This is a genomic window from Kitasatospora sp. NPDC056184, assembly GCF_042268405.1.
Classification (GTDB): Bacteria; Actinomycetota; Actinomycetes; order Streptomycetales; family Streptomycetaceae; genus Kitasatospora.
Map to the genome: position 1 here is coordinate 77,130 of NZ_JBHJUI010000002.1, position 56,220 is coordinate 133,349.

Annotated in this window: 51 protein-coding genes and 1 pseudogene (1 of these 52 cut by a window edge); 28 read left to right on the forward strand and 24 right to left on the reverse strand. The window is 74.5% G+C overall.

The features are described 5' to 3' along the window. Positions 1 to 162 precede the first annotated feature (162 nt). Entirely contained in the window at positions 163 to 2,388 is a 2,226-nt protein-coding gene (helR, locus tag ACFC0B_RS05425; RefSeq protein ID WP_376082570.1) for an RNA polymerase recycling motor ATPase HelR, read from the reverse strand. A 297-nt stretch (positions 2,389 to 2,685) separates the two neighbouring features. On the opposite strand from helR, the gene ACFC0B_RS05430 reads away from it, so the two are divergent. Further along, entirely contained in the window at positions 2,686 to 3,903 is a 1,218-nt protein-coding gene (locus ACFC0B_RS05430) for an ROK family transcriptional regulator (protein ID WP_376082573.1), read from the forward strand. Between the two features lie 21 nt (positions 3,904 to 3,924). On the opposite strand, the gene ACFC0B_RS05435 is transcribed toward ACFC0B_RS05430, so the two are convergent. The 3 genes from ACFC0B_RS05435 to ACFC0B_RS05445 form a co-directional block, all read right to left on the reverse strand. Continuing rightward, positions 3,925 to 4,389: a DUF6623 family protein gene (locus ACFC0B_RS05435; protein ID WP_376082575.1), complete on the reverse strand. Its 465-nt coding sequence runs from the start codon at positions 4,387 to 4,389 to the stop codon at positions 3,925 to 3,927. 172 nt (positions 4,390 to 4,561) lie between these two features. After that, positions 4,562 to 4,780 (reverse strand): DUF397 domain-containing protein, encoded by a 219-nt coding sequence (locus ACFC0B_RS05440; protein WP_376082578.1) that lies wholly within the window; start codon positions 4,778 to 4,780, stop codon positions 4,562 to 4,564. Continuing rightward, positions 4,777 to 5,622, reverse strand: coding sequence for a helix-turn-helix transcriptional regulator (locus tag ACFC0B_RS05445; protein WP_376082581.1), 846 nt, complete (start codon positions 5,620 to 5,622; stop codon positions 4,777 to 4,779). The genes ACFC0B_RS05440 and ACFC0B_RS05445 overlap by 4 nt, the downstream gene beginning before the upstream one ends. 303 nt (positions 5,623 to 5,925) lie before the next feature. Between ACFC0B_RS05445 and ACFC0B_RS05450 the strand changes: the two genes are divergently transcribed. From ACFC0B_RS05450 to ACFC0B_RS05475, 6 genes are all read left to right on the forward strand, one after another. Continuing rightward, entirely contained in the window at positions 5,926 to 6,360 is a 435-nt protein-coding gene (locus ACFC0B_RS05450) for an ATP-binding protein (protein WP_376082583.1), read from the forward strand. An 11-nt stretch (positions 6,361 to 6,371) separates the two neighbouring features. Continuing rightward, positions 6,372 to 6,659, forward strand: coding sequence for a hypothetical protein (locus ACFC0B_RS05455; protein WP_376082586.1), 288 nt, complete (start codon positions 6,372 to 6,374; stop codon positions 6,657 to 6,659). A gap of 171 nt (positions 6,660 to 6,830) precedes the next feature. After that, positions 6,831 to 7,880 carry a HEAT repeat domain-containing protein gene (locus ACFC0B_RS05460; RefSeq protein WP_376082589.1) on the forward strand — a complete coding sequence of 350 codons (1,050 nt, stop codon included), beginning with the start codon at positions 6,831 to 6,833 and terminating at the stop codon, positions 7,878 to 7,880. A 152-nt stretch (positions 7,881 to 8,032) separates the two neighbouring features. Beyond that, positions 8,033 to 8,803: a class I SAM-dependent methyltransferase gene (locus tag ACFC0B_RS05465; RefSeq protein ID WP_376082591.1), complete on the forward strand. Its 771-nt coding sequence runs from the start codon at positions 8,033 to 8,035 to the stop codon at positions 8,801 to 8,803. Further along, positions 8,800 to 9,393, forward strand: a complete 594-nt coding sequence (locus ACFC0B_RS05470) for a DedA family protein (protein WP_376082592.1) — start codon at positions 8,800 to 8,802, stop codon at positions 9,391 to 9,393. The genes ACFC0B_RS05465 and ACFC0B_RS05470 overlap by 4 nt, the downstream gene beginning before the upstream one ends. A 209-nt stretch (positions 9,394 to 9,602) precedes the next feature. Continuing rightward, positions 9,603 to 10,196, forward strand: a complete 594-nt coding sequence (locus tag ACFC0B_RS05475; RefSeq protein ID WP_376082594.1) for a hypothetical protein — start codon at positions 9,603 to 9,605, stop codon at positions 10,194 to 10,196. A 23-nt stretch (positions 10,197 to 10,219) separates the two neighbouring features. On the opposite strand, the gene ACFC0B_RS05480 is transcribed toward ACFC0B_RS05475, so the two are convergent. Continuing rightward, a complete protein-coding gene (locus tag ACFC0B_RS05480) occupies positions 10,220 to 10,900 on the reverse strand; it encodes a transcriptional regulator (protein WP_376082596.1) in 681 nt (226 codons plus the stop codon). A 49-nt stretch (positions 10,901 to 10,949) separates the two neighbouring features. After that, positions 10,950 to 11,108 carry a hypothetical protein gene (locus ACFC0B_RS05485; RefSeq protein ID WP_376082598.1) on the reverse strand — a complete coding sequence of 53 codons (159 nt, stop codon included), beginning with the start codon at positions 11,106 to 11,108 and terminating at the stop codon, positions 10,950 to 10,952. 158 nt (positions 11,109 to 11,266) lie between these two features. On the opposite strand from ACFC0B_RS05485, the gene ACFC0B_RS05490 reads away from it, so the two are divergent. Beyond that, entirely contained in the window at positions 11,267 to 12,004 is a 738-nt protein-coding gene (locus ACFC0B_RS05490; RefSeq protein WP_376082601.1) for a class I SAM-dependent methyltransferase, read from the forward strand. 181 nt (positions 12,005 to 12,185) lie between these two features. On the opposite strand, the gene ACFC0B_RS05495 is transcribed toward ACFC0B_RS05490, so the two are convergent. Beyond that, on the reverse strand, positions 12,186 to 12,854 hold the full coding sequence (locus tag ACFC0B_RS05495; protein ID WP_376082603.1) for a response regulator: 669 nt from the start codon (positions 12,852 to 12,854) through the stop codon (positions 12,186 to 12,188). After that, positions 12,851 to 14,092, reverse strand: a complete 1,242-nt coding sequence (locus ACFC0B_RS05500) for a sensor histidine kinase (protein WP_376082605.1) — start codon at positions 14,090 to 14,092, stop codon at positions 12,851 to 12,853. The genes ACFC0B_RS05495 and ACFC0B_RS05500 overlap by 4 nt, the downstream gene beginning before the upstream one ends. A gap of 134 nt (positions 14,093 to 14,226) precedes the next feature. On the opposite strand from ACFC0B_RS05500, the gene ACFC0B_RS05505 reads away from it, so the two are divergent. Further along, entirely contained in the window at positions 14,227 to 15,156 is a 930-nt protein-coding gene (locus tag ACFC0B_RS05505; RefSeq protein ID WP_376082608.1) for an ABC transporter ATP-binding protein, read from the forward strand. Beyond that, entirely contained in the window at positions 15,153 to 15,989 is an 837-nt protein-coding gene (locus ACFC0B_RS05510) for an ABC transporter permease (protein ID WP_376082611.1), read from the forward strand. Before ACFC0B_RS05505 ends, ACFC0B_RS05510 begins: the two co-directional genes overlap by 4 nt. 31 nt (positions 15,990 to 16,020) lie before the next feature. Here the strand turns inward: ACFC0B_RS05510 and ACFC0B_RS05515 are convergent, their stop codons facing one another. Continuing rightward, positions 16,021 to 16,875, reverse strand: coding sequence for a LysR family transcriptional regulator (locus tag ACFC0B_RS05515; protein WP_376082614.1), 855 nt, complete (start codon positions 16,873 to 16,875; stop codon positions 16,021 to 16,023). A 282-nt stretch (positions 16,876 to 17,157) separates the two neighbouring features. Here ACFC0B_RS05515 and ACFC0B_RS05520 point away from each other — a divergent pair, with 282 nt between their 5' ends. Continuing rightward, positions 17,158 to 18,798 (forward strand): MFS transporter, encoded by a 1,641-nt coding sequence (locus ACFC0B_RS05520; RefSeq protein ID WP_376082617.1) that lies wholly within the window; start codon positions 17,158 to 17,160, stop codon positions 18,796 to 18,798. A 40-nt stretch (positions 18,799 to 18,838) separates the two neighbouring features. Here ACFC0B_RS05520 and ACFC0B_RS05525 read toward each other — a convergent pair whose 3' ends face one another. Further along, positions 18,839 to 20,092 carry an MFS transporter gene (locus tag ACFC0B_RS05525; protein ID WP_376082620.1) on the reverse strand — a complete coding sequence of 418 codons (1,254 nt, stop codon included), beginning with the start codon at positions 20,090 to 20,092 and terminating at the stop codon, positions 18,839 to 18,841. Between the two features lie 149 nt (positions 20,093 to 20,241). Next, entirely contained in the window at positions 20,242 to 21,240 is a 999-nt protein-coding gene (locus tag ACFC0B_RS05530) for a hypothetical protein (RefSeq protein WP_376082623.1), read from the reverse strand. Positions 21,241 to 21,401: 161 nt separating this feature from the next. Between ACFC0B_RS05530 and ACFC0B_RS05535 the strand changes: the two genes are divergently transcribed. From ACFC0B_RS05535 to ACFC0B_RS05590, 12 genes are all read left to right on the forward strand, one after another. Then, a complete protein-coding gene (locus ACFC0B_RS05535; protein WP_376082626.1) occupies positions 21,402 to 25,118 on the forward strand; it encodes a nitrate reductase subunit alpha in 3,717 nt (1,238 codons plus the stop codon). Next, on the forward strand, positions 25,118 to 26,749 hold the full coding sequence (gene narH, locus ACFC0B_RS05540) for a nitrate reductase subunit beta (protein WP_376082628.1): 1,632 nt from the start codon (positions 25,118 to 25,120) through the stop codon (positions 26,747 to 26,749). Before ACFC0B_RS05535 ends, narH begins: the two co-directional genes overlap by 1 nt. After that, a complete protein-coding gene (narJ, locus tag ACFC0B_RS05545; protein ID WP_376082631.1) occupies positions 26,746 to 27,357 on the forward strand; it encodes a nitrate reductase molybdenum cofactor assembly chaperone in 612 nt (203 codons plus the stop codon). The genes narH and narJ overlap by 4 nt, the downstream gene beginning before the upstream one ends. Positions 27,358 to 27,374: 17 nt before the next feature. Beyond that, positions 27,375 to 28,100: a respiratory nitrate reductase subunit gamma gene (gene narI, locus ACFC0B_RS05550; protein ID WP_376082634.1), complete on the forward strand. Its 726-nt coding sequence runs from the start codon at positions 27,375 to 27,377 to the stop codon at positions 28,098 to 28,100. A 74-nt stretch (positions 28,101 to 28,174) separates the two neighbouring features. Continuing rightward, entirely contained in the window at positions 28,175 to 28,636 is a 462-nt protein-coding gene (locus tag ACFC0B_RS05555; RefSeq protein WP_376082637.1) for a DUF4240 domain-containing protein, read from the forward strand. 183 nt (positions 28,637 to 28,819) lie between these two features. Then, entirely contained in the window at positions 28,820 to 29,824 is a 1,005-nt protein-coding gene (locus ACFC0B_RS05560; RefSeq protein WP_376082639.1) for a hypothetical protein, read from the forward strand. Next, entirely contained in the window at positions 29,821 to 30,912 is a 1,092-nt protein-coding gene (locus ACFC0B_RS05565) for a WD40 repeat domain-containing protein (protein WP_376082642.1), read from the forward strand. The genes ACFC0B_RS05560 and ACFC0B_RS05565 overlap by 4 nt, the downstream gene beginning before the upstream one ends. A gap of 138 nt (positions 30,913 to 31,050) precedes the next feature. After that, entirely contained in the window at positions 31,051 to 32,223 is a 1,173-nt protein-coding gene (locus tag ACFC0B_RS05570; RefSeq protein ID WP_376082645.1) for an AAA family ATPase, read from the forward strand. Beyond that, a complete protein-coding gene (locus ACFC0B_RS05575; RefSeq protein WP_376082648.1) occupies positions 32,220 to 32,684 on the forward strand; it encodes a hypothetical protein in 465 nt (154 codons plus the stop codon). The genes ACFC0B_RS05570 and ACFC0B_RS05575 overlap by 4 nt, the downstream gene beginning before the upstream one ends. Further along, positions 32,681 to 34,405, forward strand: coding sequence for a hypothetical protein (locus ACFC0B_RS05580; RefSeq protein ID WP_376082651.1), 1,725 nt, complete (start codon positions 32,681 to 32,683; stop codon positions 34,403 to 34,405). Before ACFC0B_RS05575 ends, ACFC0B_RS05580 begins: the two co-directional genes overlap by 4 nt. Next, positions 34,402 to 37,272 carry a bpX6 domain-containing protein gene (locus ACFC0B_RS05585; RefSeq protein ID WP_376082654.1) on the forward strand — a complete coding sequence of 957 codons (2,871 nt, stop codon included), beginning with the start codon at positions 34,402 to 34,404 and terminating at the stop codon, positions 37,270 to 37,272. Before ACFC0B_RS05580 ends, ACFC0B_RS05585 begins: the two co-directional genes overlap by 4 nt. 112 nt (positions 37,273 to 37,384) lie before the next feature. Next, positions 37,385 to 37,924 carry a hypothetical protein gene (locus tag ACFC0B_RS05590; protein ID WP_376082657.1) on the forward strand — a complete coding sequence of 180 codons (540 nt, stop codon included), beginning with the start codon at positions 37,385 to 37,387 and terminating at the stop codon, positions 37,922 to 37,924. A gap of 33 nt (positions 37,925 to 37,957) precedes the next feature. On the opposite strand, the gene ACFC0B_RS05595 is transcribed toward ACFC0B_RS05590, so the two are convergent. The 3 genes from ACFC0B_RS05595 to ACFC0B_RS05605 form a co-directional block, all read right to left on the reverse strand. Next, positions 37,958 to 39,952: a tetratricopeptide repeat protein gene (locus ACFC0B_RS05595; RefSeq protein WP_376082660.1), complete on the reverse strand. Its 1,995-nt coding sequence runs from the start codon at positions 39,950 to 39,952 to the stop codon at positions 37,958 to 37,960. A 328-nt stretch (positions 39,953 to 40,280) separates the two neighbouring features. Next, positions 40,281 to 40,640, reverse strand: coding sequence for a DoxX family protein (locus tag ACFC0B_RS05600; protein ID WP_376082663.1), 360 nt, complete (start codon positions 40,638 to 40,640; stop codon positions 40,281 to 40,283). Beyond that, the gene (locus ACFC0B_RS05605; protein WP_376082666.1) at positions 40,637 to 41,122 is read right to left on the reverse strand and encodes a cupin domain-containing protein; all 486 of its coding nucleotides are present in this window, start codon (positions 41,120 to 41,122) and stop codon (positions 40,637 to 40,639) included. Before ACFC0B_RS05605 ends, ACFC0B_RS05600 begins: the two co-directional genes overlap by 4 nt. An 81-nt stretch (positions 41,123 to 41,203) precedes the next feature. On the opposite strand from ACFC0B_RS05605, the gene ACFC0B_RS05610 reads away from it, so the two are divergent. Beyond that, entirely contained in the window at positions 41,204 to 42,055 is an 852-nt protein-coding gene (locus tag ACFC0B_RS05610; RefSeq protein WP_376082668.1) for a LysR family transcriptional regulator, read from the forward strand. 246 nt (positions 42,056 to 42,301) lie between these two features. Here the strand turns inward: ACFC0B_RS05610 and ACFC0B_RS05615 are convergent, their stop codons facing one another. Then, positions 42,302 to 42,559, reverse strand: coding sequence for a DUF6221 family protein (locus ACFC0B_RS05615; RefSeq protein ID WP_376082671.1), 258 nt, complete (start codon positions 42,557 to 42,559; stop codon positions 42,302 to 42,304). A gap of 128 nt (positions 42,560 to 42,687) precedes the next feature. On the opposite strand from ACFC0B_RS05615, the gene ACFC0B_RS05620 reads away from it, so the two are divergent. Then, positions 42,688 to 43,722: a hypothetical protein gene (locus tag ACFC0B_RS05620; protein WP_376082674.1), complete on the forward strand. Its 1,035-nt coding sequence runs from the start codon at positions 42,688 to 42,690 to the stop codon at positions 43,720 to 43,722. Between the two features lie 188 nt (positions 43,723 to 43,910). Here the strand turns inward: ACFC0B_RS05620 and ACFC0B_RS05625 are convergent, their stop codons facing one another. Beyond that, positions 43,911 to 44,393: a DUF4240 domain-containing protein gene (locus ACFC0B_RS05625; protein ID WP_376083586.1), complete on the reverse strand. Its 483-nt coding sequence runs from the start codon at positions 44,391 to 44,393 to the stop codon at positions 43,911 to 43,913. 75 nt (positions 44,394 to 44,468) lie between these two features. After that, positions 44,469 to 44,786, reverse strand: a pseudogene (locus tag ACFC0B_RS05630) (hypothetical protein); the annotation flags it as partial. A gap of 504 nt (positions 44,787 to 45,290) precedes the next feature. Between ACFC0B_RS05630 and ACFC0B_RS05635 the strand changes: the two are divergent. Then, complete coding sequence (locus ACFC0B_RS05635; RefSeq protein ID WP_376082676.1) at positions 45,291 to 45,713, forward strand: hypothetical protein; 423 nt, start codon at positions 45,291 to 45,293, stop codon at positions 45,711 to 45,713. Positions 45,714 to 45,856: 143 nt separating this feature from the next. Here the strand turns inward: ACFC0B_RS05635 and ACFC0B_RS05640 are convergent, their stop codons facing one another. From ACFC0B_RS05640 to ACFC0B_RS05650, 3 genes are all read right to left on the reverse strand, one after another. Continuing rightward, positions 45,857 to 46,213 (reverse strand): hypothetical protein, encoded by a 357-nt coding sequence (locus ACFC0B_RS05640; RefSeq protein ID WP_376082679.1) that lies wholly within the window; start codon positions 46,211 to 46,213, stop codon positions 45,857 to 45,859. 104 nt (positions 46,214 to 46,317) lie between these two features. Then, the gene (locus tag ACFC0B_RS05645) at positions 46,318 to 46,695 is read right to left on the reverse strand and encodes a hypothetical protein (protein WP_376082682.1); all 378 of its coding nucleotides are present in this window, start codon (positions 46,693 to 46,695) and stop codon (positions 46,318 to 46,320) included. A gap of 83 nt (positions 46,696 to 46,778) precedes the next feature. After that, entirely contained in the window at positions 46,779 to 47,159 is a 381-nt protein-coding gene (locus tag ACFC0B_RS05650; protein ID WP_376082685.1) for a hypothetical protein, read from the reverse strand. 421 nt (positions 47,160 to 47,580) lie between these two features. On the opposite strand from ACFC0B_RS05650, the gene ligA reads away from it, so the two are divergent. Both ligA and ACFC0B_RS05660 read left to right on the forward strand, forming a co-directional pair. Continuing rightward, entirely contained in the window at positions 47,581 to 49,677 is a 2,097-nt protein-coding gene (ligA, locus tag ACFC0B_RS05655; RefSeq protein WP_376082688.1) for an NAD-dependent DNA ligase LigA, read from the forward strand. A 299-nt stretch (positions 49,678 to 49,976) separates the two neighbouring features. Beyond that, complete coding sequence (locus tag ACFC0B_RS05660) at positions 49,977 to 50,468, forward strand: DUF4265 domain-containing protein (RefSeq protein WP_376082691.1); 492 nt, start codon at positions 49,977 to 49,979, stop codon at positions 50,466 to 50,468. 168 nt (positions 50,469 to 50,636) lie between these two features. On the opposite strand, the gene ACFC0B_RS05665 is transcribed toward ACFC0B_RS05660, so the two are convergent. The 4 genes from ACFC0B_RS05665 to ACFC0B_RS05680 form a co-directional block, all read right to left on the reverse strand. Further along, positions 50,637 to 52,622 (reverse strand): FG-GAP-like repeat-containing protein, encoded by a 1,986-nt coding sequence (locus ACFC0B_RS05665; protein WP_376082694.1) that lies wholly within the window; start codon positions 52,620 to 52,622, stop codon positions 50,637 to 50,639. Positions 52,623 to 52,950: 328 nt separating this feature from the next. After that, the gene (locus ACFC0B_RS05670) at positions 52,951 to 55,089 is read right to left on the reverse strand and encodes a HEAT repeat domain-containing protein (protein WP_376082697.1); all 2,139 of its coding nucleotides are present in this window, start codon (positions 55,087 to 55,089) and stop codon (positions 52,951 to 52,953) included. Between the two features lie 199 nt (positions 55,090 to 55,288). Further along, positions 55,289 to 55,888 (reverse strand): ankyrin repeat domain-containing protein, encoded by a 600-nt coding sequence (locus ACFC0B_RS05675; protein WP_376082700.1) that lies wholly within the window; start codon positions 55,886 to 55,888, stop codon positions 55,289 to 55,291. Between the two features lie 152 nt (positions 55,889 to 56,040). After that, positions 56,041 to 56,220, reverse strand: the 3' end of a protein-coding gene (locus ACFC0B_RS05680; protein ID WP_376082702.1) for a VOC family protein. It continues 180 nt past the right edge of the window; only the last 180 of its 360 coding nucleotides appear in the window; its start codon lies beyond the right edge, outside the window; its stop codon occupies positions 56,041 to 56,043.

The window sequence follows — 56,220 nt, forward strand, 5'->3', positions numbered from 1 at the left end:
CGGACGTCGGCTCCAGCGGTCAGTGGGTGTCGGCGTTCTACCTGTCGCGGTGGGGCAACGACACCGCCAAGGACAACAACGGCACCACCGTCCCCGACTGCTAGGACGCACACCGACCGCGCTGGTCGCAGCCCTCGCGGACGGGCTGCGACCAGCGCACGGTCACCCGGCGGCGCCGGTGAGGACGACGAGCTGCCGGGTCGCCCGGGTCATCGCGACGTAGCGGTCGACCGCGCCCGCGACGCCCCCGCCGAAGGACGCCGGGTCGACGAGCACGACCAGGTCGAACTCCAGCCCCTTCGCCAGCTGCGGCGTGAGCGCGCGGATCCGGTCCGTCCCGCGGAACCGCTCCGCGAACCCCGCGGTGGACGCCGCGTCGCCGATCACGCACGCCGTGCCCTCGGCGTGCGCCGCCAGCCAGCCGCCGAGCACACCGTCCAGCTCCTCGACGCTCCCGTGCGTGACCGGCACCCCGCTGCGGCGCACCGAGACGGGCACGTTGGCGTCCGGCAGGGCGGCGCGGACGACGGGCTCGGCCTCCGCCATGACCTCCTCGGGCGTGCGGTAGTTGACGCTCAGCGAGGCGACCTCGGTGCGGTCCAGACCGATCCGGGCCAGCCGCTCCTGCCAGGACTCGGTGAAGCCGTCCCGGGCCTGGGCGCGGTCCCCGACGACGGTGAAGCTCCGGGACGGGCAGCGCAGCAGCAGCATCTGCCACTCGGCGTCGGTCAGCTCCTGGGCCTCGTCCACCACGATGTGGGCGAACGGGCCGGCCAGCCGGTCCGGGTCGGGGCCGGGCAGCGCGCTCCCGTCGACCAGGGTGTCCCTCAGGTCCTGGCCGCGCAGCATGGCGACCGCCCCCTCGCCGTCGTCGTCGGCCGCCAGGATGTCCGTGATCACCTCGGCCATCCGGTCCCGCTCGGCGGCGAGCGCGGCCTCCTGGCGCCGCCTGCGCCGGGCCTCCTCCGGGTCGCCGAGCCGCCGGCGCGCCGCGTCCAGGACCGGCAGGTCGGAGACCGTCCAGGCCCGCGCCTCGGCGCGCTGCAGCCGGCGCACCTCCTCGGGGGTCAGCCACGGGGCGCACAGCCGCAGGTAGGCGGGCACCGTCCAGAGGTCGCCGACCAGGTCGGCGGCCTCCAGCAGCGGCCAGGCGCGGTGCAGGGCGGTCACCAGCTCCTCGTCCCGCCGCAGCGAGCGCAGGAAGGTCTCGACCGGGATCTCCTCGCCGCCGTCCAGCTTGGCCAGCAGCAGCTCGGCCAGCTCCGCCCAGATCTGCTCGCGCGCCTCGTTGTGCGGGGTGCCCGGATCGGGCGCCTCGAAGGCCTCGGCCCAGTCGTCGGCGCTCAGCCAGAGGTCCTCCCAGTCCGTGGAGACGGTCATCCCCTCGGTCGGCGGCTCCTCGTAGATCCGCACGGCCTGCTCCACCGCCCGCACCATGGCCACCGAGGACTTCAGCCGCGCCACCTCCGGATCGCGCTCGACCGCCGCGCCCGCGCCCTCCGCGACGAGGTCCCGCACGGTGCAGGTCTGCACGCCCTCCTCGCCGAGGCTGGGCAGCACGTCGGAGACGTAGTCCAGGTAGGGCTGGTGCGGGCCGACGAACAGCAGGCCGCCGCGCCGGTGGCCGAGCCGCGGGTCCGCGTAGAGCAGGTAGGCCGAGCGGTGCAGCGCGACCACCGTCTTGCCGGTGCCGGGACCGCCGTCGACGACCAGCGCGCCGCGCGAGCCGGCCCGCACGACGGCGTCCTGGTCGGCCTGGATGGTGGCCAGCACGTCCCGCATCCGGGCCGAGCGGCTGCCGCCCAGGGTGGCGATGAACGCGGACTGGTCGTCGAGGGCGGCGTGACCCTCCAGGCCCTCGGGCGCGAACACCTCGTCCCAGTAGTCGGTGATCCGGCCGCCCGTCCAGCGGTAGCGGCGGCGGCTGGCCAGGCCCGCCGGATCGGCGTGGGTGGCGCCGAAGAACGGCGCGGCGGCGGGCGAGCGCCAGTCCAGCAGCAGCCGGCGGCCCTCGCTGTCGGTGAGACCGAGGCGGCCGATGTAGACCGGCGCACCGCCGTCTGCCGGGACGATCCGGCCCAGGCACAGGTCCAGGCCGAAGCGGCGCAGCGCGCGCAGGCGGCCGGTCAGGCGGTGGACCTCGATGTCCCGGTCCATCGCGGCCCGGCCGGCGCCGCCGGGGGCCCGCCGGGCGGCGTCGAGCCGGTCGGAGACCTCGGCGACCGCCCGCTCCAGGCTCGCCGTGACGGCCGCGAAGTGCCGCTCGTCCTGGGCGACCAGCGACGGGTCGGCCTTGGCGGAGAGGCGGTCGGGGAGAGCGAACACGCTGGTGGCGAGGGAGGTCGTGGCAGCGGCTGCGATCCGCGGTTCCGACAGGGGGGAAGGCACTTGGCAAAACTCCCAAAGGGGCTGGTTCCGGCTTCGGTCGACGATTGTGCGCCGGCACCGGGGCCTTGCGGCAAGACCCCCCGTGCGCTATACGTTGAGAGTGGCAGGAGGAGCGTGACGTCCCACCGCCCCCCTGCCGCCCCCGCTTCCTTCCCCCTCGGCCTTCCGTCCGTGCGCGTGAGAACCCGCCGGTGAGCGGCGTGACGACCGGTCATACTGGCTGATGCCCGGGCCCCGGGTGCGCCGACCGGCGCACCCCGACTGCGCCCGGGACCGTGCCCGAGACCGGAGGACCCGATGAGCCGCGACCTGCCGACCACCGTTCCGCCGGGCCCCGCGCCGGCGCAGCCGTGGAACCGGCAGCGGCTGCGCAGCAACAACGAGTGGCTGCTGCTCGAACGGCTGCGCCTCGGCGGCCCGTCCTCGCGCGCCCAGCTCGCCCGGGACACCGGCCTGTCCAAGCCCACCGTCTCCACCGCCCTGGCCGCCCTCGAACACGCCGGGCTGGCCCGTGAGGCGGGGCGGTTCGTCCCCGAGCGCGGGCGCACAGCCGTCCTGTACGAGCCCGACCCGCGCGCCGGGCACGTCCTCGGCGTCGACATCGGCCGGGCCCGGCTGCGGGTCGCCGTCGCCGACCTCGCCGGGGACATCGTGGCCCGCCGGGACATCCCCAACACGGGGCGGACGGCGAACGCGGTGGCCGACGCGGTGGTGGCCGCGGCCCGCGAGGCCACCACCGAGGCCGGCCTGGCGGCGGCGGACATCGTGCACGCGGTGATCGGCACGCCCGGCGTCTGGGACGAAGAGCGGCGCGGCGTGCGCTACGCCACCAGCCTGCCGGGTTGGGGCAGACCCGGGCTGTTCGACCGGATAGCGGACGGCCTGGCGACCGTCATCACCGTCGGCAACGACGCCAACCTCGCCGCGCTCGGCGAGTACACGCTCGGCGCCGGCCGGGGGAGCGGCAGCCGGATGTTCGCCTACGTGCTCGTCGGCACCGGCCTCGGCGTCGGCGTGGTCAAGGACGGCGAGCCGTTGGTCGGCGCGCACGGCGCCCTGGGCGAGGTGGGCCTGGTCCCGCTCCCGCCGCACGCCGACGGCACGCCGGGCGGCACCGTCGAGCAGGCCGCGGCGGCCGACGCCGTCGTCCGCACCGCCCTCGACCTCGGCATGACCGGCCCGCTGACGGCCAAGGAGGTCTTCGACGCGGCCCGCTCCGGCAACCCGTCGGCCGTCACCGCCGTGCACCGCGCGGCGGGCCAACTCGCCTACGCCGTCGCGGTGCTGTCGGCGGTGCTGGACCCGGACCTGATCGTCCTCGGTGGCGGCATCGGCGCCAGCGCCGACCTGCTGCTCGACCCCCTCGGTCAGGCCCTCGACGGCCTCAGCCCGATGCGGCCCACCCTCGCCCCGAGCCGCCTCGGCGAGGAGGCCGTCCTGCTGGGCGCCCTCGCGACCGCCCTGGACCGGGCCCGCCCCGAGGTCTTCGAACGCCGCTCGGCACTGGTGGACTGAGCGGCCGGGATCGACCGCTGGTCAGGTCGTGAAATCACCGCCCGCCGTTCCGAGGATGAAACGCGAGGGGGCGATCGGCGTGTCGAACCCGATCGCGGCGACGACGAAGAAGGAGATTCCGATACCGAAGGCCACGGAGTGCGGCTGGTCGAGGACGAACGTGTTCTGACCGTCCAATCCGGTGCGGTGTTCGCCTTCGCCGGCGAGGTTCTCGAATTGCTGGACCTGGGCGGAACCGTCCCAGACGTGGACCCGGGTGAGCCGGCCGAATCCGACGTCGGTCATGAACAGGACGAAGACCTTGACCAGGTTCGACCGGACGTCGTTGACGATCACCGGCGTCGGTACGGCGACGTGGAACCAACTGCTCTTTCCGGGGGTGATGTCGACATCGGCACCCCACCCGAAGTGTCCGTTGCGGCTGAGATTCTCGGGATTCTCCACCACCATGGCGTTCCCGTGGATCCAACTCGCTTGCAACGTCACAAGACCCACCTCCTCGGCAGGTTCTTTCTTTTCTTGCAGTCTCACACCCGGGAGTCGGGGCTTTCAAGAGCAGGGCGCCGCATACTTTCCGCTATCGCGGGCCATTTATCGATCCGTAGAGTAACGGTGAATGAAACGGCCCCGCACCGCAATGGTGCGGGGCCGCGGGGCGTCAGCGGTGGGCGGGGAAGTCCCCGGCGTTGATGCCGGCGACGAAGGCGAGCCAGGCGGCGCCGGTGAAGGCGAGCGCGGGGCCGTGCGGGTCCTTGCTGTCGCGGACCAGGGTGGAGCCGCTCAACTGCCCGAACTCCACGCAGTTCTCGTTCGGGTTGCTGGCAGTCGCCTTCGTCCAGGTGACCGGTAGGGCGGAGGCGACGGGGTAATGGGTCACTTGAGCTGATCTCTCTTCTCTCGGATGACGTTGAGGGATTCGCCGAGGCTCAGGGCGGTCGCCATGATCTCGTCGAAAGCCGTTCGGTAGAGATCGACGTGACCGGGGCTCTCCACCCAGTTGCTGGCGAGCATGTCGCTGAGCAGGACGAGGTCGAGATCGCGCTGCCGGAACTCCAGGAGCGTGAACGGACCGCTCATGCCGGGGTGCGGAGGTGCGAACGCGGGCATGATCTGAATGCTGACGTTCGGAAGGTCGCTCCACTGAATCAGTTTGTCGAGCTGGTCGGCCATGACGCCATCCGGAGCCCTCATCGTCAGCGCCGATTCGTGGATGACCGCCCAGAGTTTGAGCGGCATCTCGGCCCGGGTGAGCACCGACTGCCGATTGATCCGCACGTCGACCCGGGCCTCGACGCTGGGCGTCGTGAAGACGCCGCTTGAGATGATGGCGTGCGCGTATCGACGGGTCTGGAGCAGGCCGGGGATGTAGGAGGACTCGTAGGACTTGTTGCCGATCGCGGTCTCTTCGAGCCTGATCAGGTCGTGGTACAGGGAGTTGAGCTGATCGAATCCGGCTGCCCAGCCCGGGCGGTGTTTGTCCTTGAGGATGTCGACCAGTACTTCCTTGAGCTCCGGATCGCACTCGTAGAAGTCGAGGAGCGCGCGGACGACGTCGGGCTTCAGCTGGACCCGGGCGTTCTCGTATCGGCTCAGCTTCACCAGGTTGACGCCGTCGACCTGGGCCGCGACCTCCTCCGCCGAGAGGTTCCTGAGCTCGCGAAGCCTCCGCAGCTCTGCCGCGATGCGCCGGTAGCGCACGGCCGGAACGGCAATTGCCATGTCTGTAGCCCCTCCTGAGTGGTGCGTGGACCAGTGTGCACGGTCGCGTCGGTGCTTCGCCACCGGCAACTCGACTCTAGAGGCGGCACCTTGAGCCAAGGGGTGAAAGTTTTCATATTTCCTCGACTTGACTTGCGGTTGGGCCGCCGCCTGATCCATGCTGATCGTGACGAGAGTATGACGCACCGTGATGGCCATGTGTGGCGACTTGCTCTCACATGTCCATCGCGACCGACCATCGGGCATTCCCATGCCCTTTGGCGGCCGCCTTGGCTGGAACCTCTGTGCGGAAGGCGGCAGCCCGTGTCCGGATTTCCCCCATCAGCCCGAAATGCCAGCCATTGGCTCCCGCGCAGCAGGCGGTCGCCGGGAGAGGCGCGCCGATGCCTCGAACGATTGCTCGGCGACGTCGTCGGCGGCGAACGTTTCATCGATACGGGTCTGTTGCTCGTCAGCGAGTTGGTGACGAATGCGGTGGTGCACGGCTCCTCGCGGGACAACCGGGTGCTGCTGGAGCTGTCCGCCGATTCCGTCCGCCTGCGGATCGAGGTGCACGACGCGCTGGCCGACCGTGCGCCGGTTCTTCGGGCAGCCGACCGTGACGAGGAGTCCGGGCGCGGCCTCCTGCTCGTGAAATCGCTGTCGGAGAAGTGGGGTTGCTGCCCCAGAAACGGCGTCGGGAAGGTCGTCTGGTGCGAGATCGGACCGGCGTTCGACTGCCTGGAGGGCCTGGCATGAGGGAGGACCGGTTGGTCACCGTCGAGATCACCGGCGGCATCCTGCCGCCGACGACCTACGTGCTACTCCCGAAGGCGCTCGCCGCGCTCTGGACCGCCCTTCGGTTCCGGCCGATGAGCCGGCCGCAGTGGGAGTGGTTCGAGCGCTACCTGACGGGGCCCTGTTCCGAGCGTCTCGTACGCGAATACCTGGACTCCACGGGGCCGTTGTCGCTGCCGGTCATCCTTCCCGGCAGCGTCCACCAGTTGTGCGTCCGCTGGGCCGTCAGTGATTGGCCCCTTCCTGCCGATGCCGGATGACGACCTCGGTGCCCGCGAACAGGGTGTCGTCCCACTGCCAATCGGTGGTCATGGGCGTTCCCTCCCTTTCGTCATCGGTGTCGGGATCAGGGCGGCGGACGGAGGACGTGTCCGCCGGGGCCCCGGGAAATCGCTATCCGGCAGCGGGCCCTCGGGGCAAGAATGGCCCGCATGGACGACAGCGCGGGGCTGGTGGGGCGCCTGATGGCGGCGGCGCGGGTGGCGCGGGCCTCGGAGGCGGACCGCGACGAGCACGCCTACTGGGCGCTCGTCGCGGAAGCGGTGCAGGGTGACAGCGGGCTGAGCGCGTTGCGCTGCGGGTCGGCGCTGCTGGAATCCACCGACGCCCTGGAGCGGGAGGTGGGCTGCGATCTGGTGGCCGGCGCGGCCGACCGGCACGAGCCCCTGCGCGGCGAGGCGGCCACCGTCCTGATGGCGCCGGCCGAGGCGGAGACCCAAGTCGACGTGCTGCACTCCCTGGTGGTCGGCCTGGGCCGGACGCGGGACCCGCGCGCCGTTCCCGTCCTGGTGCGGCTCTCCCGGCACGCGGACGCCGACGTACGCGGCCGGGTGGCCGCGGCGATCGGCTCCGCCAACAGCGGACGGCCGGACGGGGCCGAGGTCCACGCCCTGATCCGGCTCACCCGCGATCAGGACCCCGATGTCCGCAACTGGGCGGCCTTCACGCTGGGCTGCCAACTGGACCACGACACGGCCGCCATCAGGGACGCGCTGTGGACCTGCGCCACCGACGAGGACGGAGAAGTCCGGCAGGAGGCCGCGCGGGGTCTGGCCCGACGGCGCGACCCCCGGGCGGTGCCACTGGTCGCGCGCCTGCTGGACTCCGCCGACGGGCCCCAGGTCTTCCTCCTGGAAGCGGCGGAGGTCCTGGGCGCCCCCGAACTCCTTCCGGCCCTGCACGCCTATGAGCACGACCCCGACGGGACCGACCGGGCGATCAAGGCGTGCGACCCGGTCCAGCGGGCCCGGATCGAGGACGACGCCTGGACGGTCGTCGTGGAACTGGAACGCCTGCGCCCGGGCGTCGGCGCCGCGCTCGACTCACCGCGCCACGAATCGGTGCACCACCTGCGGGTGACCGTCCGGGGAACGGCCGGCGCCGCGTACGATGCCGCTTCGCTGCTGGCCCGCGCCGACGGGAACCCGACACGGGCGGCCGAACTGGTACTGGCGGACCTCGCCGCTCCGCGCCGGACCTGAAGGAGGGCGGTGGAGGGGAAACGGGTGAGGGAGCTCGACCGGATCCCGTCCCCGTCACGCCATGAGGGCGGGCGTTCCCCCTACTTTCGTCGGGGGAACGCGTCGCACAACGGCCGTCCCGGGGCGGCGTGCCGGTTCCTACCGTCGAATCCATGAACCACCACACCGACCGGCGGGCCGCGGACCGAGGCCCCTCCACGACACGCGGCCGCACCGACGGTTGGGCGTTCCTGCGGGAGGCCGCGCGCGATCTGCGGACCACCGGCGCCGTCGCCCCCAGCGGCAGGGCGCTGGCCCGCACGGTGACCGACCCGATCCGTGTCCGGGCCCCGCGCCCGCTCTCCGTCCTGGAGGCCGGCGCCGGCACCGGCGCGATCACCCGCGCCTTACTGCCCCAACTGCCGCGCGGCAGCCGCCTCGACCTCGTGGAGGCCAACCCCCGCTTCGTCGCCCGGCTCCACGAACTCCTCGACGCACACCCGGCCCCGCCCGCCCGGAACACCCGGGTCACCGTGCACCAGGCCTACGTCGAGGACCTGGACACCGACCGGCGCTACGACGTCATCGTCTCCGGCCTGCCGCTGACCAACTTCGCCCCCGACCGGGTCGAACGGATCATGGCCCGCTACCTGGACCTGCTCCACCCCGGCGGTACCCTCTCCTACTTCGCCTACCTGGGCACCCGGCGGGCCCGCACCCTCCTCGCCTCCCGCGCCGAAGCGCGCCGGCACGCCGCCGTCGACGAGATCACGGCCGCTTACCAGCACCGCTACGCCACCGGTCGCTGGACCGTTCTCGCCAACCTGCCCCCGGCCCACGTCTGGGAGCTGCGGCGCCCCGACGCGACCGGTGAGCGGGCCGACGAGCAGATCGGTGAGCAGGCCGACCAGCAGTCCGACGAGCAGGCCGGTGCCCGGCGGTGAACTTCCTGACCGACGCCCTCGGCGACCTGCCGCCGCTCGCCGTGTACGCGGTGGTGGCCCTGGCCGTCTGCGCCGAGTCGGTCCTGCTGCTGGGCGCGTTCACCCCCACCTTCGCCCTGCTGGCGACCTCCGGCGCCCTGGCCCGCGCCGGCACCATCAGCCTGCCCCTCGTGATCGCGGCCGCCGCCACCGCCGCGGTCGCGGGCGACTACCTCGCCCACCGCACCGGCGGCGCCCTGGGCGAGCGGTTGCGCGAGGGCGGCATCGGCCGGCGCATCCCCGCCGCGGCCTGGCAGCACGCCGAGGGCCTGATGACCCGCCACGGGGGCCGGGCGGTGTTCCTCGGCCGCTTCCTGCCGATGGTCCGCACCCTCACTCCCCATCTCGCCGGAGCCACCGGCCTGCCCTACCGGAGGATCGCCTCCTACAGTGCCTGCGCCGCCGGACTGTGGGCTGCCGCCGAAGCCGGCACCGGATACGCGGCGGCGACCTCCCTCCAACGGCTCGTCACCGTCGGCGGCCCCGTCCTCGCCGTTGCGGCCGCTCTGGTGGTCGCGGGCGTGGTCCTGCGGTTCAGGAGGCGGTGCTGACGGTGCCGGGGAGTGCCGGGGTGTCCGGTGACAGTTGTCCGACCCTTCCTGACCGAATTCGGCGGTAGGTGATCGAAACGCTTCGCTGATCGACGCTCAGTGATCGTCAGATCTCGATCTGCTGGCAAGTGTTTGAAGTATGGACGGATCATGTGCCAGGCATGGTTGAATCGCGAACCTCTTCCAATCGGAACGGAGTGTTCACGTCCATGTCTTCACGGATGCGCGGCGGTCGTCGCGGCCTGGCCGCCGTCGCCGGACTCGTCCTCACCGTCGGCCTCGCACTGACCGGCTGTGACCCCACGACGGGGGACACCGCCACCGCCGCGGTCTCCTCGCCCGCCGTCACGGCCGAGGCCACCACCCCGGCCGCGCCCGCCCCGGCACCGCCGGCTCCGGTGGCCACCACGCCGCCGGCCGAGCCCGTCCGGACGCCGCCGCCCGCGCCCCCGGCGCCGGAGCCGACCGCCGCCGCGCCCGCGCCGACCGTCCCGGCGGCCCCGCCGAAGACGACCCAGCCGAGCAAGGCCGCCACCACCCCCAAGCCGCAGCCGACGCCCACCAAGGCCGAGCCGCAGCCCAAGGTCACGACCGCCCAGCCGCCGACCGACCCCGACCCGGCGCCCGCCGAGACCAAGGCCGCGGCGGCGACCGGCGACTGCGAGATCAAGTCGAACGCCGGCAACTGCTACAAGGCCGGCCAGTTCTGCCGCAACGACGACCTCGGCAGGAGTACCCACGAGGCGGGCGGCCGGGTGATCACCTGCCGGATGGTCAGCGGCAAGCCGCACTGGCAGGCGTGAGCCGGATCCTTGCCCGGTGCGGCTCAGGGAAGCTCGGCGAGCGTGCTCCAGAACAGCCGCTCGTAGGCCTGTAGCAGCCGGCCGTACTCGCGGGCGGCGTCGAGGTCCGGACCGGCGGTCAGCCCCGCCGGTCCGAGCGCCTCGGCCGCCGCCCGCTCCAACGCCGTCGCGGGCTGCGCGAAGAAGTCGAAGAACGCGCACGCCTCCTCGTCGAACCCGTGGAACCGGCGCAGTGCCCCGGCCAGCGTCGCGCAGTAACCGCCCCAGGCCGCGAAGTTGGCCGCGAGCGCCGCCGCCGCGGCGGCCGGCCGGCCGTTCAGCGCCAGCCAGGCCAGGTACGCCGGGTAGGCCTGGCACCCGGGAAGCGGCGCCCCGACGGGGGCCGACCGGGCGGGGGCCGGTCCGCAGGCGGCCGCCAGCGCGGGCAGGGTGCGCAGCGCGGCGCTCTCGCCGTCGGCCAGCCCGGCGAACCACGCGCCCAGCGGCCCGTCGGCGCACCGGGTGGCGAGCAGCAGCAGGCTGCGCCGGTCGGAGACGATGACCCGCCGCTGCTGCGCCGCCAGCTCGGCGAGCACCGCGAGCCGCCCCCGCCCCGCCGCGAACTCGGTCACGACGGCGGGATCCGGCTCGGCCGCCGGGGTCAACTCGGCGCGCAGGTCACGGAGCCGCTGCTCGGCCGGGGGTTCCGGCTGGTTGCTCGGCATGGACGCCCTCCGCATCACTGACCGGGTTCCCCCGCCTCCGGTCCGTCGGTCAGCCGCGGAGGAAGGCCAACAGCTCGGCGTCGAACCGGTCCTCGAAGGGTGCCACGGTCGACAGCCCGTGCGGGGCATCTTCGTACGCCGCGCACCTCGCGCGGCGTCCGTGCCCGCGCCGGTCGTGGACGAAGGCCCGGAAGCCGTGCTCTGCCACCGGCCGGGCCTGCGGGCCGGCCGGCGTCCTCACGCTAACCGAGCGGGCGGAGGCGAGCACTTCGTGGCGTCCGCCGTCCGCAGTCCGCCGCGCGGCGCCCCGGTGGCGGAGCGGATAATCCGTGGCGGCCCGGACGGCGGTCCGCCTACGATCCGGTCATGTTCCATGCCGAGTTCCGTGATCCCCTGCTCGTGGCCGTGTACGACGCCGAGTTCCCGTGGTCGTACCGGGACGACTTCTTCCTCTCCGTCGTCGGGGAACCGGAGCAGCGGTTGCGCGTCCTCGACCTGGGCTGCGGCACGGGCCGCCTCGCCCTCGGCATCGCGGCCGCCGGGCACACCGTGACGGGAGTGGACCCCGCCGTGGCGTCGCTCGACGCGGCCCGCGCCAAACCCGGCGCCGAGAAGGTGACCTGGCTGGAGGGCACCTCGCGCGACCTTCCCGACGAGGCCTTCGACGCGGCCGTCATGAGCAGCCATGTCGCACAGTTCTTCGTGACGGACGAAGCGTGGGCGGAGGTGCTCGCGGATCTGCGGCGAAGCCTCGTCCCGGGCGGCCGGCTCGTGTTCGACGCCCGCGACCCGCAGCCCCGGGAATGGGAGGAGTGGACCCCGGCCGAGTCGCTGCGCCACGTCACCCTGCCGGACGGCCGCGAGGTCACGCTGTGGGACGACACGACCGAGGACCGGCCCGGCGTGGTGAGCTTCACCCAGCACTACCGCTTCCCGGACGGTGGGGAACTGCTGAGTACGGGGACGCTCGCCTTCCGCGGCGAGGACGACCTCCGCGCCTCGCTGCGGGACGCGGGCTTCACCGTCGAGTGGATCTACGGAGGATGGCACCGCGAACCCGTCGGCTCCGGCGACGGAGAGTTCCTGGTGGTCGCGCACACGTGACCCGTCCGCCCCGGTCGCTCCCGGCGCCACACCCGTCAGGCGTGTCCGGGCGTGCTCGGGCCCGCTGCCCGGTTCGGTCCCGGGCCCCGGTGCCGGGCGTCGCGCTCGGGGCGGACGGGACGACCTCGGCGGCGGTCATGGCGGGTGATCCCTTCCGCCGACGGGCCGAGGAATCCGACCTTCACCGGGGGAGGGGAACCAGGCCGGACTCGTAGGCGAGGATCACCAGGTGGACGCGGTCGCGGGCGGCGAGCTTGGTGAGCAGGCGGGTCATGTAGGTCTTCACGGTGGCGGTGCTGAGCACGAGTTCGGCGGCGATCTCGGTGTTGGACAGGCCGCGGCCGACGAGGGTGAGGATCTCGCGTTCGCGGTCGGTGATGCCGGTGAGGCGGTGGCCGGTGGGAGGTGCGGCGGCGGCGGGGCGGGCGGCGAACTCGGCGATCAGGCGGCGGGTGACGCTCGGGGCGATCAGGGCGTCGCCGGCGGCCACCACCCGGATCGCGGCGAGGATGTCGTCCAGGGCCATGTCCTTGACGAGGAATCCGGAGGCCCCGGCGCGCAGGGCGGCGTGCACGTTCTCGTCCTCGTCGAAGGTTGTGAGCACGACGACCCGGGCCGCGTCCGGTGCGGCCGTCACCCGGCGGGTGGCCTCGATGCCGTCGAGGACGGGCATCCGCAGGTCCATCACCACCACGTCGGGCCGCAGCTCCTCGGCGAGCCGGACGGCCTCGGCGCCGGTGGCGGCCTCGCCGACCACCTCCAGGTCGGGCGCCTCGGTGATCACCATCTCCAGGGCGGCGCGGACGAGCGGCTGGTCGTCGGCGAGGAGGACGCGGACCGGGGGAGTCATCGGGCCTCCCGCGCGACCGGCAGCCGGGCGGCGACCCGGAAGCCGCCGCCGGGGCGCGGCGCGGCGTCGAACTCGCCGTGCAGCAGGGCGACCCGCTCGCGCAGGCCGGCCAGGCCGTAGCCGGCGCCGGGGGCGGCGCCGCGGCCGCGGCCGCGGCCGCGGTCGGTGACCTCGATGGCGAGCTCCGCCGGGCGCCGGTGGTCGACGGTGACCCGGCAGGAGGGGGCGTCGGCGTGGCGGACCACGTTGGCCACCGACTCCTGGACGATCCGGAACGCCGCCAGGTCGATCTCCGGTGGCAGCGGCCGCCGTTCGCCGTGCCACCGGACGTCGACCCGCACGCCCGCCGCGGTGGTGGCGGCGCTCAGCCCGTCGAGGTCGGCCAGTCCGGGCGGGCGCAGGGCGGCGGCCGAGGGCTCGGCGGAGTCGTCGGCCCGGCGCAGCGCGCCGAGCATCCGGCGCAGGCCGGCCAGGGTCTCGCGGCCGGCGGTCTCGATCTCGCCGAGCGCCTCGCGCGCCCGGTCCGGCCGGGTGTCGATGACCCGGCGGGCCGCGCCCGCCTGGAGGGCGACGATGCCGATGCTGTGCGCGACGGTGTCGTGCATCTCGCGGGCGATCCGCAGCCGTTCGGCGGTGACCGCCTCGGCGGCCGCCCGGGCGCTCAGCGCCTCGGCGTGCGCCCGGGACTGGTGCACCGAGCGGCCCACCAGCCAGGCGATGACGGCGATCAGCACGCCGGCGTCGTTGGCGCCGATCCGGGTGCCGGTGAGCAGCAGGCCGCCGCCGAGGGCGGGGGAGAGGATCAGATGGAGGGTCAGCACGCCCAGCACCATGGCCAGCGCGGCGCGCGAGGTCCGGCGCGGTTCGGCGGCCGTGACCAGGCAGAGGGCGGCGGCGACCGCGAGCAGCGAGGTCGGCGGCAGTTCGAGCTCCCAGCGCCAGGCCTTGGTCTGCGCCACGGTGGCGGCGAGCAGGAGGGCGACGGCCGTGCGCGGCCGGCGGCGCAGCAGGGCGGCGGCGAGGAAGGCGACGGGGGTGGTGACCGCGGCGCTCGCCCAGTCCTGGTGGACGGCCGTGGCGTGGGCGCCGTCCGGAGCGGGCCCGTGGACCGGGCGGGCGGTGGGCACGAGGGAGGGGGAGAGCAGCGCGAAGCACCACGCGAGCGCCGTCCAGGCGCCGGGGGGCACCCGCCGCAGCCGGGGCGGGAGGAGCAGGGGGGACTGGGGCGTCGCGGACATGGGGTGATCGTAACGAGGCGGCGTCCGGCGCGGCATCGGACCACGGGTGTACGACCGGGGGTGACAGCCGGGCCGTCCGGGTGTCGGCCCGGGGCCGATGCGCCGTCCGGCCGCCGGGCGGCACCGTGGTGGGCATGATCGAAGTGCACCGACTGACGAAGCGCTACGGCCGCACCACCGCCGTCGACGACCTCACCTTCACCGTCCACCCGGGGCAGGTCACCGGGTTCCTGGGGCCGAACGGCGCCGGGAAGAGCACCGCGCTGCGGATGATCCTGGGCCTGAGCGCGCCCACCGGCGGGACGGCGACCGTCGGCGGCCGTCCGTTCCGGGAGCGGCCGCGCGGCCTGCGGCACGTCGGCGCGCTGCTGGACGCGGGGGACGTCCACGGCGGTCGCAGCGGGCGCGCCCATCTGCGGGCGCTGGCCCGCGGCAACGCCGTGCCGCGGGCCCGGGTGGACGCGGTGCTGGAGGAGGTGGGGCTCGCCGGGGCGGCCGGGCGGCGGATCGGCGGGTACTCGCTCGGGATGAAGCAGCGGCTCGGGATCGCGGCGGCGCTGCTCGGGGATCCGCCGGTGCTGCTGTTCGACGAGCCGCTGAACGGGCTGGACCCGGAGGGGGTGCGCTGGGTGCGCGGTCTGTTCCGGAATCTGGCGGCGGAGGGGCGGACGGTGTTCGTCTCCAGTCACTTGATGAGCGAGATGGAGCACACGGCGGACCGTCTGGTGGTCATCGGACGCGGCCGGCTGATCGCCGCCGAGACCGTGGCCGAGTTCGCCGCCCGCGGCGCCGGGCCGGCCGGCGCTCGGCCGGGCGTGACCGTCCGCACGGCCGAACCCGAGGCGCTGGCGGGCGTCCTGACGGCGGCCGGCGGCGCGGTGTCGCGCGGCGCGGGGGACGGCGCGCTCGCCGTGACCGGCCTGGACGCGGCCAGGATCGGCGCGCTCGCCGCCGACCACCGCATCCCGCTGCTCGAACTGACCGCCCGCACGGCCTCCCTGGAGGAGGCGTTCATGGCGCTCACCGCCGACCGCGTCGACCACCCCGCCGGAGGAGCACGATGACCACCGCCCTGACCCGCGCCGCCACCGACCCCCGGCCGCGCTTCCGCGACCTCCTCGCCGCCGAGTGGATCAGGTTCTGGTCGCTGCGGTCGATGCCCTGGGTGCTGGGCCTCGGGGCGCTCGTCCTCGTCGGCGTCAACCTCAACGCCGCGCGCTACACCTACATCCACACCGGGCCCGGCGGCCCGCCGCCCGGGTCCGGGTACGTCGGCGTGGCGGTGAACGCCTCCTTCACCGGGCTGGCCGCCGACCTGCTGATGCTCCTCGCGGGCGGCGTCGGCGCCGCGGTGATCGTCGGCGAGTACGCGACCGGGATGATCCGCGCCACCTTCGCCGCCGTCCCGGACCGCCGGGCGGTGCTGCTGGCCAAGGCCGGGGTGCTGGCGGCGGTCATGCTCGGGTTCGGCGTGTGCGCCTCGGGGGTCTCCTTCGGCCTCGCCCAGGCCCTGCTGGGCCGGCGGCACGCCGGGGTGTCGCTCGCCGACCCCGGGGTGCTGCCCGCCGTCGCGGGCGCCGCCGTGCTCGCCCCGGTCTGCGCGCTGATCGGCTTCGGGCTGGGGACGCTGCTGCGGCACGCCGCGGCGAGCGTGGTCACCACGGTGCTGGTGCTGTTCCTGCTGCCCGCCTCCTTCAACGAGGACCACCGCTGGTCGGCGGCGATCGCGCACGCCATGCCGTTCACGGCGTGGAGGTGGCTGGCCACGCCCGACCCGACGCGGGTCCTGCTGCCGCCGTACCCGGCCACGGCGCTCGGGTCGTGGCTCGCCTTCGCGGGCTGGGCGGTGGGCGCGGCCCTGGTCGCGGCGGCCGCCGTGCACCGCCGGGACGTCTGAGCCCGGCTCGGGGGCACCGGCGGGCGGCCGGTCAGGCGAGGTGGCGCAGCAGTGCCGCCACCGCCGGCGGCGCCTCGCCGGGCGGGCGGACCACCATGACCTGCCAGGTCGGGGCGTGCCGGGCGAACCGGTGCCGGGCGAGGTCGGGGAAGCGGTCCGCGATCGAGCGCGGCATGACGCAGACCCCCAGGTCGTTGCGGACCAGTTCGGACGCCGCGACGATGTCGTTCACCTCGAAGGTGGTCTCCCGGTCCAGCCCGGCGGCCCGGAAGGACCGGTCGACGGCGTACCGGATCGCCCACCCGGGCGTGAAGTCGACCAGCGGCAGCGCGGCCACCTCGTCGAGGGCGACCGGTCCGGCCGGCAGCCGTCCGGGCGCCGCCACCAGGACCATCTCCTCCCGGGACAGCAGCCGCGCGGTCAGCCCGCGCTGCTGCTGGCGGTCGAGGGCCACCACCGCCAGGTCGACGGTGCCCTCGCGCAGCGCCTGCCGGATGTCGGCCACCGCCGCCTGGCGCAGCCGGACGGTCACGCCGGGGTGCTCGGCCCGCAGCGCGGCCAGCGCCAGGTGGAGGTCGGCCCACACCCCCTGCATGGTGCCGACGGTGATCCGCCCGCGCAGCTGCCCGCGCACCGCGTCGACGGCGGACCGGGCCGCGTCGGCGGTCCTGAGCGTCGCCCGCGCCGCCGGGAGGAACGCCTCGCCCGCCGCGGTCAGCGCCACGCGGTGGGTGGTGCGGTCGAACAGCGGCGTGCCCAGCTCGCGTTCGAGGGCGCGGACGGTGCCCGACACCGCCGACTGCACGACGTTCAGCCGGCGCGCGGCCGCGGTGAAACCGCCCTCCTCGGCGACGGCGACGACGACCTCCATCTGCCGCAGATCCACCAGCGCTCCCGCTCGGCCGTGTTCCGCCCGGCTCGCCCGGGAGCAGAACCCGGGCCGGAACGGGACGATCGTCAATCCCCGGCCGCATCGTACGCGGCGCCGCCGTGCGGCTGGCGGGCCGGCTGGCGCGCGCCGTGCACTCCCGGGGCACGATCCGTGCGCCCACGGGCACACCAGGGTGCCGGGACCGCCCTAGCCTCCGTACGGTCCGACCGGACCGTCGTACCCCCGGCGGGGTCCGGTCGGACCGTGACCCCCGACCCCCACCCGCAACGGACCGGTATGAGCACAGTGACAACCCCCGCCCGGCGCCCGGCGGACGACTCGGCGTGGGCCCCGCTCGCGGGCCGGGTCTTCCGCGCCCTGTGGATCGCCCAACTCGTCTCCAACGTCGGCAGCTGGATGCAGACCGTCGGCGCGCAGTGGCTGCTGGTCGGGCACGACGCCGCCCTGCTCGCCCTGGTGCAGACCGCCGCGAGCCTGCCGGTCGTCCTGCTGGCGCTGCCCTCCGGCGTGCTGGCCGACCGCCGCGACCGGCGCTCGGTGCTGATCGCCGCCCAGCTCGCGATGCTCGCCGTCGCCACCGTCCTCGCCGTGCTGGCCTTCGCCGGCGCGCTCACCCCCGGCCCGCTGCTCGGCCTCACCTTCCTGCTGGGCTGCGGCACCGCCGTGATGGGCCCGGCCTGGCAGGCCGTCCAGCCGGAGCTGGTGGAGCGCCGGCAGCTGGGGCAGGCCGCGGCGCTCGGCGCCGTCAACATGAACCTGGCACGGGCGGTCGGCCCCGCCGTCGGCGGCGCGGTGGTCGCGGCGGCCGGCGCGGGCTGGGTGTTCGCCTTCAACGCCGCCTCCTACCTCTGCGTCCTGGCCGTGCTGCTGCGCTGGCGCCGGACCGCGCCGCAGGACGGCCCGACCGGCGGGGACGAGGGACTGCTGGCGGCCGTGCACGCGGGCCGCCGCTACATCCGGCACGCGCCGGGCGTGCGGCGGGTGCTGCTGCGCACCGCGCTGTTCGTGCCCGGCGCGGGCGCGCTCTGGGCGCTGCTGCCGCTGGTCGCGCGCCGGTCGCTGGGCCTCGGCCCGGGCGGCTACGGCCTGCTGCTCGGGGCGGTCGGCGTCGGCGCGGTGGGCGGGGCGTTCGCGCTGCCGCTGCTGCGGCGCCGGCTGGGGGCCAACGGCACCCTGGTGGCGGGCACGGTCGTGCTCGCCGGGGTGCTGGCGGTCCTGGCGACGGTGCGCCTGCCCTGGCTCGTCGGCCTCGCCCTGCTGCCCGCCGGCGTGGCCTGGATCGCGGTGCTCTCCACCCTGAACGCGGCGGTCCAGACCCGGCTGCCCGGCTGGGTGCGGGCCCGCGGCCTGGCCGTCCAGCTGCTGGTCTTCCAGGGCGGCCAGGCCCTCGCGGCCCCGCTGTGGGGTGTGCTGGCCGACCGTCACGGGCCCGGCGCCGCGCTGCTGGCGGCCGGCGCGGTCCTGCTGCTGGGGGCGCTGGGCGCCCGCCGGCTGCCGCTGTACGCCGGGGACGGGGTGGACCCGACGCCCTCCGAGCACTGGCCGCAGCCCCCGCTGGCGGTCGAACCGGGCCACGCGGACGGACCCGTGCTGGTCTCCGTGGAGTACCGGGTGGAGCCGGAGCACCGGGCCGCGTTCACCGCGCGGATGCGCCGGGTCGCCGCCTCGCGCCGCCGCACCGGCGCGCTCAGCTGGGGCCTCTACCAGGACGGCGGCGCGCCCGAGCGGTTCGTCGAGACCTACCTGGTCTCCTCCTGGGCCGAGCACCTCGCCCAGCACGGCGGCCGGCTCACCGCCGCCGACCGCCGGGACGAGGAGGAGGCCCGGGCGCTGCTGCGCCCCGGGACCGCGCCCGCGGTGACGCACGCCTTCGACGTCTCGGCGGGGCCGCTGCCGCCGGCGGCCGGGCTCCGGTAGCCGGGGCGGACCGGCCGTCAGCTCCGCCCCCTCCCGGACCTCACACCTCCGCGACCGGCCCGCCGCGCCGCTCGGTGGCCCAGTACAGCAGGGCCGCCAGCGGCAGGGCGGCGCCCAGCACCGTCACCGCCGTCCAGCCCCCGGTCCGGTAGAGCACCGAGCCGAGCTGCGAGCCGGCCGCGCCGCCCACGAAGAAGATCGCGATGAACGCGCTGTTCAGCCGGGCCCGCGCGGCCGGGTCGAGCTGGTACACGGTGTGCTGGCCGAGGATCAGCGTGGTCTGCACGGCCATGTCGACGAGCACGGCCGCCAGCGCGAGCACCACCACGCTGTGCCCGCCGATGCCCGCCGCCGCGAACGCCACGCCCGCGACCGCGAGCGCCACGCCGGTCATCGGCCGGGCCAGGCCGCGGTCCGCCCAGTGCCCGGCGAACGGCGCCACGGCCGCACCGGCCGCGCCGACCAGGGCGAACAGCCCGACCCCGGTCGCCGAGTAGTGGAAGGACGGGCCGGTCAGGACGAACGAGACGGTCGTCCAGAAGGCGCTGAACGCGCCGAACATCGCCGCCTGGTAGAGCCCGCGCCGCAGCAGCGCCGGGTGGGTGCGCACCAGCCGGACGGTGGAGCGCAGCACGTGGTGGTAGGGGATCGTGGTGGTCGGTGCGTGCGCGGGCAGGGCGGCCCGCAGAGCCAGGCCGAGGACGACCATGAGGCCCGCCGAGCCGAGGAAGACGGCGCGCCACCCGGCGAGGTCGGAGACCAGGCTGCTCAGGGTGCGGGAGAGCAGGATGCCGGTGAGCAGACCGGTCATCACCCGGCCCACCACCCGGCCCCGGGCGTGGTCGGGGGCGAGCCCGGCCGCGAGCGGCACCAGGATCTGCGCGACCACCGAGGTCGCGCCCGCCACCAGCGAGGCGACCAGCAGCATCGGGAAGCCGGTCGAGACGCCCGCGGCGACCAGGGCGAGGGTGGTGACGGCGAGCAGGGCGCTGATCAGGTTCCGCTTCTCCAGCCGGTCGCCGAGCGGGACCAGGAACACCATGCCGAGCACGTAGCCGATCTGGGTGAGGGTGATCAGCGTCCCCGCGGTCCCGGTGTCGGTGTGGAACGCCTCGGCCAGCGCGGACAGCAGCGGCTGGGCGTAGTAGAGGTTGGCGACGGTGCTGCCGGAGGCGACGGCCAGCAGGACGATCAGCCAGCCGGGCACGCCGTGGGCGGGCTCGGTGGGCTTGGTGGGCTCGGCGGGGTCGGCCTTGCGGCGGCGGGAACGGAGGCCGGACGATGCGGAGGACATGGGCACCTCTTCGAGGGGGAGCCGGCGAGGCCGGCCCGGACCGTTGTGCTGGGCGGCGGACGGCGGCGCCGTCGCCGCCGTCCACGCAGTGATCAGCGCTGGACCGGTCGTCCCGCTTCCTCGTTCCCGGCGATCCTTCGAGATGTCAGTCATCTCCGGTGGAGATGGGCCTCCCGCCCCGCGCGGCCTGGGCCGGCGGCCCGGGCGTCCGCCCGGCCCGGTCCGGGCCGCAGCCGGCGCAGCGCGCCGACGGCGACGACCAGCCAGACCGCCGCCGCCACCCACAGCAGCGCCCGGCCGAGCGGGTCCAGCCAGTCCACCCGCGCCGCCGCCGAGGCCGACAGCGCGGCCACCGCCGTCATGCCCAGCGGGAAGACCGTCGACCAGCGGCGCAGGTCGTAGCGGAACCGGGGCCGCAGCACCTCGGCGGCGGCCAGCACCGCGTACCCGGCCAGCGCCAGGCCGAGCAGCACCAGCGTCACCACCCGCAGCACGGTGTGCGCGCCGCCGCTCCACACCCCGGAGGCGAGCAGCTTGGAGGCGGCCAGCGCGGAGATCGCCAGCGCGCCCGCGGACACCCAGTGGTCGCCCGCCCCCGCCGTCACCTGGCGCGGGTCGAAGCGGACCAGCGCGTCCCCGTACAGCACCAGGCCCAGGACGAACACCGGCAGCGCCGCCCAGGCCAGCCAGTCGGCGGTGTGCGGGGCGAGGGTGGCGGCGAGCACGGCCAGGCCCTGGGTGGCGACGCAGATCAGGAACGCCGCGCCCGGCAGCCGCCGGCCCAGGTGGCGCAGCACGGCGGTCAGCAGCACCGGCCAGGCGAGGGCGGCGACGGCGAGCAGCGCCTCGGCGGCGGCCGTCCAGCCGAGCTGGTCGAGCCGGACCCCGAGCACCGTGGTGGCGGCGACCGCGGTGAGCGCGGGCGGGGTCTGCGCCCGGGCCGTCCAGCCGCGCCGGTCGCCCAGCAGCAGGGCGGTGAAGGCGAGGGCCAGCAGCAGCCAGAGCAGCCCGGCGATCCAGAGGTCCGCGACCGACAGGGCGTCGAAGCCGGCGAGGTGGAAGCCGACCGAGATGATGCCGGTCGCCATCACCGCCGCGCCGGTCGCCGGCGGGACCGCGTCCCACCGCAGGCGGCTCCGTACGTTCATGGGTCCATGGCAGCGCCCGGACGGGGCCCCGGCCACCGGGTGCCGCCGGACCGGGGCACCCGGGCGGGACGGGTCACCCGGCGGGCCCCCTCCCGGGTGCGGCGGCGCGCCCGGGAGGTTTCGATGGGCTCACGGTCCGGCCCGGAAGCGGAGGAAGCCACGTGCGCGAGGCGACGAGCGGGTCCGGCGGTGCGCCGACGAGCGAGCCCGGTGCCGCGTTCCTGAAGGCGGGCCGGTTCCTCCGCCCCGGGACGCCCGCGCCCGACCTGCACAGTGTCCGCCTCACCGGCGGACGGGCGGCCGACGCCTTCTACCGGGACCGCTGGAGCCACGACAAGGTCGTGTACTCCACCCACGGCGTCAACTGCACCGGCTCCTGCCGCTGGAAGGTCTTCGTCAAGGACGGTGTCATCACCTGGGAGACCCAGGCCACCGACTACCCGTCCGTCGGCCCCGACCGCCCCGAGTACGAGCCGCGCGGCTGCCCGCGCGGCGCCGCCTTCTCCTGGTACACCTACTCGCCCACCCGGGTGCGCTACCCGTACGTGCGCGGCGTGCTGCTGGAGCTGTACCGGGAGGCGCGGGCCCGGCTGGGGGATCCGGTGGCGGCCTGGGCGGAGCTCACCGGCGACCCGGAGCGCCGCCGCGCCTACCAGCAGGCCCGCGGCAAGGGCGGCCTGGTGCGGGCGAGTTGGGACGAGGCGGTGGAGATCGTCGCCGCCGCGCAGGTGCACACCGTGCGGCGGTACGGCCCGGACCGGATCGCCGGGTTCTCGCCGATTCCGGCGATGTCGATCGTCTCGCACGCGGCCGGCGCCCGCTTCCACTCGCTCATCGGCGCCGCGATGCTCTCCTTCTACGACTGGTACGCGGACCTGCCGGTGGCCTCCCCGCAGGTGTTCGGCGACCAGACCGACGTGCCCGAGTCGGGGGACTGGTGGGACGCCGCCTACCTGGTGATGTGGGGCTCCAACGTGCCCGTCACCCGCACCCCCGACGCGCACTGGATGGCCGAGGCCCGCTACCGGGGCCAGAAGGTGGTGGCCGTCTCCCCGGACTACGCGGACAGCACCAAGTTCGCCGACGAGTGGATGCACCCCCACCCGGGCACCGACGGCGCCCTCGCCCTCGCGATGGGCCACGTCGTCCTGCGGGAGTTCTTCGTCGACCGCACCACCCCGTTCTTCGACGACTACGTCCGCCGCTTCACCGACCTGCCGTTCCTGGTCACCCTGGACGAGCGGGACGGCGCGTACACCCCGGCCAAGTTCCTGCGCGCGAGCGACCTCGGCGACACCGGCGAGGGCGCCGCCTGGAAGCTCGCCGTCCTGGACGAGGCGACCGGCCGCCCCGCCGTGCCCAACGGCTCGCTGGGCTTCCGCTGGACCGCCTCCGGCGAGGGCCGCTGGAACCTCGACCTGGAGGGCCTGCGCCCGCGCCTGACCCTGCACGGGGAGGCGGGCACCACCCCGGTCGAGGTGCTGCTGCCGCGCTTCGACACCGACGGCGGCGCGCACGGCCAGGGCCGCGGCGACACCGTGCGCCGGGGCGTTCCCGCGCTGCGCCTGGACGGCGGCGCGCTGGTCACCACCGTCTACGACCTGCTGCTCGCCCAGTACGGCGTCGGCCGCGACGGCCTGCCCGGCCACTGGCCCGCCTCCTACGAGGACCCGGACACCCCCGGCACCCCCGCCTGGCAGGAGCGGCACACCTCGGTGCCCGCCGCCCAGGCCGTCCGGGTGGCCCGGGAGTTCGCGCGCACCGCCGAGGAGTCCCGGGGCCGCTGCATGATCCTGATGGGCGCCGGCACCAACCACTGGTTCCACTCCGAGACCATCTACCGGACCTTCCTCGCCCTGCTCGCCCTGACCGGCTGCCAGGGCCGCAACGGCGGCGGCTGGGCGCACTACGTCGGCCAGGAGAAGTGCCGGCCGCTCACCGGCTGGGCGACCCTCGCGGGGGCCTCCGACTGGTCCCGCCCGCCCCGGCAGGCGATCGGCACCGGCTGGTTCTTCCTGCACACCGACCAGTGGCGCTACGACACCTACCCGGCCGACGTGCTCGCCTCCCCGCTCGGCACCGGCCGCTTCCGCGGCCTGGCCACCGTCGACCTGCTGGCCCGCTCCGCCCGGCTCGGCTGGATGCCCTCCTACCCGACCTTCGACCGCAACCCGCTCGACCTCGTCGACGAGGCCCGCGCGGCCGGGCGCGACCCGAAGGAGCACGTCGTCGCCGAACTGCGCGCCGGACGCCTCAAGTTCGCCTGCGAGGACCCGGACGACCCGGCCAACTGGCCCCGGGTGCTCACCCTGTGGCGGGCCAACCTGCTCGGCTCCTCGGCCAAGGGCGCCGAGTACTTCACCAAGCACCTACTCGGCACCCACTCCTCGCTGCGCGCCCGGGAGGCCGGCGAGGAGGTGCGCCCGCGCGACGTCCGCTGGCACGACGAGGCCCCCGAGGGCAAGCTCGACCTGCTGCTCTCGCTGGACTTCCGGATGACCTCCTCCACCCTGCTGTCCGACGTCGTGCTGCCCGCCGCCACCTGGTACGAGAAGCACGACCTGTCCTCCACCGACATGCACCCCTTCGTGCACTCCTTCGCCCCCGCCGTCGACCCGCCCTGGCAGGCCCGCACCGACTTCGACGCCTTCCACGCGATCGCCGCGCGGTTCAGCGAACTCGCCCGTGACCACCTGGGCACCCGGTACGACCTGGTCGCCACCGCGCTGCAGCACGACACCCCCGGCGAGACCGCCCAGCCCGGCGGCACCGACCTGGACTGGCGGTCCGGCGCGTGCGAGCCCGTCCCCGGCGCCACCCTGCCGAACCTCGCCGTCGTCGAACGCGACTACACCGCGGTGGCGGCCAAGATGGCCTCGCTCGGCCCGCTCGTCGAACAACTCGGCCTGCCCGCCAAGGGCGTGGCGCTGCACCCGGCGGAGGAGGTCGAGCAGCTCAAGGCCCGCAACGGGGTGGTGCGCGGCGGCCCCGCCGACGGCCGCCCGGCCCTGGACACCGCCGTCAAGGCCTGCGACACCGTGCTCGCCCTCTCCGGCACCACCAACGGCCGGCTCGCCACCCAGGGCTTCCGCGCCCTGGAGCGCCGCACCGGACGGGAGTTGGCGCACCTGGCCGCCGAGCACGAGGGCCGCCGGATCACCTACGCCGACACCCAGGCCGCGCCCGCCCCCGTCATCACCTCGCCCGAGTGGTCCGGCAGCGAGTCCGGCGGCCGCCGCTACAGCCCGTTCACCCTCAACACCGAGCACCTCAAGCCCTGGCACACGCTCAGCGGCCGCCAGCACTTCTTCGTCGACCACGACTGGATGCACGAACTCGGCGAGGCCCTGCCGGTCTACCGGCCGCCGCTGGACATCCGCCGCCTGTTCGGCGAGCCCGCCCTCGGGCCGGACGGGCAGCGGGAGGTGACGGTCCGCTACCTCACCCCGCACAACAAGTGGTCGATCCACTCCGAGTACCAGGACAACCTGTTCATGCTCGCGCTCTCCCGGGGCGGGCAGGTGATCTGGATGTCGGTCGAGGACGCCGCCGCCATCGGCGTCGCCGACAACGACTGGATCGAGGCCGTCAACCGCAACGGCGTCGTCGTCGCCCGCGCCGTCGTCTCGCACCGGATGCCGCCCGGCACCGTCTACATGCACCACGCGCAGGAGCGCACCGTCAACGTGCCCCGCGCCGAGACCGGCGGGCGGCGCGGCGGCATCCACAACTCGCTGACCAGGGTGCTGCTCAAGCCCACCCACCTGATCGGCGGCTACGCCCAGCTGTCCTGGGCGTTCAACTACCTCGGCCCGACCGGCAACCAGCGCGACGAGGTGACGGTCGTCCGCCGGCGCCGCCAGGAGGTGCGGTACTGATGCGCGTGATGGCCCAGCTCGCGATGGTGATGAACCTCGACAAGTGCATCGGCTGCCACACCTGTTCGGTCACCTGCAAGCAGACCTGGACCAACCGCCGGGGCACCGAGTACGTCTGGTTCAACAACGTCGAGACCCGCCCCGGCCTCGGCTACCCGCGCCGCTACGAGGACCAGGACCGGTGGCGCGGCGGCTGGCGGCTCGACCGCCGCGGACGGCTCAAACTGCGCCAGGGCGGGCGGCTCTACAAGCTCGCCTCGATCTTCGCCAACCCCGTCATGCCCACCCTCCAGGACTACTACGAGCCCTGGACGTACGACTACCGCGCCCTCACCGACGCCCCGCTCGGCGAGGACTACCCCGTCGCCCGGCCGCACTCGCTGATCACCGGCCGCCCGATGGCCGTCGAATGGTCGCCCAACTGGGACGACGACCTCGGCGGCGCCCCCGAGCACGCCGCCGCCGACCCCAACGTCGAGCGGATGCGCCGGGAGGTCGGCGAGCGGATCCGGTTCCAGTACGAGCAGAGCTTCATGTTCTACCTGCCCCGGATCTGCGAGCACTGCCTCAACCCGGCCTGCGCCGCCGCCTGCCCCTCCGGCGCGATCTACAAGCGGGCCGAGGACGGCATCGTCCTCGTCGACCAGGACGGCTGCCGGGGCTGGCGCCAGTGCGTCACCGGCTGCCCGTACAAGAAGATCTACTTCAACCACCGCACCGGCAAGGCCGAGAAGTGCACCTTCTGCTACCCGCGCACCGAGGTCGGCCTGCCCACCGTCTGCTCCGAAACCTGCGTCGGGCGGCTGCGCTACCTCGGCGTGCTGCTCTACGACGCCGACCGGGTCACCGCCGCCGCCTCCGTCGAGGACGAACACGACCTCTACGAAGCCCAGTTGGGCGTCTTCCTGGACCCCGAGGACCCCGAGGTCCGGCGCGCCGCCGAACGCGACGGCATCGCGCACGACTGGATCGAGGCCGCCCGCCGCTCGCCCGTGCGCGCGCTCGTCAGCACCTACCGGGTCGCCCTGCCGCTCCACCCCGAGTACCGCACCCTTCCGATGGTCTGGTACATCCCGCCGCTCTCCCCGGTCGTCGAGGAGGTCGCGGCCGCCGGCCACGACGGCGAGGACGCCGGGAACCTCTTCGGCGCGATCGACGCCCTGCGCATCCCCGTCGAGTACCTCGCCGGGCTCTTCACCGCCGGCGACCCCGGTCCGGTGCGCGCCGCCCTCGACCGGCTCGCCGCGATGCGCGCCCACATGCGCGCCGTCAACCTCGGCCGCGAGCCCGACCACGCCGCCGCCGAGGCCGTCGGACTCGACGCCGGCTCGGTCGAGGACCTCTTCCGGCTGCTCGCCGTCGCCAAGTACGAGGACCGCTACGTCATCCCGACCGCCGCCCGCGCCGACGCCGAACGCCTGGAGGAGTCCGCGCTGCCCGCCGGCTGCGGCCTCGACCACGCCGACGGCGCACCGGACGGCGCCGACGGCCCGTTCGGCGCCGGATCGGGACGGCGCCCGCTGCCGATGGTCACCGTCGAGAGCTTCCACGGGCTGCGCCGTCGCCAGACCGCCGACCACCCGGAGCCGCCCGGGGACGCCGCCGCCCCGCGCGAGGAGCCCTCGCCGTGACCGCCGACCCCCGCGCACTGGTGCGCCGCGCCGCCGCCGAGTGCCTCTGCTACCCGGACGCCCCCCTGCCGCCGCTCGCCGAACTGCTCCGCCCGGTCCGCCACGCCGCCGCCGCCCCGCTGCGCGCCTTCCTCGGCCGGGCCGGGGCCCTCCCCGCCGGCGAACTCGCCCGCCACTACGTCGAGGTCTTCGACTTCACCCAGCGGCACAGCCTGCACCTCAGCTGGTGGACCGACGGCGACACCCGCCGGCGCGGCGAGGCCCTGCTGCGCTTCAAGGCCGCCTACCGGGCGCACGGACTGGAGTGCACCGGCGAGGACCTGCCCGACTTCCTGCCCGCCGTCCTGGAGTTCACCGCCGCCACCGGCGACGAGACGCTGCTGCGGGAGCACCGGCCCGCCCTGGAACTCCTGCGGCTCGCCCTCGCCGAGCACGGCACGCCGTACGCGGACGTGCTCGCCGCCGTCTGCGCCACCCTGCCCGGACCGTCCCCCCGGGACCGCGCCGCCGCGCTGGCGCTCGCCCGGGGCGGGCCGCCGCGCGAACAGGTCGGCCTGGACGCCCCGCCGTACGGGCACCTCGGCCTGCTGCCCGTCCTGCCCACCTGACCGGAGAACCCGCTGCCATGGACACCTTCCTCTGGGGCGCACTGCCGTACGCCGCCGCGGCGCTGCTGGTCTCCGGCCTCGTCTGGCGCTACCGCTACGACAAGTTCGGCTGGACCACCCGCTCCTCCGAGATCTACGAGTCCCGCCTGCTGAACATCGCCTCCCCGGTGTTCCACTACGGCATCCTCTTCGTGCTGGCCGGCCACCTGATGGGCCTGTTCGTGCCCGCCTCCTGGACGGACGCCGTCGGCCTCGACGAGCACGCCTACCACCTGCTCTCGCTGTTCGCCGGCTGCGCGGCCGGCTTCCTGGCGGTCGCCGGCATCCTCGTGCTGCTCTACCGCCGGCGCCGCAACCCCGCCGTGCTGCGCGCCACCACCCGCAACGACAAGCTGATGTACGTCGTGCTGCTCGCGGCGATCGTGCTCGGCCTGGTCGCCAAGCTGATGCACTCCTCGCTCGACTCCGGCTACGACTACCGCTCCACCATCGCCCCGTGGGCGCGCAGCCTGTTCACCCTGAGCCCGGACGTGGGCCGGATGGCGGACGTGCCGGTCGCGTTCAAGGTGCACGCCGTGGTCGGCCTGCTGCTGTTCGCGCTGCTGCCCTTCACCCGCCTGGTGCACATGTTCAGCGCCCCCGTGCAGTACCTCTTCCGCCCGTACATCGTCTACCGCAGCCGCGACCCCCGGCAGCCCGCGGGCAGCCCGGTTCCGCGCGGCTGGGAGCAGGTCGACGACTGACCGCTGCCGGGTTGTCGGCGGCGTGTGCCAGGCTGCGTTCCGACGACACATCCTCGGAGCGGAACGGAAGCACCATGAGCACCATCGACCGGGGACCGGCCGCCGAGCTGTCCTGGGAGCGGTTCTGGCAGCTGATCGACCTGATCGGCGGCGAGCCCGCGGTCGCCGCCTGCGCCGCCTTCGACGCCGGCTGCGAACGGCTCACCGAGGCGCTCGCCGCCGGACCGGCGGAGGAGATCACCGCCTTCGGCTCGCGCCTCGCCGAGGCGCTGCACCGCCTCGACCGCGAGGAGTACGGCACCCAGCGGGCCGCGGACCCGGACGATCCCGACGACCGGCCCCTGCCGCTGAGCGACGACGGATTCCTCTACGCCCGGGCCGCCGTGATCGCCGCAGGCCGGGCCGCGTACGAGCGGGTGCTCGCCGACCCCGCACAGTTCGCCCGCCACTCGTTCCGCAGCGGCGAGTCCCTGCTCCACGCCCACGTGGACGCCTTCGACTCCCGCGCGGACCAGGACGGGCGGACGAGCCTCTGACGCCTGTTCTGCTGTGCACCGCCCACCGCAGGAAAGGTGACGATTCGTCATGATCTGAGGCTTGGCGGGCGGCGCGGCAGGGCATGGGGGAGACAGGGGTCTTTTCCGGCGCTCCGGGCGTTCCGGACGAGGCGTCTCCTGGGCTCGACCGCTGTGTGAGCGCGTCGGGAGAAGGGGGAGGGCGTGGAAGGGGACAGACCGCCCGAGGAACCGCCGGCCGGACCGGCGGCCGAGCCGGACGGAGCCGCAGAGACCGGAGCGGCGCAGGCGGGAGCCGCGCAGGCCGGAGTCGCGCAGGCCGAGCCGGACGGAGCCGCAGAGACCGGAGCGGCGCAGGCGGGAGCCGCGCAGGCCGGAGTCGCGCAGGCCGAGCCGGGCGGAGGCGCACAGGCCGGACGGAGGCGGCGGGACCTGCTCCTCTCGCTGCCCGCACTGATCGTCACGACCGCGGTGGTGGGGATCGTCTCCTGGGGCGTGACCCGGCTCACCGACGGAGCGGACTCGCTGACGCGGGACACCCCGCCACCCGCCACGGTCTCCGTCGAGACGAACCCGAGGAAGGTCGGCGCGTTCGGGGACCTGGAGATCCGGGGTGTGCTTCCCGAGGGCGCGACGCCCGCCACCGGTCCGGGGAAGGGGTGCACCGGCTTCCACGACTGGCTGGTGGCGAACGCCGGGACCGACGCCGGCGAGAGCAGGCTCCAGGTGACGGTCCAGGGCAACGCCGAGCGCCAGGTGCAGATCGCCAACCTTCGGGTGGTCGTCGTCTCCCGGGAGGATCCGCCGCCCTCCGTCGGCGTCTCCTGTCCCACCGCGGGCCAGGCCAACCTCCGTTTCCTGACCATCGACCTGGACAGCCCCCAGCCCCGGGCCACCTACACCTCCGAGGACGGCGCTCCCTTCGGCTTCACGGTCGAGTCCGGTGAGATCGAGACGTTCCTGATCTCGGCGAAGACCGAACGGGCGCTCTACCAGTGGTACCTGGAACTCGACCTGGTCTCAGGGGACAAGCACACGACGGTGCGGGTCGACAACGGCGGGAAGAACTTCCGCACGGCGCCGGTCCCGGCGACACCCCTGTGGTCATGGGACTTCCAGAGCAGGTGGGTGGACATCTCCTCCGGCCGGACCCGTGCCGTCGGCGACCGGCTCGTGCCGCCGGCACCGGGCGGGGAGGCCACGCCATGAGCAGGGTCCGGGCGCGCGCCCTCACGCTGATCCTCCTCTGCCTGGCGGCCGTCGGCGTCGGCATCGGGGTGGCCCGGTGGCAGTCGGACGACCCGCCGGCCACCGTGCCGCCGACCGCGGCCGACAGCGGGCCGACCGGGAACGGTCCGGACGAGGCCCGGTACACGCTGACCGAGGTGTCGCTGCCGGGAGGCGCCGAGGGGCGGATCACCGCGAGCGCCGCCCTCGGCGAGGACCTCGTCCTGGTGGGCACCTCGGAGGGAAGCGTCTACTACGTCGACCCCGCCCGTCCCGGCACGGCCAAACTGATGACCACCACGTTCGGCGCCGTGCGCCGGATCCGTGTCTCGGCGGACGGCGGGACGGCCGCGGTCCTCAGCCAGGAGGGCGCGCTGCGGGTGATGAACCTCTCCCGCAGCACCCCGACCGACCTCGACATCGTCCCGACCGAGGGGCCGGGCGGGCTGTCCCCGCACGGTGACCTCCTCGTGTTCGGCAGCTTCGACCTCACCGTGCTGGACGTGGTGAGCGGGCGGACGAGCACCCTGCCCGCGAAGCCGATTCCGGACGGGGGCCGAACCGCCTACGAGGACTGGGCGGTCACCGGGGACGGGCTGGTCCGCGCCGCCGGCGTGGACGGCGTGGAGACCTGGGACCCCGCCGATCCGGACCGGGCCGGTGAGACGATCGGCTGCGGCTGCGACGCCCGGAGCGTGACGTTCACCGGGGACGGCAGCCTCGCGACCTTCGGCACCGCCGACGGCCACGTGGTCGTCGTCGACCTCGCGACCGGCCGGGTGATCGCCGACAAGACGATCGCCGTCGGCGACTTCACCCTGATCTGGACGGTCGCGGCCTTCGCCGACGGCCGGCGCGCGGCGGGCGGGATCTCCTCCCGGGCGGTGATCTGGGACGTCGGCGCCCGCCGGACCGTGTGGGACCACACCTTCCCCGGATACCGGGTGGCGGAGGTCGGCGCCGTCCCGAACAGCAAGGCGCTCCTCATCAGGACCGTCGAGGAGGACGCGTCCGCAGAAGCGGGCGACCCGGCCGACGACAAGGTGTGGATCGCGACCCCGGCCCTCTGAAGACCTCTGACGATCCCCGACCCGTGACGCCCTCGGCCCCTGACGGCCCCTGACCCCTGACGGCCCGTGGCCCCCTGGCGGAGCCCGGCGGAAACCCGCTGGTGACGACCGGTCCGGCGCCCGTAGACTCCGGTGCTCGTGACCGACACCCGCACTCCCGCCGAGGCCCCTCCCGCCGTGCTCCGCCAGGACGCCGAACTGATCGCGGCCGCCGTGACCGCCGCCGGGCGCGGCACGGTCGACCGCGAGACGGTCGCCGAGGTGGTCGCGCTCTGCGCCGTCGCGGGGGAGCACCTGCTGGTCGTCGGCCCGCCCGGCACCGCCAAGTCGCAGGCCGTACGGCGGGTGGCCGGGCAGCTCGGCGGCCGGTACTTCGAGTACCTGCTCGGCCGGTTCACCGAACCCAACGAGCTGTTCGGCCCCGTCGACCTGCGCGGTCTGCGCGAGGGCCGGGTCGAGTTCGAGACGGCGGGCATGCTGCCCGAGGCCGAGATCGCCTTCCTCGACGAGGTCTTCCTCGGCTCCACCGCCGTCCTCAACACCCTGCTCGGCCTGCTCAACGAGCGGGTCTTCCGGCGCGGCGGCACCGTCCTCGCCAGCCCGCTGCGGGTCTGCGTCGGCGCGGCCAACCACCTGCCCGAGGACCCGGCGCTGGCGGCCTTCGCCGACCGCTTCCTCGCCCGGGTCTTCGTCGAGCCGGTCCCCGATGCCCGGCTGGAGGAGCTCCTGGAGACCGGCCGCCGCCCCGCCGCCCCCGTTCCCGCGCCCGCCGACGGCGCGGACCTGCTCGGCGCGCTCGACCGGCTCACCACCGCCGCCCGCGCCTGCGACCTCGACGGCGTCACCCCGCTGCTCGCCACCGCGCTGCGCCGGCTGCGCGCCGCCGGCGTTCCCGTCGGCGACCGCCGGGCCGTCCGTTCCCAGCGGTTGGTCGCGGCCGCCGCCGTCCTGGACGGGCGGACCGCTGCCACCGCCCGGGACCTGTGGGTGCTGCCGCTGATCGCGCCCACCGCCGACACCCAGACGCTGGCCCGCGACACCCTCGGCGACCTCATCGAGAAGGCCGCCAACGAGTCCCTCGCGCACGCCGCCGAGGAGCTCTCCCGCAGCACGGCCGCCCGCGCCGAACGGCTCGCCCGCACCGGTGCCGCGCTGCTCGCCGAACACCGTGACCTCCCCGAGGGCCGTGACTCCCGGCTCCGTCTGGAGGCCGCGCTGCGCGAGATCGACGCCGGATTCGACCCCGCCGACCTGCCCGCCGCACTGGCCGGCATACGGGCCGAGCTCGTCGCGGCGGTCTCCTCCTCGTGACCTCCGCTCACGTTCCGCACGTCCGGCCCCAGGCGACCTCGTCCCAGGTGTCCCCGCCCCCGGTGGCCCCGCGCTGGGAGCGCCGCGAGCCGCCGCTCACCGCCGCCGCCGTGCTCGCCGTCGGCGACGCCGTCCCGGCGCTGGCCGCCGCGACCCGCGCCCGGCTCCTCGACGGCGCCCGGCTCGGCGTCCTCGCCGACGACACCGCGCTGCTCGTCCTCGGCGCGGAGGCCGACCTCCCGTGGTCGGACGGTGCCCGCTACCTCGGCCGGGACGGCGACCTGCTCGTCCCGACCACCGCCCGGCCCTGGCCCGCCCCCGCCCTGTGGCGCACCGCGCTCGGCGCCGAACCCGGCGAGCTGTGCGTGCTCACCCCCGACCGCGCCCTCGTCGCCGCCCCGCCCGCCCCCGCCACCGACCCGGACGCGCTCACGCCCCACACCCGGGAGGCCGGCCGATGAGCGCCGCCCGGCTGCCGGCCGGACTGGCGCCCTGGGCCGGTGCACTGTCCGCGATCAGCCCCGAACTGGCCGCCGCGCTCGGTCCGTTGCTGCGCCGTCTCGACACCCTCGTCGGGGAGCGCGAGCCGGTGACCGACGGGCCGGGGGAGCCCGACGGCGTGGGCGGACTCGGCCGGACCGGACGGCCCGACCAGCTGCTGCCCGCCGAGTGGCTGCTCGCCGAGGACCACCCCGAGGAGTTCCTGCGGCGCTATGTCGACCGCGAACTCCTCTACCTCGCACCCGAGTTCCACAGCACCGCACCCCGGGGCCGGACGGTCGCGATGGTGGATGCCGGGCCCTCGCAGGCCGGGGCCGGGCGTCTCGTCCAGCTGGCCGCGCTGCTCGTCCTGCACCGCCGCGCCGCCGCCCGGGGCGGCGAGCTGCTGGTGGGCGTCCTCGGCGACGAGCCCGTGCAGTGGTTCGGCGGCGAGCCCGCCGACCTGCTGCCCGTCTGGCTCGCGGCCCGCCGCGGCGCCGAACCGACTCCGGAGGACGTCGAGTTCGCCGCCGCCGCCCTGGACGCGGCCGACCGGGCCTGGCTGCTCGCGTCGCCCCGGCTCGCCGACCGGATCGCCGAGCGGCCCCCGGGCCGGGTCGCGGACCCGGCCCCGGGCCTGCCCAGGGTCCTGGCGAGCGAGCCGACCCGCTGGGGCCCGGCGGGCGCCACCCACGTCACCGTCCGCCTCGACCGCACGACCTTCGAACTGCCGCTGCCCGCCGCCGACATCGCCGTCCGGGCGCTGCGCGGCGCCGAGTTCCGGCGCGCCGCCCCGACGGCCGCCGCACAGCCGCCCGCGGCCGCTCCGCCCGGGCGGGGCCTGCCCGCGTTCACCACCGAGGCCCCGTTCCTGCTCGTCCGGGGCCGGGACGCCGGAACGGTCGTCGCCGTGGACGTGCGCGATGTCGAGCGCCGCCACGCCTCCGCCGTGCAGCCCAAGGCCCATCGCCTGCACGGCCGGGTGATCGCCGCCGGACGGCACGGCCGCCGGCTGGTCGTCCTGCACCTCGCCGGCGGCCGGGTGCTCCGGTACGTCAGCGGCCGCCCGCTCGCCGGGCCCGCGGAGCTCTCCGTCGACCCGGCCGAACTCGGTCTCGGCGAGGGCCTGGTGGAGCGCCTCGCCGGTCGCCCCGTGCTGCCGCTGCTGCGCGCCGGGGACGACCTGCTCGTCCCGGTCGCCGGACGCTGGCGGCGGATCGCCCCCGACGGCACGGTCACCGACGACGGGCCGGTCGGCCGCGGCACGGAACGCGAACGCGGCTTCGACCGGTTCCGCGAGCCGCGGCTGTTCGCGCGCGCCCTGCCGCCGGACGCCGCTCGGGCACGGCACCTGCTGCACGCGGACGGCACGGCCGCCTGGTCCGAGGACGGCAAGAGCTGGACGGTGCAGACCAGGACCGGCGACCGGCGGACGCTGGCGTTCCGGGAGAACGCTGAGGTGCTCGGCCTGGTCCACGACGGCCGCGAACCCGCCCTGATCACCTGGTCGCCCGGCGGCCGTCTGGTCCGGGCGGTCCGCGCCGACGGCGTCCGCACCCTGAGCCGGTTCTCCGGCGGCGACGTCGCGCCGGCCGTGCACCCCACCCTGCCGCTGATCGCGGCCGAGACCTCGCCCGGCCGGATCGCCGTCGGCGACACCGCGACCGGCCGGATCCACCACCTGTTCGGGAGCGACGAGTGAACGCCGCGGGTTTCGTCCTCGACGTGCCGCTGATCGGAGCGGCGGAGGCCGCCGACCGCGTCCTCGTGCTGTGGCGCGAGGGCGCACGGCTGTGTGAACTTCCCGACGGGCGCTGGCTGTTGGTGCTGCCCGAGCCGGTCCTGATACGGGCCGACCGCGCCCCCGGCCTGCCGCTGGAGCGCGCCGGGCACGGCGCGCTGGCCGCCCCCGGGGCTTCCGTCGAGGCGGCCAGCGCGGGGCAACTCGTGCTTCTGGAAGCAGAGCTGACGATCACTCATGCCATCGCCGAACTGCCGGAGGTCGACCCGTCCGACTGGCTGCGGCTCACCGGGCTCGTCCTGCACCGGCCGCGCCCCCTCGGTGTCGCCCCCGCGCCCGAGGCGGCGCCCGTCGAGGAGTCCGTGCCCACCGCCCCCCGGCCCGACCTGAGGGCGGCGGCCGGCATCCGGCCGACGTCCGACCGGGCCCGCCGGCTGACCGCCGAGGCGCCGCCGGCCCGCGACACCCGGTCGCGGCGGCGCGGCGGTCCGCAGATCGCCGTCGACCCCCGCACCGCGAAGGTCATCATCGCCCTGACGATCGTGCTGCCGCTGGTCCTCGTGGTGCTCTACGGCGTCGGACTGCTCCCGGACCACGGCTTCGACCCGGGCGGCGTGGTGGTCGCGGCGGCCGCCGCGGGCGCCGCCTACGGGCTGCTGTTCGGTCGGCGCGCCGCCCGGGACGGGACCGGCCGCGCCGGAGGCACCTCCGCCGGCACCTCCGCCGGCACCTCCGCCGGCACCTCCGTCGGCGCCCCCGCCACCGGCGCGGCCGCCCCGCGCAGGACCGGTCGCTCCTGGTTCGGCGACCGGCTGGCCCGGCTCACCCTGCGCACCCCCGCCGCCCACCTGCTCCACCAGCGGCACGTCCGCTACCTGCACGACCTCACCCGCGCCTTCGAGCAGCACCGCTGGGACGACGCCCTGCGCGACGCCTTCCCGCTCGCCTCCGGGCGGGAGGGCGGCGCCGCCCGGACCTGGCTCACCCTCGCCCTGCCCAAGCGCTTCACCGGCCCGCTCCGCGCCACCCCCGCGACCGGCGGTGCGACGGTGGTGACGACGCCGTTCCACAGCTCCACCGCCCACGCCCACCTCACCGAGCTCTACCGGCGTGCCGCCGAACGGCTGGAGAGCCAGGGGCGGATCGACGAGGCCGCCTACGTCCTCGCCGACCTGCTGGACGCGCCCGCCGAGGCCGTCGCCCTGCTGGAGCGGCACGGCCGCCCCGCCCCGGCCGCCGAACTCGCCGAGGGCCGCGACCTGCCCGCCGACCTGGTCGTCCGCCTCTGGTGGCGGGCCGGCGAGCGCGAGCGCGCCGTCCGCACCGCCCACCGCCGAGGGGCGTTCGCGACGGCCGTCGACCGGCTGTCCGCCACCGACCCCCAGGCCGCCCGCGCCCTGCGCGCGGCCTGGGCCGAGCACTGCCGCGCGGCCGGGGACCGGATCGGCGCCGTGGAGGCGGCCTGGCCGGACGCGGAGCTGCGGCCGTCGATCGTCGCCGACCTGCGCGACGCCGTCGCCCTCGGCGGCCCCGTCCGCGGCCGGGCCCTGCCGTACCTGCTGGCCCTGGACGCCGGCGACGCCACCCGCGCGCTCGCCCGCGCCGTCCTCGACGGCGACGGCGATCCGCACACCACCGGGCGCTCCGCCCTCGCGGCCGCCCTCGCCGACCTGCCCGCCGCCGGCGAGGCCGCCGACCGCGAACTCGCCACCGCCGCCGCCCGGGCCGCCGTCCGCGACGGCGGCTTCGGCGGCGCCCACGGCGGTGGTCCGGGTGGTGCGGCCGAGAAGGCCCTGTTCGACCGACTGCTGCGCCGCGCCGACCCGTTGGCGGCCGCCGACCTGGCCCGCCCCCGTCCGCTGCCCCGCCTCCGTACGGCGGCCCCGACCTACACCGCCGCCGACCGGCCCGGCACGCTCCCGGTGCTGGACGCCGCCTTGCTCGCCTCCGGCTCCCTGCTGGTCGCCTGCGGCCAGGCGGGCGTGCGGCTGCTCGCCCCCGACGGCCGCACCCGCGCCCGCTGGGACACCCCCGCCGACCGGCTCGTCCTCGCCGACCACGGCGGCAGCGCGCTGCTGGTCACCGACCACGGTCCGGAGCTGCGCGGCTTCGCGCACCTCGACCTCGCCACCCGCGCCGTCCGGCCGTGGACCACCCTGCGGGCCCGCCGGGTGGCGCCGTCCTTCGACGGCCGGCACCTGCTGGCCTCGGACGAGGGCGCCCTCGTCGTCCTCGACACCCTGACCCCGCGTCCGACCGTGGTCTGGCGCGAACTCGGCGGCGAGCAGCGGCTGTTGGGCGGCATCGCGCGCACACCGAACGGCTGCGCGGCCGTCGTCCGCTCGCCGCTGCCCGACGGCTCCCCGCTCACCGAGGTGTGGCGCTGGGACCTGCCGGGCTGGGGGCTGCGCGGGCGCCTGCGGGTGGACGACGTCATCGCCGAGCTGTCCCTCGACCCGGTCGCCCTCGCCGCCGGCAGCCTGCTGGCCGCCGCCGCCACGGAGCCGGACCGCACCCTCCTGCAGTGGACGTCCGAACTCCCGGATGTCGAACTCACCCTCGACGGACGGGCGTTGAACGGCCCCACCGCCGACGGCGACCACTGGGCGCTCACCGTCCCCGACGGCACCGGCCTGCGCGTCCACGCGGGCACCGGCCCGTCCTCCGCCGGCGCGCTCACCCTGCTCGTCCCCGACGCCTCCGGCCCCCGTGTCGGCGTGCGCCGTCACGCCGGCGCCGTCACCTACTGGCACCGCTCCGGCCGTGTCCTCGCCACCTCCGCCGACGGCGCCGCCCTCCTCGTCAACCTCCGGGTGACCACCGGCTGACCGGCCGTCCCGCCCCCTCGGCGAGCAGCGGGATTCGGCGGATTCCCGCCCCGGGGAGGACTACCCTACGAACATGAGCCGCTACCCAGTGCGGCCGTTGAGGAGGACTCCTGTGTCGTCGCCCTGTGATCCCGCCTACGCCCGCGCCGGCGATGTGAGCACCGCCGTCATGGTGATGGACTCGCGGCTGAAGGCCATCTACGACGGCAAGAGCGGCACCGACCCCGAGCAGCAGCGGCTCGCGGAGGGCTTCGTCGCCTCGATGGGCCCGGCGGACGCGGACGCGCTGCTGGACGGCGTCTGCACACTCATCTACATGTACATGGACTGGCTGCGGACGGTCTGCGAGCGCCACGACAAGGACGTCATCGAGCACGTGGTCCCCACCCTGGTGGCCACGATGCGGATGATGCCCAACACCTTCCGCCCCGAGGTCGTCCCCACCATGGCCGGCCTCCTGATCGCCTCCGGCACCGGCCTGAGCCCCAACCTGTGGCGCGCCCAGTACGGCGACTGGACCCGCGCCGAGATGAACCCGCTGGAGGCCACCGCCGTCCTGCTCGCGGAGCAGATCAACCGCATGGTCGGCGACGACCAGGAGTTCGCCACCCGCCTGATCACCGACGCGCTGGCCGTCACCGACGACAACTGACCCTCGCGCCCCGGGCGTTGAGGACGGCGACGGTCAAGGACTCCGACGTGCCCCGGCGGGCGGGGTGCAGGAGGCCCGCTCCCGCAGCAGCTCGGCGCGCAGCTCGGGGTTCGGCCCGGGGTCGGCGGCGAGGGCGCGGGTGAAGTCCTCCGCGGCGGCGGCCGGGTTGCCGAGCTCCCGGTGGGCCAGCCCCCGGTTGTACAGGGCGACGGGGTCGGGGTCCAAGGCGATGGCGCGGTCCAGATCGGCGACGGCGCCGGGGACGTCGCCCCGTTCGAAGCGGATGGCCGCGCGGTTGGCCCAGGCGGTCGGCAGGTCGGGGGAGTGCTCGACGGCCCGGGTGAGCAGGGCCTCGGCCTCGGGGAGCCGGCCGCGTTCGCCCGCGACCAGGCCGAGCACGCAGAGCAGGTGCGGCTGGTCGGGGGAGAGGCCCAGACCCGCGTGCGCGTCGCGTTCGGCGAGGTCGAGTTCACCGTCGTCCAGGTACAGGCCGGCCCGGTTGACCAGCGCGTCGAGGTGGTCGGGGTCGATCCGCAGGGTCCGGTCGAGGTCGGCCAGAGCCGCCTCCGGCCGGCCCAGGTCGGCGAGGGTCCCGGCGCGGTTGACGTACGCCTCGGGGAGGTGCGGACCGAGGCGGATCGCGGTGCCGTAGTCGGCGATCGCCTCCTCCGGCCGCCCGGTGGCCCGGTGGAGGGCGGCCCGGTCGACGTAGTACTCCGCGTTCTGCGGGTCCTGCGCGATCACCGTGTCGAGGTCGGCGAGCGCGCGGTCCGGATCGCCCATCGCGAGGTGCAGTTGGGCCCGGTTGTGCACCAGCCGGGCGCGGTCCTGGGGGCGTTCGCCGGGCGCCAGGGTCTCCGCGAGCCGTGCGATGCCGTCCTCGACCGTGCGCAGCGCCGCCGCGTGGTCGCCCGCACGGCTGTCGAGCAGGGCCAGGCCCTGGCGGTGGAAGACGGTGGTGACGGTGCGCTCGCGCGGGTCCTCGATCTGCTCGGCGAGGGCGAGGGCGCGGTCCAGCCAGGTGCGGGCGGTGGTGAGGTCCCGGTCGGGCGTCGGCAGGTGGCGGGCGTACAGCATGGCGGTGGAGTAGGCCGCGGACAGGTGGATCCTCGGCTCGTCGGTGGCCTTCCGTGCCCGGTCGTAGAGCGCGAGCGCCTCGGCCGGGCGGTCCAGAGCGGTCAGCGCGGTGGCGAGCGTGGTGGTGAAGGCCCACCAGTTCCGGGTGTCCGCAGCCGGGTCGACCAGCGGCAGGCCGCGGTCGGCGAGCCGGACGGCGTGCTCGTAGAAGCCGCTCTGCAGGGCCGCGCCGAGCGCGGTGCGCAGCGCGTCGACGCCGTCGGTGGCCGGTCGGGTGCCGCGTTCGCGGTGGTAGGGGATCGCGCCGAGCTGCCAGGACCACTCGCCGGTCGCGGCCAGTTCGTCGGCGCGCTCGTCGTGCCAGGCGGGGTCGTGGACCGCCGCGGCGTCCTCGGCCACGGGTTCGGAGGGGGAGGCGGTGAGGGGCTGGGCGTATTCGCCGACGGCCGCCGCGAGCGCCCCGGGCAGCGAGGCGCCGCCGACGTACAGCCTCAGCCGGGACGGGTCGACGCGCCGCAGCAGCGTCTCGACGAGCTCGACGGTGGTGCCGTCCGCCTCGTCCACCCCGTCGAGCAGGACGGCGGCCGGCGTCCGTCGCTCCGCCGCCCAGGCGGCCACGAACTCGGCCACCCCGTAGGCGAGATGGCGGGTGCGCCGGGCCGGGTGGAACCTGATCTGGACGTCCGCGACATCCAGTGCCGCGACGGCCTCGGCGGCCCAGGGCATCGCGGGCTTCAAGTCGCGTACCGCAGCCAGGAGTTCGACCTGGTGTCGGGCCACCAGCGGGGAGCGCCCCTGGTCGAGCACGAGGCGGCGGACGAACTCGCCGACACCGCCGTAGGGGCCGCGTTCCCAGACCCGGCAGTCGAAGGAGCCCAGGAGCCCTTCGGCTCCGGCGGCCGCCGCGCGCCGATCCCGGGGCAGTGCCGCCTCCACCCAGACGTGCCGCATGCTCGACCCATCCCCTCCTCGTGCCGCCTCGGCTGCCGGGCGGCGCGCCGGGGCTCTCCGAACGCCCCGGCGCGCCACCGGTGTCAGTGGTGCGCCGGAGTTACCAGCACCACTCGAACCAGATCCGGCGGGTGTTGCCGGTCAGCGCGACGGTGCCGGACTTACGGATGCTCATCTTCCGCATGTCTGTCTCCTTCGGTGTGGGGGGTGGTCGGCCGGAGATCACGGCGACCTGCGCCCATAGTGGTGATAATTCGTATGAACTGTCAAGGAATTGGAGACTCCGCTACGTGACCGGTGTCGAGGGCCGGCCCCGGTCACAGCCCGGTCACAGCCCGGTGGCCAGCCAGGCGGTCGCGGCCGCCGCGGCGACGAGCCCGAGGTTGAGCCCGATCCGGCGGTCGCCGCCGGTCAGGTGGACGGCGATCGCACCGCCCTGCAGGAGGACGAAGCCGATGGCCGCGGCCCGCGCCAGTGAGGGGGCGATGCCCGTCAGCGGTGGCAGGACCAGTCCGGCCGCGCCGAGCAGCTCGACCGCCCCCAGCGCCCGCAGGGCGGGCAGCGGCACGCGGTCGACCCAGGCCATCATCGGCCGGAGCCGGTCGCGGCCGCGGCTCACCTTCAGCGCGCCCGCGTAGAGGTAGAAGAGGGCGAGCGGTCCCGCGACGATCCCGTAGGCGACGCTCACGAGGCGGGCTCGGTCGCGTAGCGGCCCATCGCGTCGATGTTGGCCTGCGGCGTCAGCGGCCGGCCCTGGGCGAGCACCTCCTGGAGGTCCCGGAAGTACTGCACGTACAGGTCGGGCGTGAACGTGCTGAGCATGACGGCGGGCTGGTCGGTCGGGTTGGCGAAGGTGTGCGGGGTGCCGGGCGGAACCACCACGAGCGTGCCCGCGCCGGCGTCGTGGTCCTCGTCCCCGACGGTGAACCGCACGGTGCCGGAGAGGATGTAGAAGCCCTCGTCGTGCCGGCCGTGGCGGTGCTGCGGCGGCCCCTGGGCGTGCGGCGCGAGGACGGACTCGGCGATCGCGAGCCGGTGCCCGGTGTGGCTGCCGTCCTCCAGAACGCGCATCTGCGTGGTGCCCAGAACGATCTTCTCGCCCTCGCCGGGCCCCACCACCCGGACGGCGGGGCCGGCCTGCGGCTCGCTGCTCTTCGCTTCTTCGGTCATGCCTACCAGTGCACCGCCGGGGCTCCGGCGGTGTCCAAGACCTGTCTCGCAGCGCCGATACCTCACGGGTATCGTCGCAGCGTGGAGCTACGGACCCTGCGCTACTTCGTGGCCGTCGCCGAGGAACTCCACTTCGGCCGGGCCGCCACCCGACTGCACATGAGCCAGCCGCCGCTGAGCCGGGCGATCAAACAGCTGGAGGCCGACCTCGGCGTCCTGCTCCTCGTCCGCTCGCCCACCGGCGTCACGCTCACCCCGGCGGGCACCGTGCTGCTCGACGAGGCGCGGGCCCTCCTCGACCACGCCGACCGCGTCCGCCTCCGCGTGAACGCGGCGGCCGGCGCCGCGACCCTCACCGTCGGCATCCTCGGCGACGGCACCGACCCGGGAACGGCCAGACTGGCCGCCGCCTACCGCCGGCACCACCCCGGCGTCGACATCCGCATCCGCGAGACCGACCTCACCGACCCGACCTGCGGGCTGCGCGCTGGCCTGGTCGACGTCGCCCTGACCCGCGCACCGTTCGACGAGACCGCCCTGACGGTCCGTACCCTGCGGACCGACCCGGTCGGCGTGGTCCTGCGCGCCGACGACCCGCTGGCCCGCCGCGACCGGCTGCGACTGGCCGAGCTGGGCGACCGCCCCTGGTTCCAGTTCCCCCGGGGCACCGACCCCCTCTGGCAGTCGTACTGGAACGGCGGCACCCCGCGCGAGGGCCCCGTCGTGCGCGCCGTCCAGGAATGCCAACAGGCCGTCCGGTGGAACGCCACGGTCGGCCTGGCCCCGCTCGGACACGACCTGCCCGCGGACCTCGCCGCGGTACCGCTGGTCGACCTGCCGCCGAGCCGCGTGGTGGCGGCCTGGAACGAAGGCGACACCAACCCGCTGATCCGCTCCTTCATCGACATCGCGACAACCGCGTACCGCCACTGACCGGCCTCAGCGCGTCCGCGGCACCGGCAGAACGGGGACGCGGGGCGCGGCCCACAGGGGAATCACCTCGACTGTGGCGGCAGAGCTGCGGGCACCACCCTCGGAGGCGGGCCCGGGGGCCGTGGCCCGGTGGCTGGTGCGAGCACGGGCGGCCATGGTGTTCACGGAGGTCATGAACGGCAACCTATCGGCCGGGTCTGACAGTCCACCCCTCGCTCCGGCCGAGACGCGCCTTCTCGGCGCAGGCTACGGACGCCATTCCTCCCGGTAGCCGGGGTGCTCGTCGTAGGCCTGCGCGAGGACACGAAGAGCGTAGGAGAGGCCGGCCGACCGGCGATCCGCAGGGTCCATCGCCATCTGCCGGCGTGCCAGCATGTCGATCAGGTCGAGCATGGGCAGATGGCTGTCGAGCAGCGCCTCTCCGCCGAAGACCTGGGCTATGTACGCGTAGGCGTGCTGGTCCTGCTCGATACGAGTTCGAAGGAACCCCGGTAGATCGTCCATGTGCCCATCTTCGCCTGCCGAACCGGAGGGAGGACGACGGTGACATCGGCGATGACAGCCCCACCACCGATGTCGGTCCACTCGGGCATGATCGGCTTCGACGGACTCGGTGATGGGGACGGAGCGACGTGGACGAGTGGCGAACCGATTCGACCTTCGCGATGTGCCGGGCGCTGACGGACGGGGCGGACCTGGCCTCGTTCGCGGGCGGGCCGTTTGATGTGCGGGCTGTGGTGGAAGCCATCCGGCCGGAGGCCAAGGACGGCTTCCTGCTCGACGAAGTCCCCTGGGAGCACTTCCCGCGGGGAGGCCACGTCAGGGAGGCCGTTCACCTGCTTCAGAGCGGCGACTCGTCCGTTTGCACAGGCACGGGCGTTGTGAGCGGCATGTGCGCCAACGACATGCGGGCCGCCGCGGTGCTCGCCGTACCGTTTCTGATCCGGATCGCCGCGGATTCCCGACACCCTCACCGTGCCGACGCACTTGCCGAAGCCTCCGCCCCGGCCCGCGCCCGCTACCTCGGCGTCGCCTCCCGCGACACCCTGTTGCTCCATCGCGCCGACACCCGACGTGACGACCTCTACGACGACTACGGCATCGAGGTGACCGGCTACCCGGCGGGCTGGTCGATCACCGCAGCCCGGGCCGCGATCACCGCCGACACCGCCCTCCTGGAGCCCCTCCTCGACGACCCCGCCCCTGTGGTCCGGATCCGCACCGCCTACGCCCTGGCGACCGTCAGCGACCCCGGCCACAGGGTCCGTGTGGCCTTCCACACCCGGTTCGCCGCCGAGCAGGACCCGGTCGTCCGCGCCGCCCTGGTGCTCGCCACCGCCGAAGCCACCCGCTCCCACCCCCACCCGCCGACCATGGCTTGGATGCGGGAGCAGTGGCGGGACGGCACGCAGGTGCCCGAGACCCGGCTGGCCGCCGCGATCGGCTGGCTCTGCCTCACCGACGAACCCGCCCCCGACAACCTGCGTGCCGTCGTCGATGACCTCACCACCGAGGAACGCGCCCAAGCGATGGACGCCTTGCCCTGGATGGCCGCCGTCCGCGGATCTGACGAGACCGGACTGCGGCGCTGCGTCAGAGAGATGCTCCACCCTGACCGGCCCGGTCCGGTGGAGTGCGACGATCCTTGGCGGACGGCTCCCCGATGACCGCCACCGAACGCATCTCGAAAGAGCCCGACCAGCGCAGGAACCCGGGCCGACCAGCGAACGACGAAGACCGATGACGTCGAGCAGGTCGGGATCCGAGGAACGGGGAATTCGCGTGGCGGCATCCTCTCGCCGACCGCCGCTCCGCGGATAGGGGGGGCGATCACCGGTTCCGCGGCGGGCGGTGCTCAGCCGTCGAGGTCGGGCCAGCCGTCCCTGTTCGAGCAGGACTCGTAGTCGTAGCGGGTCAGGCGGTCCCACTCCCTCCCGGTCGCCTGCTCGAACGCCTCCTCGTGCACGTAGAGCAACTGCTCGCACTGGCGCGCCGTGAACGGTGTGAACCGCTCGGGACCGTCGAACACGCCCTCGTAGGCATCGCGGCCCGCGGCCACCACCGCGGCGCGCGTGTAGAGGAAGTGGTCGTCCGACTGCGGGAACGGTGAGCCGTCGGGCAGCACCTTCCCGAAGATCGGCAGGGTTCCGAACTGCTCCTGGTCCAAGCGGTAGAGCGCCTCGGCGAGCCGCTCGCCGAAGCCGATGATCTGGTCGGCAGGCTCGCCGGAGAGAAGCTCGGTCAGACGTGAGCAGCCCTCTTCGACGCCCTGGCAGGTCTCGGTACCAGCCGTGCCACCGAGAAGCTCGATGAGCTGCCAGAACCGTTCCCAGGTCATCACCGGCAGGCCGGGGTCCACGTCACCGCTCAGCGGCGCGCTCGGAGCCTGCACGACGGAATCACCGTCGCCCTCCTCGTCGTCGAACGGTTCGTCGCTCCACCGGAACCAGGAATGTCCGTCCTGGATGTGGAGCAGGAACTCGGCGACGGGACCCGAGGGCGAGACCAGGGACAGGGTCTTCGTGATCTCGTCGTAGACGTCGTCGAACCCTTCCCAGTCCTCGGCGTCGGCCAGTGCCGCCGACCGGGCGAACAGTGGCTCGACCGCGGCGAAGGCGGGCCCCGCGACGAAGCGTCCGCGAAGCCAGGGAAAGTCGGTCTCCTCGACCACGATCTCGCCCACCAGATCGTCCCGGCGCACCAGACGCCAGACCTGTCCAACCAAACCCATCGCACTCAGCCCTTGCCACCCGTCGCGGTTCTCTTCCGCTGGCAGCATGGCAGCCACCTCTGACATCGGGGCTGGAGTCGACGCTGCTCAGGGGGCGTCGACTCCGAGTGAGTGAGCCGCTGAGCCCCGCCGGCGAGGGAACGTGTCGGCGTAGGGATCCGGTTCGTCGGTGGCCGGGTCGAGTCCGGCCTTCCAAGGGAGTTGCCCCACCCGCCAGTGGACGAAGGTCGGTGGCGAGCAGGTCCAGAGTTCACCACCGATGCTGATCGGCCAACGCGACCACCCGTCGTGGTCCCTCTGGATCAGCCGACGGAGGAAGTCGCATCACAGGTCCTGAGCGAACCGGAAACAGGCGCCGCGGATCTCGCCGCTTTGCTGCTCCCGGCGGCGCCGACGCCGTTCGTATGCTTGTCCACGGGCTGGTGGCGGTGCATCGGACCTCGGACGGGGTGGCGTACGGCGGAAAGGAGCGCGGACATGCGGACGTGGAGGAGGCCCACGGCCTTGTCGCTCACCTACTTCGTGCTGGGCGGTGCGTGCCTGCTGGTCGCCGTGGTGATCGCGATCGGTGTGGTGACGAAGTGGGCCCGCGCGGAGGTGGAGTCCCTGATCCCGGTCGTGATCCTCGGCGTCCCGGGTGCGGTGCTGACGTTCCGCGCGCCGGTGTTCGGCGTCTCCTACGGGCCGACCGGGCTGAGGTACTCCGGGCTGCTCGGGGCGCGCTCGTACGCGTGGGCGGACGTCCGGGAGGTGCGGGTCGCCGTTCTGAAGGGCAGGGTCTACTCCTCCGACGTCCCGGAGCTGGTGCTGGCCTCGGGCGGGACGGACCAGCTGCACATGCTGGCGGGCCACAGCTCGGGCAGGACCAACAGGCGGGTCAAGCGGCTGGTGGCCGAGTTGGAGGCGGCGCGCGCGGCCGCCTCCTGACGCCCGCCGTCCCGACGGGTTCCCGCGGCCGAGCGCGCGGACCGGCGACGGTGCACGGCCTGTGTGGGGCAGTCCGTGCACCGCCACTCCCCGTTGCCCCGGGAGTCAGCTGTCGCCGGCGGCCGGTCGGGGGCGTGCGTCTCTCAGCAGGTCGGGACGCCGACGCTCGGACCGCCGACGCCCTGCTCGATGTAGCCGGACACACCGGTCGTGGTGTCGGTGATGCGCCACCAGTACGTCTCCAGTGGGCCGCGAGTGCCGCAGTACACGGTGACCTTGTGCTTGACGTACCCGAGGCCGTTGATCTTCGCGGTGAGGTCGGGCCTGTTCCGGATGTTGACACCGTCCACGTAGAACCGGCCGGACACCGCCGTGATCCCGGCAGGCGCGGCCGAGACGGTGTCCGGGGCCGCCGGAGCGGCCTCCGCCGACGCGGTGCCGCCGAGGGCGAGACCGAGCAGCATCGCGGCGCCGAGGGCACCGGCGGTCTTCTTCAGCATGTGATCTCCAGGGGATTGCGGGTGCGGGTGCGGGTGCGGGGAGCGTGCGACGGATCCGGCGGTTCGGGGTGCCGGGACGAGATGTCAGGCCTTCGCCGTCCCCGTCAGCAGTAGCCGTTGTTGGGCAGCGGGTTCGAGACCTTGTCGACCCGCACGTAGGGGCCGTAGATCCATCCGATGGTGGTGGCGTACCAGAGGTTCCCCGAGCTGTTCACGTACTTGCAGTAGATCTCGACCCCGCTGTTCAGCGGCCGGTGGCCGATGACCTTGCAGCTCGCGGCGGGGCCGTTGTGGACGGCGGCCTGGTCCTTGACGATGGTCCCCTCCGCGGTGACCAGGTCGATGCCCGTCCACGGGCAGAGCGCCGCCAGGGACTGCGGGGGCCCGGCCGGCGGCACCGGCTGCGCCGCCTGGGCGGGGGCGGTGGCGAGTCCGAGGGCCAGGACGGCGCCGACGGCGCCGGTGGCCGCGATCTTCCTCAAAGAACGCACGGTGTACCTCTCGGTAGGCTTCCGTCGTCCGGCCGGACGGCCGGGCGGATGGGTATCTCGAACGGCGCGGATCGTCAGGTCAGGATGGTGCCGCGCTCCTGACGGCAGAGCTGGTCGATGCCGTCGGCACCGTCGCGCAGGCACACCCGCAGGGTGTAGCCGGTCCCGATCGGCAGACTGAGCTGGATGCCCGAGCCGCAGCTGCCGTTGGAGCCGTTGGCGTCCTGGACCCACTGGTAGGAGTGGCCGTCGGGCCACAGGTGCGCGACGACCCTCAGGCCGTCCGCACTGCCGAGGTCGCAGGCGTAGAAGTACCGGGTGGCGCTGATCTCCGCGATCCCGTAGCCGCCCTTGGACGAGGTGCCCGTGTACACGGCCCCGGCGGCACTGGCGGACGGCGCCAGCGCCACGGTCAGCCCACCCGCCAGCACGGCGGCGGCCACCGATACGGACACACGTCGACCGATGGTCATATGACGTCTCCAGGGAAAGAGTTGCGACGACCTCTCCTCGGGCCCGACCGGTCGTCCAGGGCGGTTCACCGGGCCGCCGTCGAGGTTTCCCGCCTCCCGGCACGGACGACAAGACCCGGGGGCTGTCCCGGACACCCCGCCGGTGTCCGGGCAGGTCACCCGCCGTGTCCGGGACATGTGAGGTCCGCGCGGCAGGGGCGGATGTGGCTGGTTCGCCGGGTCCGGGGAAGGACCGGGGACGAGAACGGTTCGGCACATCACCCGTACGAGGGCTGCGGCGTGGTGTGCCGTCGAGGCCACGGGACAGCTCAGGCCGAGCAGGCGGTTCCCGGCCGCCGCGCGCCCCGCCCGTGCGGTCGCCCTCCGGAACGGCACTGTCAGTGGCGCCCGGCATGATGCCCGCATGACCGACGACACCGCTGCCGCCCTTGCCTCCCCGGCCGACTACGCCGACGCCGTCGACAGGGCGGTGCGGGCCGCTGCCGCCTACTACGGCGACGGGTCGACCCCGTTGGGGGACGACGAGTACGACGCCCTGCTGCGGGCCGTCACCGCCTACGAGGACGCCCACCCCGACGAGGTGCTGGGCGACTCCCCGTCCGGCAAGGTCGCCGGCGGCGCGGTCACGGGCGACGTCCCGCACAGCGTCCCGATGCTCTCGCTGGACAACGTCTTCTCCGCCGAGGAACTCGCGAAGTGGGTCACCGGGCTGGAGCGGAACCTCGGCCGCGAGGTGACCGCCTGGTGCGTGGAGCCCAAGCTCGACGGCATGGCGGTGGCCGCCCGCTACCGCGCCGGACGCCTCCACCAGCTCCTCACCCGCGGTGACGGCCTGGCCGGCGAGGACATCAGCCACGCCGCCGACGCCGTCCTGGGCCTTCCCGCCGCGCTCGCCGAACCCGTCGACGTCGAACTGCGCGGCGAGGTCCTGCTCACCCACGACCAGTTCGAACACGCCAACCGCCTGCGCGCCGAGCACGGCGCCACACCGTTCGCCCACCCCCGCAGCGGTACGGCGGGCACCCTGCGCGCCAAGGACCGCCCCTACCGCATCGAGCTGACCTTCTACGCCTACGGCGCCGTCGGCCTCGACGACGACCTCGGCCACAGCGCCCTGCTGGAACGGCTCGCCGCCCTCGGGGCGAACACCGCCGCCACCACCCCCGCCCACCCGCAGCGCTGCGCCACCCCGGAGGACGTGCAGCGGCGGGTCGAGGAGATCGCCGCGCTGCGCGCCGCCCTGCCGTTCGGCATCGACGGCGTGGTCGTCAAGGCCGACTCCGCCGCCGACCAGCGGGACGCCGGCTCCGGGTCGCGCGCCCCGCGCTGGGCGGTGGCCCGCAAGCTGGCCGCCGAGCACAAGGTCACCCGGTTGCTCGACGTCGAGTGGAACGTCGGCCGCACCGGCATCATCGCCCCGCGCGCCGTCCTCGAACCCGTCGACATCGACGGCGTCACCGTCACCTACGCCACCCTCCACAACCCCGCCGACATCACCCGGCGCGACCTGCGGATCGGCGACCAGGTCTTCGTCTACCGGGCCGGCGACGTCATCCCGCGGGTCGAGGCGCCGCTCGCCGACCAGCGCACCGGCGAGGAGCGGCCGATCGCCTTCCCCGAGGCCTGCCCCCGCTGCGGCGACGCCATCGACACCGGGGAGCAGCGCTGGCGTTGCACCCGCGGACGCGACTGCCAGGCCGTCGCCTCCGTCATCTACGCGGCCGGCCGCGACCAGCTCGACATCGAAGGCCTGGGCCGCACCCGCGCCGTCCAACTCGTCGAAGCGGGCCTGGTCGCCGACATCGCCGACCTGTTCACCCTCACCCGTGACCAGCTCCTCGCCCTGGAGCGGATGGGCGACACCAGTACCGACAACCTGCTCGCCGCGATCGAGACCGCCCGCAGCCGCCCCCTGGGCCGGGTGTTCTGCGCGCTCGGCGTGCGCGGCACCGGGCGCACGATGTCCCGCCGCATCGCCGCGCACTTCGGGTCCATGGCCGCCGTGCGCGCCGCCGACGCCGAGACGCTGGCCGCCGTGGACGGCATCGGCGCGGAGAAGGCCCGCGTCATCGTCGCCGAACTCGCCGACCTCGCGCCCCTCCTCGACAAGCTCGCCGCCCAGGACGTCGGCACCGCCGTCACCGAGCCCCAGGCGCCGGCCGCCGGGGCGGACGCTGCTGCCGGCGAGAACGCGGACGGCGAGAAGGCGGACGGCGACGCCGACGGCGCGGCGCAGCCGGTCGGGGCCGGTCCGCTCTCGGGCGAGGCCGTCGTCGTCACCGGCAGCATGACCGGTCCGCTCGCCGCCCTCTCCCGCAACGAGATGAACGAGCTCGTCGAACGCGCCGGCGGCAAGGCCTCGTCCTCGGTGTCCGGCCGCACCACCCTGCTCGTCGCGGGGGAGAAGGCCGGCTCGAAGCGGGCGAAGGCCGAGTCGCTCGGCATCCCGATCCTCACCCCGGACCAGTTCGCCGACCGCGTCTCCGCCTACCTGCCGTAGCGCCCCGGCGCCGTCGGCCGCCTGCGGGTCGGCCCTACCGAGCTCGGCGCGGGCAGCCCGCTCCGAACCTCCGTCGGACCCGGCCGCCCGGGCCGGCGAGCAGGCCGCGGCGGCAGGCGGAGGTCTCCAGACGGCTCGGCGCGACTGGCCTGGAGAGCGCCGTGCCGGCCGAGTGGGGACATCAACCCGACGAGGGTCAGAGCCACTCACGACGAGGTCGGCCCCTGCCCTGGCCACACGTCCCCTGACCCATGACGGCATCATTGCGGACACGCAGTCTGCTGAGGGGAGCGCGTTCCATGAGGTTCATCGTCCATGAGGGTCCGGTCGGGCGCTCTGCGAGCAACTACATCGCACGGGTCGACCTGGCGCCCTTCGGCATGGAAGGCCAGATCGAACAGCTCTGGCTCAAGCCGGCGAACGACGACGGAAGCTATGACGTCGCGTGCATTCCGTTCTTCACCTACGGCCTCGCCCTGGGTGACACCGTCCTGCTGGCCGACGACGACTGCGTCAGTGAGGTGCTCAGGACCGGTGGGCATCGAAACCTCCGGCTGCTGTTCATCCCGGACCTGCCGACCGCCGATCTTCAACAGGCAGCTGACAGGGTCAAGGCCGAAATTCTCGCGTCGGGGCTCTTGAGTGAATGGAGTGGTGAGCGCTTCGTCGCAGTCGACATACCCAAGGGGATCGAGGCTGCCGGACTGATCGCGGTGATGGAAGACCTGGAGAACAAGGGCCAGGCATTCTGGGAATGGTCGGCCAGCCAGCCCTTCTCGGCCCGCTCCTGACGAGTCTCGGCCCCGACCGCCACGCTCAAGTGCGCGAAGCGGTCCTCCTCGGCAGTCGAACGAAGTACGGGCGGGACCCCGGGCGACGGCGCCCGGGGTCCCTCTCTGCGGGGCGGCGGGCACAGGATGTTCTTTGCCCGTCCTGTGCCCTGGGGCTGGGTCAGTGGGCTACCATCCGTTGCCGATTTCTGTGGCGGCGGTGACTTGGCCGGTGCCGCCGGTTCCGGGGTAGATGTAGAGGTTGCCGTTGCCGTTGTTGCGGGTGATGATGTCGGGTTTTCCGTCGCCGGTGTAGTCGGCGACGCCTGCGAAGGTGAAGTTCTGCCAGCCGTTGCCGATTTCTGTGGCGGGGTTGAGTTGGCCGGTGCCGCCGGTTCCGGGGTAGATGTAGAGGTTGCCGTTGCCGTTGTTGCGGGTGATGACGTCGGGTTTTCCGTCGCCGGTGTAGTCCGCGACACCCGCGAACGTGAAGTCCTGCCAGCCGTAACCGATCTCGACCCCGCCGGCGAGGTAGCCCGTCCCACCGGTTCCGGGGTAGACGTAGAGGTTGCCGTTGCCGTTGTTGCGGGTGATGATGTCGGGTTTTCCGTCGCCGGTGTAGTCGGCGACGCCCGCGAAGGTGAAGTTCTGCCAGCCGATTCCGATCTCGACGCGTGCCCGGCTGCTGTATCCGTCCCCGGCCCCGGGGAAGAGGTAGAGGCTGCCGCTTGCGTCGTCCCGAGCGATGGTGTCGTAGTAGCCGTCGCCGTCGTAGTCGGCGGTTCCCGCGAAGGTCCACCCAGTGCCGGGAACGTAGGCCGGTGCCGGGGTGAGAACGTTGCCGCGGACGTAGGCGCCCAGGGAGTTGCCCGCCGCTACTCCGGCGTCGGCGTCCCAGCGGTAGTGCACGCCGAGGTAGATACGGCTCAGGGCGTTCTCCCGGGCCGCGGCGGTGAAGGTGGTGAAGGTGCGGGTGGCCCCCACCGCTTGGGGGTCGTCGGTGGTGGCGGTGAAGGTGACCTGGTCACCGAAGATGCCGCGCATCACCCCGGCCCAGGCCGCGCCGAAGGTGGCGTGTCCGGAGACGTAGGCGGGGAAGGGCGGGCTGAAGTGCTGGCCCGCCCGGTTGACGGACAGGGGCTGCCAGGCCGGGTCCGGGGTGATGGCCGGGCTGGTGCCCGGGTCCGCGAGCCGGATCGCGCTCTGCGGGCGCCACAGGTCGATGCTGCCCGCGTACTTGGCGTCCCAGGCGACGATCGAGGCGTCGGCCAGGGCCACCGCGACCAGAGCGAACAGCCTGGCGTTCTCCGTCTGGGTCAGCCCCTTCTGCTGGGCGACCGTCTGGGTGATGTCGAACAGTTGGCCGGGCGGCTTGTAGGTGCCGTCGACGTCGTTGGCCCAGAAGAACGCCTGTTTGGTCTGATCGGCGGTGCGGGTGGTGGACGTGGCCGAGCCCAGGGACTTGACCTCGTTGACCTGCGCGGCGTAGGCGGGGTCGGCCAGCAGTGCCGCGTAGGAGGTGGCCTGCGCGGGAGGCTGGGGGCGGAACTGTGCGCCGGAGGTCATGGCGAACGGAGCGAGCAGGCCCCAGTGGGGATTGGTCGGGGCCGACTGCCCCGGGTCTGTGGGCCGCCAGGCGCCGGGCACGTTGTCCAGGGTGTACGACGCGTCCCAGGCGGGTGTGGTGCCGGGCCGGCTCTCGACCGCGACCCGGGCCACCTCGCTCCCGACGGCGGCTCCCTGGTTGCGGGCCGCCTCGGTGACGGAGGCCGGGATGGTGGCCCGTGCCGTGGCGAGGGCCTGGCTGAAGTCGGCGGCGAAGTCGTGGCCGGGGTTGAAGCCGGGGAAGAGTCCGACGAGGGTGTCGTGCGCGGCCTGGTCGATCGCGGCCTCGACCGAGGCGGTACGGGGAGCCGGCACCACGGTCAGATACGGACGGAACCGGCGATCGGCGGCGGCTGTGACGGAGTCCACCGCGTCCCAGATCGCCGTGTGCATCACGGCTCCCGCGTGCGCCAAAGGTCCGGGACCGGTATTGCGGGTCTGCCGGTAGGCATCGAGCAGGACCTTGTTCCAGAAGACGACATGGTCGGTGGGACCGGACACGGCCACCGCCTCTCCCGGCGGCACCAATACGGCGGACCCCGCGACGGTCAGCACCGCGACTGCCAGCATGCTGATCCGGTGGCGTATTCGAACAGTTCTCATTTTCCCCCCCTGGCCTGGAGATGTCGGTCGCGCTGGAGCATGCGCCAGGGTTCTGCCGGGAATGCTCGCCGGCCGAACCCGAATTCTGTGGCGCCCGCCTGATGGGGCGTCACCACATGCCCGGACGCATGATTCGAACGCGTGCATGACAGGCAGGCTAACGGGGTCGGCGGCCCGGGCGGAAGCATCCCGATCGACGTCCTCGGAGGGCATCTGATCGACCTTTGGGCAGCGGCGCCCCTATTGCCCGGTTCGATTCGCCGGGTTGGGGTGGATTATCCGGTGAGTGTGCGACTCATTGCGTGTGCAGGAATTCGGCCAGGAGGGCCCGCAACCGCTCGTCCTCGCCGATGAGCTCGTCCGCGAGGCCCGGGCCGGTGATCCTGCGGTCGGTCTCGGCGAGGTCGGCGACCCGTCCGCGCTGGGCGCCGTCCAGCGCGGCGGGGCCGAGCACGTGGAGGGCCTCGCAGCCTCCGGCGGTGTCGGCGCCCGTCTCGACGGCGTGGAGTACGGCCTCGGCGAGCCGGTCGGGATCGACGGTGTCGGGGTGCTCGATGTCGACGAGGGCGAGGGCGGCGGCAGCGGCCTTCTCCGGGTCGTCGAGCAGCCGCTCCAGCCGGGGGACCAGCGGGTGGCCCGCCGTTCCGAGGGCGGCGGCGGCGCGCAGCGCGCGGACGACGGTCCAGCGGTGCCACGGGTTCTTGTCCGCGGTGTGGTCGAGGACGGCGGCGAGGATGTCGACGGCTTCTTCGGCGTCGCCGTCGATCTGCCACAGCGCGCGTGCCGTCGCGATGGCGTTGTCCAACTGGGGGACGGTCGGCGGGCCGTCCGCGAGGGCCGCCGCCGGGAGTGCCGCGAGGGCCGGGAGGGTCGGGAGGAGGTCGGCGGCGGCCGGGCCGAGGTCGGCGGCCGCGTTCAGCGCCTCGGCGGTCTCCCGTGAGAGGGCTGCCTCCGGCGAGCCGAGCTGTTCGGTGATCGTGTGCAGGAGCAAGTCCGGGTCGCCGGTGACGTCGTAGTGGGCGCGGGCCACGGCGATCGGTCCGGTGGCGGCCTTCAGGACGGCTCCGGCGTGCTCGCGTTCGGCCGGTGGGGCGGCGATGGCGACGGCGGCGACGGCGGATGCCGCGTAGGGGAAGCGGGGGAGCAGCGCGGACAACTCGGGCAGGGCGGCGATGGCGGGCGGGCCCCACCGGCGCAGCAGGTTGACCAGGGCGGACGTCTCGTTGTGGTCGAGTCCGTCGGTGGCCAGGCGGGAGCGGACCGCGGCGAGCAGGTCCGGGTCGAAGGGCACGGCCGGGACGCGGAGGCCCGCGGTGGCGAGGCTGCGGGGGCGGCGGTCGAGGTGCCGGGCGAGCAGCGGGGCGGCCTGCCGGGGGTCGACGCGCAGCAGCGCGGCGAGCGCCCGGTCGGCCGACTCGTCGTCCGGCCCCGCGGCGAGCCGGGCGAGGGCGGGGGCGGCGTCGGCGGCGAGGGGGCCGAGCAGGCCGAGCAGGTTCTGCGCGTCACGGTGGGGGAGGAGCGCGGCGACGGCCGGCAGCAGCCGCGCCGGGGCGCTGCGGGAGAGGCGGCAGGCGTGGTCGGCCGCCCACAGGGCCTCGTCCTGGACGCTGGCCCGTGGATCGCGCAGCGCGGCTTCCAGCAGGGCGAGGGCCGCGTCGCGATCGTCCTCGGAGTAGTCGGAGTAGTCGGTGTCGCGCTGCAGCAGGGCGTCGACGATCGCGTGGAGGGGCTCGCGGCGGTCGAAGGTGTAGCGGTCGACGGTGAGGCCCCTGGCGGGGAGCAGGCTGAGCGCGGCGCTGTGGTGGGCGGCGGTCCAGTGCTCGCGGTTGTCCAGGTGGACGAGGACGGCTGCCAGCCGCACCGGGACGGGGGTGTCGTCGCCGAGCAGCGCGTCGGCCTCGGCGGCGGCCGTCGAGAGGTCCGACCGGCCGAGCGCGACGAGGAGTTCGGCGCGTACGTCCGGGTCGGTCTCGGTCGTCCAGCGGTCCCGGAGGGCTGTGGTCACGGCCCCGCCCCGGCGGGTGTGGCCGACGGCCCAGGCGGCGGTCAGCCGGACGGCGGCGTCGGGGTCGGCCAGCAGCGGCAGGAGGAGCGGGAGCTGCTCGCCGACCGCGGCCCGGACGCCGCCCCTCCCGACCCCGTACTCGTCCTCGCTTCCGGCCAGCCCGCCGAGCAGGCGCAGAACGTCCGCCGGACGGATCCCGGCCGCGGCGATCCGGGCCAGGTAGGGTGCCGCGTCCGCGCCGGCCGGGTACACGGTGCCCTGGTGCAGGACGCACGAGTACAGCTCGGACAGCGCTTCCTCGGCCGCCTCGCCGTCGTCGCCCGCGAGCGCGCGCAGCAGGGTGGGAAGCTCCTCGGCGGGGCCGTAGGCGTCGGAGACGCTCGCCCAGGGGTGGTCGTCGAGCCCGGCGAGGGCGGTGGAGAGGTCCATGGGCGCGATCCTCGCAGTCGGGACCGACACCGCGGGGAGGGCCGACGTCCGGCTCGGGAGGGGGGTCGGTGGCGCCGGGCCGTACTCCACCGGAAGCCCCGGTCCCGGTCCCACCCGGCGTGATCGGCGAGGCGCACCCGGCCCCCGAACAGATGAGTGACTTCCCCGCCACGACACGGACCTCCCCGGCCCGTTGCAGCTACCAGCCGGACTCGACCACCGTGCAGTCGTCCGGGGTGATGCGGTGGGTGCGGCCGGAGTAGCCGACGATCCGGCAGTGGCTCCGTACCGTCAGCTGTGGGCCGTCCTGTCCCCTCTCCAGGAGGATGCTGAAGCCTCCGTACATGCCGGGCACCGTGAACCCCAGGGCGGGGTCGGACAGTTCGGTCAGGACGCTGACCTGTGGAAGCACCAGGGGTGCCGTGACGCCGAACTCCTCGGTCCGGACCCGGATCAGGGCGTGCAGGAAGTGCTGCAGCGCCCGCAGGTCCGACTCCCGTGCCGGGTGCAGTGGTGCCGGCTCCAGCAGCGGCAGCAGAGCCTCGCGTCCGAGGCGGGTGGCGAGGTCGAGGGGACGCTCGCCGTCCGCGGAGAGCAGCGTGCGCCAGGCGCCGGCCGCCAACAGCCGCTCGACCACCTCGATCGGGGCGTTGTGCCAGGCGGCCTGGTGCAGGGGCGCCCAGCCGCTTCGGCCGCCCACGCGCCGGGCGTTGATCAGGTTCGGCGCCTCTTCCACGGCGGCCAGCACCCCGGTCCAGTCGCCCCGGTGCGCGGCATCGGACAGCCGGTCGCGAGCCACCTGGTGTTCCTCCTGGTAGAAGCCGCGAGCCCCTACGCCGTCCCACTCGGCCACGTTTCCCCCTTCGTTCCCCTGCCGCGCATCGTAGCCGCCGCGCAGTCGGCCGGGCCGGGTATGGGCTCGGCCCACGCGGCGCGGGCCTTCGACGCGTTCTACGGGCCCTCGATGCCGACGATCGTGCCGAACGGGTCACGCAGCTGGGCGATCCGTCGGCCCGGCTCGATCGTCAGCGGGCCGCGGTGGTGCTCGCAGCCGGCTGCCAGGAGCCGTTCCCGGACCTGGCCGACGTTGTCCACCGCCCAGTACACGACCGGGCTGCCGCCCCGGGGATT

What these genes read in the sequence shown, in the direction of transcription:
- ACFC0B_RS05505 (WP_376082608.1), top strand. Translation starts at nt 14,227, where the DNA reads ATGATCGAAGTGCACCGACTGACGAAGCGCTACGGCCGCACCACCGCC.
- ACFC0B_RS05640 (WP_376082679.1), bottom strand. Translation starts at nt 46,213, where the DNA reads ATGCTGAAGAAGACCGCCGGTGCCCTCGGCGCCGCGATGCTGCTCGGT.
- ACFC0B_RS05495 (WP_376082603.1), bottom strand. Translation starts at nt 12,854, where the DNA reads ATGACTCCCCCGGTCCGCGTCCTCCTCGCCGACGACCAGCCGCTCGTC.
- ligA (WP_376082688.1), top strand. Translation starts at nt 47,581, where the DNA reads ATGACCGACGACACCGCTGCCGCCCTTGCCTCCCCGGCCGACTACGCC.
- ACFC0B_RS05480 (WP_376082596.1), bottom strand. Translation starts at nt 10,900, where the DNA reads ATGCCGAGCAACCAGCCGGAACCCCCGGCCGAGCAGCGGCTCCGTGAC.
- ACFC0B_RS05670 (WP_376082697.1), bottom strand. Translation starts at nt 55,089, where the DNA reads ATGGACCTCTCCACCGCCCTCGCCGGGCTCGACGACCACCCCTGGGCG.
- ACFC0B_RS05475 (WP_376082594.1), top strand. Translation starts at nt 9,603, where the DNA reads ATGTCTTCACGGATGCGCGGCGGTCGTCGCGGCCTGGCCGCCGTCGCC.
- ACFC0B_RS05605 (WP_376082666.1), bottom strand. Translation starts at nt 41,122, where the DNA reads ATGACCGAAGAAGCGAAGAGCAGCGAGCCGCAGGCCGGCCCCGCCGTC.
- ACFC0B_RS05430 (WP_376082573.1), top strand. Translation starts at nt 2,686, where the DNA reads ATGAGCCGCGACCTGCCGACCACCGTTCCGCCGGGCCCCGCGCCGGCG.
- narH (WP_376082628.1), top strand. Translation starts at nt 25,118, where the DNA reads ATGCGCGTGATGGCCCAGCTCGCGATGGTGATGAACCTCGACAAGTGC.
- ACFC0B_RS05525 (WP_376082620.1), bottom strand. Translation starts at nt 20,092, where the DNA reads ATGTCCTCCGCATCGTCCGGCCTCCGTTCCCGCCGCCGCAAGGCCGAC.
- ACFC0B_RS05555 (WP_376082637.1), top strand. Translation starts at nt 28,175, where the DNA reads ATGAGCACCATCGACCGGGGACCGGCCGCCGAGCTGTCCTGGGAGCGG.
- narI (WP_376082634.1), top strand. Translation starts at nt 27,375, where the DNA reads ATGGACACCTTCCTCTGGGGCGCACTGCCGTACGCCGCCGCGGCGCTG.
- ACFC0B_RS05595 (WP_376082660.1), bottom strand. Translation starts at nt 39,952, where the DNA reads ATGCGGCACGTCTGGGTGGAGGCGGCACTGCCCCGGGATCGGCGCGCG.
- ACFC0B_RS05460 (WP_376082589.1), top strand. Translation starts at nt 6,831, where the DNA reads ATGGACGACAGCGCGGGGCTGGTGGGGCGCCTGATGGCGGCGGCGCGG.
- ACFC0B_RS05565 (WP_376082642.1), top strand. Translation starts at nt 29,821, where the DNA reads ATGAGCAGGGTCCGGGCGCGCGCCCTCACGCTGATCCTCCTCTGCCTG.
- ACFC0B_RS05520 (WP_376082617.1), top strand. Translation starts at nt 17,158, where the DNA reads ATGAGCACAGTGACAACCCCCGCCCGGCGCCCGGCGGACGACTCGGCG.
- ACFC0B_RS05465 (WP_376082591.1), top strand. Translation starts at nt 8,033, where the DNA reads ATGAACCACCACACCGACCGGCGGGCCGCGGACCGAGGCCCCTCCACG.
- ACFC0B_RS05445 (WP_376082581.1), bottom strand. Translation starts at nt 5,622, where the DNA reads ATGGCAATTGCCGTTCCGGCCGTGCGCTACCGGCGCATCGCGGCAGAG.
- ACFC0B_RS05490 (WP_376082601.1), top strand. Translation starts at nt 11,267, where the DNA reads ATGTTCCATGCCGAGTTCCGTGATCCCCTGCTCGTGGCCGTGTACGAC.
- ACFC0B_RS05500 (WP_376082605.1), bottom strand. Translation starts at nt 14,092, where the DNA reads ATGTCCGCGACGCCCCAGTCCCCCCTGCTCCTCCCGCCCCGGCTGCGG.
- ACFC0B_RS05615 (WP_376082671.1), bottom strand. Translation starts at nt 42,559, where the DNA reads ATGGACGATCTACCGGGGTTCCTTCGAACTCGTATCGAGCAGGACCAG.
- ACFC0B_RS05625 (WP_376083586.1), bottom strand. Translation starts at nt 44,393, where the DNA reads ATGACCTGGGAACGGTTCTGGCAGCTCATCGAGCTTCTCGGTGGCACG.
- ACFC0B_RS05580 (WP_376082651.1), top strand. Translation starts at nt 32,681, where the DNA reads ATGAGCGCCGCCCGGCTGCCGGCCGGACTGGCGCCCTGGGCCGGTGCA.
- ACFC0B_RS05660 (WP_376082691.1), top strand. Translation starts at nt 49,977, where the DNA reads ATGAGGTTCATCGTCCATGAGGGTCCGGTCGGGCGCTCTGCGAGCAAC.
- ACFC0B_RS05530 (WP_376082623.1), bottom strand. Translation starts at nt 21,240, where the DNA reads ATGAACGTACGGAGCCGCCTGCGGTGGGACGCGGTCCCGCCGGCGACC.
- ACFC0B_RS05665 (WP_376082694.1), bottom strand. Translation starts at nt 52,622, where the DNA reads ATGCTGGCAGTCGCGGTGCTGACCGTCGCGGGGTCCGCCGTATTGGTG.
- ACFC0B_RS05510 (WP_376082611.1), top strand. Translation starts at nt 15,153, where the DNA reads ATGACCACCGCCCTGACCCGCGCCGCCACCGACCCCCGGCCGCGCTTC.